Source organism: Nostoc sp. LEGE 06077 (genome assembly GCF_015207705.1).
In the GTDB taxonomy this organism is placed as follows: Bacteria; Cyanobacteriota; Cyanobacteriia; order Cyanobacteriales; family Nostocaceae; genus Nostoc_B.
Genome location: NZ_JADEWI010000035.1, coordinates 1 through 57,671 on the forward strand (window position 1 = coordinate 1; position 57,671 = coordinate 57,671).

At 39.4% G+C, this 57,671-nt stretch carries 50 protein-coding genes and 1 pseudogene (1 of these 51 running past the window's edge); 29 read left to right on the forward strand and 22 right to left on the reverse strand.

Translation table 11 applies throughout. The annotated features are described in order from the left end of the window. Positions 1-142: 142 nt before the first annotated feature. Positions 143-2,134 (forward strand): response regulator, encoded by a 1,992-nt coding sequence (locus IQ244_RS20275; RefSeq protein WP_193897408.1) that lies wholly within the window; start codon positions 143-145, stop codon positions 2,132-2,134. Positions 2,135-2,196: 62 nt separating this feature from the next. Here IQ244_RS20275 and IQ244_RS20280 read toward each other — a convergent pair whose 3' ends face one another. Further along, positions 2,197-3,669, reverse strand: coding sequence for a pentapeptide repeat-containing protein (locus tag IQ244_RS20280; protein ID WP_193897410.1), 1,473 nt, complete (start codon positions 3,667-3,669; stop codon positions 2,197-2,199). Between the two features lie 282 nt (positions 3,670-3,951). Continuing rightward, positions 3,952-4,668: a pentapeptide repeat-containing protein gene (locus tag IQ244_RS20285; protein WP_193897412.1), complete on the reverse strand. Its 717-nt coding sequence runs from the start codon at positions 4,666-4,668 to the stop codon at positions 3,952-3,954. A gap of 647 nt (positions 4,669-5,315) precedes the next feature. Here IQ244_RS20285 and IQ244_RS20290 point away from each other — a divergent pair. The 10 genes from IQ244_RS20290 to IQ244_RS20335 all read left to right on the forward strand — a co-directional run bounded on the left by IQ244_RS20290 (position 5,316) and on the right by IQ244_RS20335 (position 16,225). Beyond that, positions 5,316-5,870 carry a hypothetical protein gene (locus IQ244_RS20290; RefSeq protein ID WP_193897414.1) on the forward strand — a complete coding sequence of 185 codons (555 nt, stop codon included), beginning with the start codon at positions 5,316-5,318 and terminating at the stop codon, positions 5,868-5,870. Between the two features lie 205 nt (positions 5,871-6,075). Beyond that, a complete protein-coding gene (locus tag IQ244_RS20295) occupies positions 6,076-6,219 on the forward strand; it encodes a microviridin/marinostatin family tricyclic proteinase inhibitor (RefSeq protein WP_193897417.1) in 144 nt (47 codons plus the stop codon). An 89-nt stretch (positions 6,220-6,308) separates the two neighbouring features. Beyond that, positions 6,309-6,458, forward strand: a complete 150-nt coding sequence (locus IQ244_RS20300) for a microviridin/marinostatin family tricyclic proteinase inhibitor (protein ID WP_193897419.1) — start codon at positions 6,309-6,311, stop codon at positions 6,456-6,458. Positions 6,459-6,669: 211 nt separating this feature from the next. Continuing rightward, positions 6,670-7,659 (forward strand): MvdC family ATP-grasp ribosomal peptide maturase, encoded by a 990-nt coding sequence (locus IQ244_RS20305; protein WP_193897421.1) that lies wholly within the window; start codon positions 6,670-6,672, stop codon positions 7,657-7,659. A 38-nt stretch (positions 7,660-7,697) separates the two neighbouring features. Beyond that, the gene (locus IQ244_RS20310) at positions 7,698-8,672 is read left to right on the forward strand and encodes an MvdD family ATP-grasp ribosomal peptide maturase (protein WP_193897423.1); all 975 of its coding nucleotides are present in this window, start codon (positions 7,698-7,700) and stop codon (positions 8,670-8,672) included. A gap of 369 nt (positions 8,673-9,041) precedes the next feature. Then, positions 9,042-11,036 carry a patatin-like phospholipase family protein gene (locus IQ244_RS20315; RefSeq protein WP_193897425.1) on the forward strand — a complete coding sequence of 665 codons (1,995 nt, stop codon included), beginning with the start codon at positions 9,042-9,044 and terminating at the stop codon, positions 11,034-11,036. Positions 11,037-11,126: 90 nt separating this feature from the next. Further along, complete coding sequence (locus tag IQ244_RS20320) at positions 11,127-11,531, forward strand: hypothetical protein (protein WP_193897427.1); 405 nt, start codon at positions 11,127-11,129, stop codon at positions 11,529-11,531. Positions 11,532-11,652: 121 nt separating this feature from the next. Beyond that, complete coding sequence (locus IQ244_RS20325) at positions 11,653-13,665, forward strand: ABC transporter ATP-binding protein/permease (RefSeq protein WP_193897429.1); 2,013 nt, start codon at positions 11,653-11,655, stop codon at positions 13,663-13,665. Positions 13,666-13,917: 252 nt separating this feature from the next. Then, complete coding sequence (locus IQ244_RS20330; RefSeq protein ID WP_193897431.1) at positions 13,918-14,457, forward strand: GNAT family N-acetyltransferase; 540 nt, start codon at positions 13,918-13,920, stop codon at positions 14,455-14,457. 85 nt (positions 14,458-14,542) lie between these two features. Beyond that, complete coding sequence (locus tag IQ244_RS20335) at positions 14,543-16,225, forward strand: GUN4 domain-containing protein (RefSeq protein ID WP_193897433.1); 1,683 nt, start codon at positions 14,543-14,545, stop codon at positions 16,223-16,225. Between the two features lie 118 nt (positions 16,226-16,343). Here the strand turns inward: IQ244_RS20335 and IQ244_RS20340 are convergent, their stop codons facing one another. Both IQ244_RS20340 and IQ244_RS20345 read right to left on the reverse strand, forming a co-directional pair. Continuing rightward, complete coding sequence (locus IQ244_RS20340) at positions 16,344-17,360, reverse strand: tRNA-dihydrouridine synthase family protein (RefSeq protein WP_193897435.1); 1,017 nt, start codon at positions 17,358-17,360, stop codon at positions 16,344-16,346. Positions 17,361-17,685: 325 nt separating this feature from the next. After that, positions 17,686-17,952 carry a hypothetical protein gene (locus IQ244_RS20345; RefSeq protein WP_193897437.1) on the reverse strand — a complete coding sequence of 89 codons (267 nt, stop codon included), beginning with the start codon at positions 17,950-17,952 and terminating at the stop codon, positions 17,686-17,688. 336 nt (positions 17,953-18,288) lie between these two features. Here IQ244_RS20345 and IQ244_RS20350 point away from each other — a divergent pair, with 336 nt between their 5' ends. After that, the gene (locus IQ244_RS20350) at positions 18,289-18,945 is read left to right on the forward strand and encodes a carbonic anhydrase (RefSeq protein WP_193897439.1); all 657 of its coding nucleotides are present in this window, start codon (positions 18,289-18,291) and stop codon (positions 18,943-18,945) included. A gap of 174 nt (positions 18,946-19,119) precedes the next feature. Continuing rightward, entirely contained in the window at positions 19,120-19,428 is a 309-nt protein-coding gene (locus IQ244_RS20355; protein ID WP_193897441.1) for a hypothetical protein, read from the forward strand. A gap of 358 nt (positions 19,429-19,786) precedes the next feature. Here IQ244_RS20355 and IQ244_RS20360 read toward each other — a convergent pair whose 3' ends face one another. The 4 genes from IQ244_RS20360 to IQ244_RS20375 form a co-directional block, all read right to left on the reverse strand. After that, a complete protein-coding gene (locus tag IQ244_RS20360; RefSeq protein WP_193897443.1) occupies positions 19,787-20,629 on the reverse strand; it encodes a NifU family protein in 843 nt (280 codons plus the stop codon). 49 nt (positions 20,630-20,678) lie between these two features. Further along, positions 20,679-20,903: a hypothetical protein gene (locus tag IQ244_RS20365; RefSeq protein WP_193897445.1), complete on the reverse strand. Its 225-nt coding sequence runs from the start codon at positions 20,901-20,903 to the stop codon at positions 20,679-20,681. Positions 20,904-20,911: 8 nt separating this feature from the next. Next, positions 20,912-21,178: a hypothetical protein gene (locus tag IQ244_RS20370; RefSeq protein ID WP_193897447.1), complete on the reverse strand. Its 267-nt coding sequence runs from the start codon at positions 21,176-21,178 to the stop codon at positions 20,912-20,914. A 61-nt stretch (positions 21,179-21,239) separates the two neighbouring features. Continuing rightward, entirely contained in the window at positions 21,240-22,214 is a 975-nt protein-coding gene (locus IQ244_RS20375; protein ID WP_193897449.1) for a hypothetical protein, read from the reverse strand. A gap of 585 nt (positions 22,215-22,799) precedes the next feature. Here IQ244_RS20375 and IQ244_RS20380 point away from each other — a divergent pair. From IQ244_RS20380 to IQ244_RS20390, 3 genes are all read left to right on the forward strand, one after another. Beyond that, on the forward strand, positions 22,800-23,762 hold the full coding sequence (locus tag IQ244_RS20380) for a hydrogenase small subunit (protein WP_193897451.1): 963 nt from the start codon (positions 22,800-22,802) through the stop codon (positions 23,760-23,762). A gap of 145 nt (positions 23,763-23,907) precedes the next feature. Next, on the forward strand, positions 23,908-24,483 hold the full coding sequence (locus IQ244_RS20385) for a hypothetical protein (RefSeq protein ID WP_193897453.1): 576 nt from the start codon (positions 23,908-23,910) through the stop codon (positions 24,481-24,483). Positions 24,484-24,576: 93 nt separating this feature from the next. Continuing rightward, positions 24,577-26,172, forward strand: coding sequence for a nickel-dependent hydrogenase large subunit (locus IQ244_RS20390; protein ID WP_193897455.1), 1,596 nt, complete (start codon positions 24,577-24,579; stop codon positions 26,170-26,172). Positions 26,173-26,373: 201 nt separating this feature from the next. On the opposite strand, the gene IQ244_RS20395 is transcribed toward IQ244_RS20390, so the two are convergent. After that, the gene (locus IQ244_RS20395) at positions 26,374-28,041 is read right to left on the reverse strand and encodes a DUF262 domain-containing protein (protein ID WP_193897457.1); all 1,668 of its coding nucleotides are present in this window, start codon (positions 28,039-28,041) and stop codon (positions 26,374-26,376) included. 218 nt (positions 28,042-28,259) lie between these two features. Between IQ244_RS20395 and IQ244_RS20400 the strand changes: the two genes are divergently transcribed. Then, a complete protein-coding gene (locus IQ244_RS20400) occupies positions 28,260-28,472 on the forward strand; it encodes a hypothetical protein (protein ID WP_193897459.1) in 213 nt (70 codons plus the stop codon). Between the two features lie 29 nt (positions 28,473-28,501). On the opposite strand, the gene IQ244_RS20405 is transcribed toward IQ244_RS20400, so the two are convergent. Together IQ244_RS20405 and IQ244_RS20410 are read right to left on the reverse strand one after the other, a co-directional pair. Then, entirely contained in the window at positions 28,502-28,798 is a 297-nt protein-coding gene (locus IQ244_RS20405) for a type II toxin-antitoxin system RelE/ParE family toxin (protein WP_193897461.1), read from the reverse strand. Beyond that, positions 28,798-29,019 (reverse strand): addiction module protein, encoded by a 222-nt coding sequence (locus IQ244_RS20410; RefSeq protein ID WP_193897463.1) that lies wholly within the window; start codon positions 29,017-29,019, stop codon positions 28,798-28,800. Before IQ244_RS20410 ends, IQ244_RS20405 begins: the two co-directional genes overlap by 1 nt. Before the next feature lie 239 nt (positions 29,020-29,258). Here IQ244_RS20410 and IQ244_RS20415 point away from each other — a divergent pair, with 239 nt between their 5' ends. Next, entirely contained in the window at positions 29,259-29,663 is a 405-nt protein-coding gene (locus IQ244_RS20415; protein WP_228059033.1) for a hypothetical protein, read from the forward strand. Positions 29,664-29,696: 33 nt separating this feature from the next. Here IQ244_RS20415 and IQ244_RS20420 read toward each other — a convergent pair whose 3' ends face one another. Further along, positions 29,697-30,380: a DUF1294 domain-containing protein gene (locus tag IQ244_RS20420; protein ID WP_193897465.1), complete on the reverse strand. Its 684-nt coding sequence runs from the start codon at positions 30,378-30,380 to the stop codon at positions 29,697-29,699. Positions 30,381-30,594: 214 nt separating this feature from the next. Here IQ244_RS20420 and IQ244_RS20425 point away from each other — a divergent pair. From IQ244_RS20425 to IQ244_RS20460, 8 genes and pseudogenes are all read left to right on the forward strand, one after another. Then, a pseudogene (locus IQ244_RS20425) lies at positions 30,595-31,416 on the forward strand (IS66 family transposase); the annotation flags it as partial. A gap of 892 nt (positions 31,417-32,308) precedes the next feature. After that, positions 32,309-34,750: a UDP-galactopyranose mutase gene (glf, locus tag IQ244_RS20430; protein WP_193897466.1), complete on the forward strand. Its 2,442-nt coding sequence runs from the start codon at positions 32,309-32,311 to the stop codon at positions 34,748-34,750. A gap of 125 nt (positions 34,751-34,875) precedes the next feature. Further along, positions 34,876-37,065, forward strand: coding sequence for a family 1 glycosylhydrolase (locus IQ244_RS20435; protein ID WP_193897468.1), 2,190 nt, complete (start codon positions 34,876-34,878; stop codon positions 37,063-37,065). 181 nt (positions 37,066-37,246) lie between these two features. After that, positions 37,247-38,233, forward strand: coding sequence for a UDP-glucose 4-epimerase GalE (gene galE / locus IQ244_RS20440; protein ID WP_193897470.1), 987 nt, complete (start codon positions 37,247-37,249; stop codon positions 38,231-38,233). Between the two features lie 72 nt (positions 38,234-38,305). Then, positions 38,306-39,154 carry an MBL fold metallo-hydrolase gene (locus IQ244_RS20445; RefSeq protein WP_193897472.1) on the forward strand — a complete coding sequence of 283 codons (849 nt, stop codon included), beginning with the start codon at positions 38,306-38,308 and terminating at the stop codon, positions 39,152-39,154. 160 nt (positions 39,155-39,314) lie between these two features. Next, positions 39,315-41,000, forward strand: a complete 1,686-nt coding sequence (gene hflX, locus IQ244_RS20450; protein ID WP_193897474.1) for a GTPase HflX — start codon at positions 39,315-39,317, stop codon at positions 40,998-41,000. A gap of 14 nt (positions 41,001-41,014) precedes the next feature. Then, positions 41,015-41,887: an isoaspartyl peptidase/L-asparaginase family protein gene (locus IQ244_RS20455; protein ID WP_193897476.1), complete on the forward strand. Its 873-nt coding sequence runs from the start codon at positions 41,015-41,017 to the stop codon at positions 41,885-41,887. Positions 41,888-41,932: 45 nt separating this feature from the next. Then, entirely contained in the window at positions 41,933-43,207 is a 1,275-nt protein-coding gene (locus IQ244_RS20460) for an ATP-grasp domain-containing protein (RefSeq protein ID WP_193897478.1), read from the forward strand. A gap of 108 nt (positions 43,208-43,315) precedes the next feature. Here IQ244_RS20460 and IQ244_RS20465 read toward each other — a convergent pair whose 3' ends face one another. The 4 genes from IQ244_RS20465 to galK all read right to left on the reverse strand — a co-directional run bounded on the left by IQ244_RS20465 (position 43,316) and on the right by galK (position 46,820). Then, on the reverse strand, positions 43,316-44,290 hold the full coding sequence (locus IQ244_RS20465; RefSeq protein WP_193897480.1) for a glycoside hydrolase family 43 protein: 975 nt from the start codon (positions 44,288-44,290) through the stop codon (positions 43,316-43,318). 33 nt (positions 44,291-44,323) lie between these two features. Next, positions 44,324-45,133, reverse strand: a complete 810-nt coding sequence (locus IQ244_RS20470) for a phytanoyl-CoA dioxygenase family protein (protein ID WP_193897482.1) — start codon at positions 45,131-45,133, stop codon at positions 44,324-44,326. 216 nt (positions 45,134-45,349) lie between these two features. Beyond that, positions 45,350-45,748, reverse strand: coding sequence for a signal peptidase I (locus IQ244_RS20475; RefSeq protein ID WP_193897484.1), 399 nt, complete (start codon positions 45,746-45,748; stop codon positions 45,350-45,352). After that, positions 45,738-46,820, reverse strand: coding sequence for a galactokinase (galK, locus tag IQ244_RS20480; RefSeq protein WP_193897486.1), 1,083 nt, complete (start codon positions 46,818-46,820; stop codon positions 45,738-45,740). Before galK ends, IQ244_RS20475 begins: the two co-directional genes overlap by 11 nt. Before the next feature lie 599 nt (positions 46,821-47,419). On the opposite strand from galK, the gene IQ244_RS20485 reads away from it, so the two are divergent. Beyond that, complete coding sequence (locus IQ244_RS20485) at positions 47,420-48,496, forward strand: L-histidine N(alpha)-methyltransferase (RefSeq protein ID WP_193897488.1); 1,077 nt, start codon at positions 47,420-47,422, stop codon at positions 48,494-48,496. Here IQ244_RS20485 and murD read toward each other — a convergent pair. Then, positions 48,476-49,846 (reverse strand): UDP-N-acetylmuramoyl-L-alanine--D-glutamate ligase, encoded by a 1,371-nt coding sequence (gene murD, locus IQ244_RS20490; protein WP_193897490.1) that lies wholly within the window; start codon positions 49,844-49,846, stop codon positions 48,476-48,478. The genes IQ244_RS20485 and murD overlap by 21 nt on opposite strands. 83 nt (positions 49,847-49,929) lie before the next feature. After that, positions 49,930-52,080: a glycine--tRNA ligase subunit beta gene (glyS, locus tag IQ244_RS20495; protein WP_193897492.1), complete on the reverse strand. Its 2,151-nt coding sequence runs from the start codon at positions 52,078-52,080 to the stop codon at positions 49,930-49,932. A gap of 99 nt (positions 52,081-52,179) precedes the next feature. Between glyS and IQ244_RS20500 the strand changes: the two genes are divergently transcribed. Both IQ244_RS20500 and IQ244_RS20505 read left to right on the forward strand, forming a co-directional pair. Beyond that, positions 52,180-52,431 carry a DUF6364 family protein gene (locus tag IQ244_RS20500; RefSeq protein ID WP_193897494.1) on the forward strand — a complete coding sequence of 84 codons (252 nt, stop codon included), beginning with the start codon at positions 52,180-52,182 and terminating at the stop codon, positions 52,429-52,431. Then, positions 52,421-52,810 carry a type II toxin-antitoxin system VapC family toxin gene (locus IQ244_RS20505; RefSeq protein WP_193897496.1) on the forward strand — a complete coding sequence of 130 codons (390 nt, stop codon included), beginning with the start codon at positions 52,421-52,423 and terminating at the stop codon, positions 52,808-52,810. The genes IQ244_RS20500 and IQ244_RS20505 overlap by 11 nt, the downstream gene beginning before the upstream one ends. Before the next feature lie 162 nt (positions 52,811-52,972). Here IQ244_RS20505 and IQ244_RS20510 read toward each other — a convergent pair whose 3' ends face one another. From IQ244_RS20510 to lexA, 4 genes are all read right to left on the reverse strand, one after another. Further along, a complete protein-coding gene (locus tag IQ244_RS20510) occupies positions 52,973-55,045 on the reverse strand; it encodes an AAA family ATPase (protein WP_193897497.1) in 2,073 nt (690 codons plus the stop codon). Then, entirely contained in the window at positions 55,042-55,215 is a 174-nt protein-coding gene (locus IQ244_RS20515; protein ID WP_193897498.1) for a hypothetical protein, read from the reverse strand. The genes IQ244_RS20510 and IQ244_RS20515 overlap by 4 nt, the downstream gene beginning before the upstream one ends. Before the next feature lie 323 nt (positions 55,216-55,538). Then, entirely contained in the window at positions 55,539-57,014 is a 1,476-nt protein-coding gene (locus tag IQ244_RS20520; RefSeq protein ID WP_193897499.1) for a DNA phosphorothioation system restriction enzyme, read from the reverse strand. A 91-nt stretch (positions 57,015-57,105) separates the two neighbouring features. Further along, positions 57,106-57,671, reverse strand: the 3' portion of a protein-coding gene (gene lexA, locus IQ244_RS20525) for a transcriptional repressor LexA (RefSeq protein ID WP_193897500.1). It continues 40 nt past the right edge of the window; only the last 566 of its 606 coding nucleotides appear in the window; its start codon lies off the right edge, out of view; it ends in the stop codon at positions 57,106-57,108.

Genomic DNA, 57,671 nt, shown 5'->3' on the forward strand with positions numbered 1-57,671 from the left:
GACGATCATTTAATGTTGACTGCTGCTGGATTATGGAACTTCTACTTGATGGCAGCATAAAAATTACATCAAAAACCACAGGGATCAGAATTTCAACGCAACTCTCAGTTATTTCCCAACAACTCTAGTATTTTGAGGCTTTATGAAAAATAATTTTAGTAAATCGGGTGTCATTTTAATTGTTGATGACACTCCCATCAATTTAGAAATGCTGTTTGATTTTTTAGGTAAAGCCGGATTTACGGTATTAATTGCGGAAGATGGCGAAAGTGCGATCGCCATTGCAGAATATGGTAAACCAGACTTAATTTTGTTAGATATCCTCATGCCGGGAATTGATGGTTTTGAAACTTGTCGTCGTCTTAAAGACAGTGAATCAACTCAAGATATTCCAGTTATCTTTATGACAGCACTTTCAGAAACTGTCGATAAAGTCAAAGGCTTTGAACTGGGTGCAGTCGATTACCTCACCAAACCACTGCAACACCAAGAAGTATTAGCCAGAATTCAACTGCATCTTAAGTTGCGAACTCTCACCAAAACCCTGCAAGAGCAAAATTTACGTCTAGAAACCGAAATTGCTGAACGTTTACAAGTCGAAGAAAAAATCCGCGAACAAGCAGCTTTGTTAGATGTTACTAGCGATGCAATTATCGTTAAAGATTTTGATAATCAAATTTGTTTTTGGAACCAAGGCGCTGAACATTTATATGGCTGGAAAGCCGTAGAAGTAATGGGTGAGAATGTCAATCAGATTTTATATACACCAGAAACCTTATCTCAAATCCAAAATATTTACGCAAGTATAACTGAGTCTGGCTTTTGGCAAGGAGAATTAAAACAAGTTAACAAACAAGGACAAGATGTGATTGTGGCTAGTCGTTGGACTTTGATGTGCGATCGCCATAATCAACCAAAATCAATTTTGACTGTTAATACTGATATTACCGAAAAAAAACATTTAGAAAGTCAAATTCTCCGCGCTCAACGTCTAGAAAGCATCGGTACACTAGCTAGTGGTATCGCTCACGACCTGAACAATATTCTGACTCCAATTTTGACCGCTGCCCAACTACTACAACTCAAAATGCCCGACACTAACGAGCGCAATCAGCAGATGTTGAAAACCATCGAAACTAATTCTAAACGTGGAGCAGCTTTAGTCAAGCAAGTTTTGCAATTTGCGCGGGGAGTAGATGGTCAGCGTACCATTGTGCAAGTTAATCATCTGTTCTCCGAAATTCAGCAAATTGTCCAAGAGACTTTTCCTAAATCAATTGAATTAACCACAAATATTCAACCAGGACTTTGGGCTGTGATTGGCGATGCAACACACCTGCATCAACTGCTGATGAACTTAGTAGTTAACGCCCGTGATGCCATGCCCAGAGGTGGTAATATCAAAATCTCTGCCGAAAATCTTTTAATAGATGAACAGTATGCCCGAATGAATTTAGATGCGCGTGTCGGCGCTTACATTGTGGTGACGATTGCAGACACAGGCGTGGGGATGCGGTCAGAAATTATTGATAGAATCTTTGAGCCGTTTTTCACCACCAAAGAAATTGGGAAAGGTACAGGATTGGGTTTATCTACGGTTAGAGGCATTATCCAAAGTCATGGCGGTTTTGTAAATGTATTCAGTCAAGTCGGTAGAGGTACAGAATTTAAAATCTTCTTACCAGCGGTGGAAGTAGCAAATACCCTTCTAGGGGAAGACTTAGAATTGCTCAAAGGTAACGGAGAATTAATTTTAGTAGTTGATGACGAAAATGGAATTTTAGAAACTACCAAAATTTCTCTAGAGACTTATAACTATAGAGTATTAACTGCTAGTAATGGCATTGAAGCGATCGCTCTTTATGCTCAACACGAAGACGAAATTAACCTAGTGTTGATGGACATGATGATGCCCTCAATGGATGGTGCTACTGCTATTAGTACGATGCAAAAAATGAATTCTCAAGTCAAAGTTATTGCTGTTAGTGGTTTGACAGCCAGTAGTAAACTAACAAAAATGCCTGGAGTGAAACAATTTATTCCTAAGCCGTATACGACTAAGGATTTATTGCATACTTTACACAGCATTCTCGTGCAGGAATCTCGAAACCCAGAGAGTGTGGCTAAATCTTAAATAAGATAGCAGGGAACAGGTTAAAACGTATCCCGCCTAAAACTAAAGTTCCAGGTAGCTTCTTAACTCGATTGTCGCCAGTGTGTAGGGGCTTCCAGATCATCAGGTAGACGGGTTGTGCGATCGCCTACTGCCATGCCAATCTGTTGTGAGTCTAAATTTTTCACCCCTGTGAGAATTGCGCCTTCTAGTTTGACATCACACAGGTTTGTGCCAAATAAATTCGCGCCAATGAGGTTAGCCTGAGACAAATTGGCTTCATACAAAACTGCCCGATTCAAATTGGCTCCCATTAAGTTAGCTTGATATAAATCGGCTTCAGTCAAACTCGCTTCGGTGAGGTTGGCAAAGAAAACTTCTGTTTGTTGGAGTTTGGCAGCATTTAAATTTGCTCCAGACAGGTTAGCGCCATTTAAGTTGGCTCCTTGTAGGTTAGCGCCAATTAGTCCAGCTAGATGCAAATTAGCTTTACCTAACTTTGCTCCTTGTAAGTTAGCCAAAAACAGTTTTGCACCGGAGAGGTTCGCAACTTTTAATATTGCTTGTTGTAAGTTGGCTTTATAAAGGTTTGCTCCTTGTAAGTTAGCTGTACGCAGACTTGCACTTTGCAGATTAGCTGCACGCAAGTTAGCTCCTTGCAAATTGGCTCGATTCAGGTTTGCCCCTTGTAAGTTAGCTTCCCGTAAATTTGCTTTTTGTAAATTGGTTTCGTAGAGAATTGAGCGCGTGAGTTTTGCACTGTGGAGGTTGACTCCAGAGAGGTTAGAACCGCGCAAGTCTGCTCCTGAAAGGTCTGCACCGCGTAAATCTGCCCTTTCTAAATTGGCTCCGAGTAAGTCTGCTCGCCGAATATCTATGTTACGTAAATCTAATTTTTGGCTTTCTAACTCTAATAGTGAATTACGTCTACCAATAATTGTCAGTGCAGCTTGCACATCCCGGCGGATTTTGGGTGCTTCTTCATTGTTCTGCCGTTCTCCCTGCTTTGTTGTCAGCACCCGGCTTTTTGGTTTACCCCAATATATTGGCTGTGTATCTTCTGCTTTGAAGAGTTCGGCTTCTGTGGGAATACCTGTATTTTCCCGGACAAAAGCTGCGAGGATTTCCATAATTGTCCAGTGTTCTTTGGGAAAATCCTGGGCGATGCGTTCTAAAACATAAATTGCCCCAATCCGCGTTTCGATTCTTTCATGACCTAGCTGCGTAATAGCAGCCATAAATCTATCTGCAATCAATCTATCTTGGGAGATTTGAGCATTTTGCATACTCAGTTCAACGTTCTTTTCCGAGGCGATCGCATTTTTCTGCATTGCCTCTGTCCGCTTGCCGGCATAATAAGCATTAATCATGACCGCTAATCCCAAGAACATGATGGCAGTCGTTGTTAATGCTTGGGTTCTATATTGTATTTGCTGCGGAATTGATAATTCCTTTTTATTGGATGCCACAAAAACAATTATATTCAGTGCGATCGCGAATATAACTGTCGTACCTATCAACCAACGCAACATTTTGTCTGTCTTATTTGCAGACATAGGAATAATATTCCTCACAATACAGAATTATTACTTAGATATTGGGATTGAGTATAACATTTCGCTAAAATTTTGAATATATAGTTGCGGATTTTTATTAATGTTACTTTCCTTCTTCAAGTTGTCTTTGTAATGATATTTTGACAACCAGTAGGCAATATTTAATATTTTCTTAAATTTTAGTAGTTTTTCACCCTGATCAGTAGCTGCACCAAGACTTGCATTCCGCTAAATTAACAGTAATATCCAGAAAACATTTCTCTATTCAGTATTTATCCTCTCTTATCCGGAAAATTTTGCTTCTCGGAGATTAGCTCCATCAAGGATGGCATCTTGAAGATTAGTTTGAGATAAATTAGCTAGATAAAAGTTCGCCTTGAACAAATTTGCTTTTGCAAGGTTTGCTTGAGACAAATTAGCCGCACTGATAATTGCTTCAGCAAGGTTCGCACCAACAAGGTTAGCCTCAGATAAGTTAGCTGCACTCAAAATTGCACCACGGAGGTTGGCACCAGCGAGATTGACACCTGATAAATTAACTTGGTAGAGGTTAGCACCAGCGAGGTTTGCACCACTGAGATTTGCGCCTCTTAAGTCTGTATAGCTTAAATCAATTTGTGCCGATTCTAAAGGTTTTTGAATGTCTCTTCTCGTAATCACGTTCAAAGATGCCTGAATATCTGGATGAATCTCTTTGTTTTCCTTGTGAGGAGAGTTTTGTCGCACAAAAGCAGTGAGAATTTCTATTATTTCCCAGTTATGTTGGCAATGAGCAAGCGCTAATCTTTCTAATTCTAGAATTCCCTGTAATCTGGTATCTATAGTTTGATGATGTAGACTTTCTACTGCTATTTTTAAACGTTTTTTTATATTTGATTGAGAGATCAGATGCTGTTTATCTTGACCGCAAACTATCCCTAGGATGATATCAATAAATAAATTTTTATTAATTGAATAGTTTTTTTCCGGCTGACCAATATTGCTTATGTGTATAATCATTTTAAATATTTCCAGAAGATATTGTTGTTTTTTATTGTCTGAAAATTATAAAGATTTCGTCATTCGTAAATATAATGATTATTTCAAGCTAATAGTGAGAAAATATCACTATGTCTAGAGACAGAAATTAAAGTCCCGACTTGAAAGTTTTTAAAATTTATCAGGAAATATACTTTGTATCGTGTTTTCTGGCTTAGTAGGGGACAAATTTATCTGTGTCGAGGTGTATTCATTTACATAGACTGCTGACAAGGTTTTACGCGTCTACATTGGTGGTTAATTATTTTTTCATACCTCACGACACAAGAAACGATGCGCCTACATACCCTACAGTTTATTGTGTAATATATAACTAATTACCTACTAGGATTGCATCTTGTACTAGTGGCTTTACTCGAATGAAAGTCAGGTGGAAAATCTTGAAAGTTAGCTTCATATATGCTTTTAGGTTGTGGACATTGGCCATCTTCCGATTGTTGAGAATGATGGAAAATATCAGTAAGAGGAAAAGTATCCTTTATGAAGTTTGTCATGAATTGCGATCGCTGATGTCTGCACTATTTATCATCAGCCCTAGGGTTGAATGAACAAGTCTGCGTTATCGGATTGCTCTAAGATGTATTTAATTTAGATGGAATAGTTGGTTTATGCTAAAGCGCAGTTTTCTTTTAGGGATACTGATATCTCTTTTGACATTTGTCAGCATCAGTCATATACCAACTGCTGCACTATCAAGTAATTCTTTTCCACAAACTTGGCAAGGTACATGGAATGGTATCATGTGCGATCGCTCTGTACAAGGAAAGTCTCAAACTGTCCCAATGGCACTCCAAATTCAACCAATCTCGCAAAATCCCATACGCTACACTTGGCAAATAACTTACGGTACAGGCGCAAAAAAGCTGGTACGTAATTATGAGTTAGTTGCTAAAAATCAGGGTGCTGGCCATTTTGTGATTGATGAGAAAGATGGAACTTTAATTGATGCTTGGTGGTTGGGAGAAAAGCTCTACAGTCAATTTAGAGTTAACAATCGGCTAATCAGTACACAATATCAACTACAAGATAATCGGCTCAACTATGAACTTGTGGTATATCAGTCTCTCACACCCCAAGCGCCTAATTCTCCGCAACCAGATGTTTTTGCAAGCTACCAACTTCAATCTACTCAGTCTGCTAGACTATCGCCTGTTAAAAAATAATTGACTATTGACAGCCTAAACGAAAAAAATATGACACTTATGTAATGCTAAATATTACTAATCATTAACTATTTTTACTTAAATGTCTTAACTGTCTTAAGTACCTAAAGATATTTAATTCTTAAATGTCTTAACTGTCCTTGCCTACATATTCAATTGCTGGTATATCTTGAATGGAAAAATAATTTTCTTCAGGAAAAACACCATGTCTACAAACACCGTTAAAACAGTGGATGTTGGAGTGGTACCATTCTTTGCACGTTTCTTGGAAGAACAAGCAGCAGAAGGAACTGAAACTCCTTCTTTTCCTTGGACTTTCAAGTTTCCTTCAGATGCAGAAGACACTTAATTTTAATCTTCTAATTCTGAAGTAAAAGAATTAGCCGTAATTAAATAACTGCTAATCCTGAATAACAACCAACATCAAGGAATAATACCATGTCTACAAACACAACCAAAACTAAAAAAGTAGAAGCAGTACCTTTCTTTGCTCGTTTTTTAGAAGAGCAAGTAACTGAACAGTCTAATACTGCTCCTTTCCCAACTACCTTAAAGTATCCTTCCGATTGGGAAGATGGCGGCTACTAATTAGCTTCATCTGAAATTAAGAGAGTAGCAGTTATCAAATAACTAAAAGCTACTATCGAAAAGGCGATCGCTTCCATATTATCTTATCCATAACATGGAAGCGATCGCCTTTATCTCATCACTAACTTTTTCAATAAGTGGGGAATGGAAAAAGCAATTTTACTAGTATTGCTTAATATCTACCTTCTAAAATTTTAAAGGAAAATATTTTATGCACTTGTCTCGTGATGTTGTTTTATTAATTACCCACAGTGGTGATTTCTTCACCATAGATAAAGTAGCAGAAGCCTTGTCAAAAAAAGGAGCGCAACCATTCCGTCTAGATACTGATGAGTTTCCTTTAGAAGTACAATTAACAGCACATTTTGGTAAATCTCAAAGCTACCACACCATAGAATATAACAACCATTTTATTAGCACAGAGCAGGTACAATCTGTGTGGATGCGCCGTATTTGGGAACCACAATTCACTCAAGAATTAGCACCTAAGTTCCGAGAAGCTTGCATTAAAGAATCAAAAGCCACTTTAGATGGTTTTTGGGACAGTCTTAAAGAAGCTACTTGGGTAGATAATTTAGAACGGATAGATTATGCAAGTAACAAGCTGCGTCAATTGCGGATTGCCTCGGAAGTAGGTTTTGTGATTCCCCAAACTCTTGTCACTAACAAAGCCGAAGCAGCACGAGAGTTTTTTGAGCAAGTCAACGGCAAAATGGTGAGCAAGCTTTTGACTACTCTTTCCTACAGTATGCAGGCTAACTCATCATTCTTTCTCTACACCAGTACCGTTAAAGCAGAAGACTTGCAAGATGCTGAGTCACTGCGCTATTGCCCTATGGTTTTTCAAGAGCAAATCCCCAAGCAGCAAGAATTACGGGTGGTATATGTGAATGGCAATGTCTTTGTCGGGGCGCTGAATGCAGATGTGTATGCAGCCGCCAAAGCTGATTGGCGTAAACCTGGTGTGGAAGTTGGCGCATGGCAACACCACCAACTTTCTGAAGAATTAGTGCGTCGTTTGCAAACCTTTATGGGGCGATTTGGTTTGTTGTTTGGAGCATTTGATTTTATTCTCACACCATCTGGCGAATACGTCTTTTTGGAAGTTAACCCCATAGGAGAGTGGGGAATGTTGGAGAAAGATTTAGACTTGCCCATTGCCAATGCGATCGCCGATTCACTGTTACAAACCGACAAATAATATAGAAAGATTTTATCCTTATATACTTCAGACTTTTTATGACAGTATTAATAATTACATTTAGTCAAGATAATGAAAGCATCCCTTTAGTTATCAAAGAAATTGAAGCTAGAGGTGAAAAAGCATTTCGGTTTGATACAGATAGATTTCCCACCGAAGTCAAGTTAGATATTTACTCTGGCGACACTGAGCAAATAATTATTACAGATGGCGAACAAAAGCTCGACTTAAATGAAGTATCTTCAGTTTGGTATCGGCGGATGCGCTATGGGCAGAAAATCCCCAATTCAATGGACAAGCAATACAGAGATGCCTCAATTCAGGAATGTCGCGTTACTGTGAGGGGGATGATTGCCAGTCTTGGGGGATTTCACCTTGATAAAATGTCAAATGTAGATCGGGCTAATAATAAACAACTACAATTACAAGTCGCACAGCAAATAGGGCTATTAACTCCCCGTACCCTGACAACAAATAATCCCGCAGCCGTCAAGCAATTTGCTCAAGAGTGTGAACAAGGTATCGTCACCAAAATGCTTTCTTCCTTTGCTATTTATGATGATCAAGGGCGAGAAAACGTTGTGTTTACTACTCCAGTGACAGCAGATGATCTAGAGAATATGGCAGGCCTTTGTTATTGTCCGATGACGTTTCAAGAAAACGTCCCGAAGGCACTGGAATTACGCACAACTATTGTGGGACATCAAGTATTTACTGCCGCAGTTAATTCTCAAAGTTTAGCTGGATCTACTTTCGATTGGCGAAAAGAAGGCAAAGCCTTAGTTAATAATTGGCAACCCTACAAACTGCCCGAAGATATTGAGAAAAAGCTACTCAACCTTCTGGCTCATTTTGGTTTAAACTATGGTGCAATTGATATTATAGTTACCCCCGATGGTCGGCACATATTCCTCGAAGTTAACCCAGTTGGGGAATTTTTCTGGATGGAAATATATTCACCACATTATCCTATCTCTCAGGCGATCGCTGAAATTTTACTTACACAAAAATAGAGGTAAGAGATAACTAATTTTGGATTTAGGGTTTTCAGTAGAAATTTTAGCTTAAATCCCAAATCCAAAATTTCCTATTTAATAGATAAGCAAATTTTGCCAAGGCGAACATCAGCAACATTAATATTTCTGTCTTCTGATATATATTTCAATATTTATTGATAGTTCTCTATCTCCGTCATTTTTCCTGAAAATAATAGAGATATCTGTCAAGATATTACTAATTAATATATTATTATTTTGATTGACATTTTCTCCTAAAAACGACTTACATTATAACTCATAAAATACACCATACTAATATATAAAAATAGTTGCAAGCAGATTTTATTATAATTATGAATTAATTTATTTGGAGATGAAAATTTTGTGAATAAGATAGTACATACACAAGCAGTTTTGACATTTGATGGGCTAGATGATTATGTTGATTTTGGCAGAAATGATCTTGGTGGAGTTTTTGCTCAAGGAAGTTCAGTCTTTACAGTTTCAGGATGGATAAATCCCCATCAACTCACCAACAAAGCTACTAGCTACGGAACTCGTAATGTCTTTTTTGCTCGGTCTTCAGACCGATACAGCGATAATTTTGAATTTGGTATTAGTGAAGCAGGTAATTTAGATATTTACATTGATGAAACTGTTAGCAAGGGTATCAAAACCTTTGGTAAAGGAGAATTAACTATCGGAGAATGGCACTTCTTTGCAATTGTTTTTAATAGTGGTCAACTCACTGTATATCTTGATGAAAATGAATACACTGATTCTCTGAGAGGATCAGCCTTAAATAAATCCACAAGTCCTCTAACCCTAGGGGCAACCTTACACAAACGTGTATATTTCACAGGACAATTAGCTAACATTAGTGTTTGGAATTATCCCTGTAATTCCGAACAAATCCAGACTCACCGTTATGGGTTAATAGTGGGAGGTGAACCAGGATTAATGGCTTACTGGAAAATAGACGAAGGCGAAGGAACAACTATTAACAATCAAACGGGAACAGCCCCCCAAGGAAATTTGCGTGGGAATCCTATATGGGATTTAGCACAAATTCCCTTTGCATCTGAATCATCTCATCAAGATGAAATAGTAATTACTTCTCCAGAAGATATCCCCACACTTACAACGAATTTATTAGCAGCAACGGTATCTTTAGTTAGTCATGATGCAGACCAAACAAATAGCGAAGAATCTGATATTATCCCCACCCTAATAACTCTCCCGCTACAAGTTGAAGAAAATGTTCCCGCCGCAGAGGTATCAACATTCACTCCCAAACAATCACAAGTAACTATGGAAACAACAGCCAAAACTAAATATAAAATACTTTCGATTGATGGAGGCGGTATTCGGGGGATTATCCCAGCACTTGTGTTAGCCGAAATTGAAAGGCGAACACAAAAACCTATACACAGTTTATTCAATTTAATTTCCGGTACTTCTAGCGGGGGAATTTTAGCATTAGGGCTAACTCAACCCCGATTAAATACAGAACTATCTGAAAACTTATCAGTCTCTGAATACACCGCTGAGGATCTCCTGCAACTATTTATTGAATATGGTGTAGAAATATTTTATGAGCCATTGTTTGAACGCCTCCTTGGCCCATTAGAAGATATATTTCTCCAACCAAAATATTCTTCCGCAAGCAGGGAAGAAATCTTAAGAAAATATTTTGGTAACATTCCTCTAGAAAATAATCTCAAAGAAGTTTTTGTAACTAGCTACGACATCGAGCAGCGAATTCCTATATTTTTTACTAACAAACTGGAAAAACAACAAATAGAATCTAAAAGTTTTCGCAAGTTATGTGGAAATTTTTCGCTCACAGATGTAGCATTAGCAACTAGTGCTACTCCAACTTATTTTGCACCTCATCGCATTCCTACTTCCCATAATACTAGCGGCTTTTATAACTTAATAGATGGAGGAGTATTTGCTAATAATCCAGCCCATTTAGCTATTTTAGAAGCCCAAATTAGTCATAAAAAAACAGCAAGCAAAGTTCTCAATCCTGAAGATATCTTAGTAGTTTCTTTAGGTACAGGTTCACTAACCAGTGTCTACCCCTATAATGAAGTTAAAAATTGGGGACTCTTGCAATGGGGAAGACCACTTTTAAATATTGTGTTTGATGGTGGTAGTGAAGTGGTATCTGGACAATTAGAACAGTTGTTTGAAGCTAATGATCAAGAAGCTAAAAGTTCTTATTATCGGTTTCAACCATTTCTAGATAAAGAACTAGAACAAATAGATAACATCAAACTACAAAACACTCGTCAACTACAAGCTATAGCCCATCAAATGATTGCTCAAAACAGTCGACAAATCGATGAATTGTGTAGTTTGTTGTTGGGCTAAATTCTCATTAATAATTTCTTTAAAAAGAAATTATTAATGACTTTCTTACTCATGTTTTCACCTAAAATACAAGGAATGTAGGTAAATAAAATGGATGAAATTACCAAAAAAATTGCTGGTTTAGGTCTTTCGGGTATCCTCTTTGTACTAGCGACTGCTGCTTCAGGTGGTAGTATGACCGCAGTTTTAACTTTACTCTCATCTTTGGGAGGCCCTTTAGGCTTATTAGGTGGTTTAGGTTTGCTTGGTCTAGTCGGTTCTGTAGGGGAAGTAATTGCTGGATATGGAATTGAAAGCGTTCTCAAGTTGATTTATACAGAACGTAGCAAAACCGAATCTGTCAGATTTTTGCTCAAAGAAATTAACGATTTACCAATTTCAGATGAGCTAAAAATCAAACTCAAAGAGCATCTTAGCTCAATAGTTGTGACTGATACTTCAGAGGGTCAGGCTCCCAAAACCATCGAAATTGTTGAAGAGGAACCATCAACGTAGTACATTGTACATTTGATGGGAATCTAGAAATATTCAATTTCTAAAATCAAAAATGGCCTCTGAGTTTGGTTTATCCCTCAAAGGCCATTTCCAAATGACTGGTATATTTCACTTTGAGAATATGCAAACTTCATCTGTACGTGAGCAACCCAATATTAATCCTTTTTCTAACTTTATTCAATTTTGGCAAGATATTAGAATAGTCGCTCAACCCTATTGGTATCCTACAGAAACAGAAGGAAGAGTATTTTCAGAAGTGATTCGTTCCTGGGGAATGCTCGTTCTTCTGATATCATTAATAGTCGGGATTGTGGGGATAAATGCTGCCAACACTTACTGGAATCGCTATGTAATTGATATCGTTATTGAAGAGAGAAGTCTTGATAAATATAATGGGACTTTGTGGGTATCTAGTTTAATTCTTGTAGGGATGGTTTTATGCGTAACTTTATTAAAGTATGTTACTAAAAAAGTAGCACTTAATTGGTATAAATGGCTCAATAATCATATTTTAGAAAAATATTTTAGAAATCAAGCTTATTATAAAATAAATTTTCAATCTACTATAGATAATCCAGATCAACGTTTATCTCAAGAAATAGAACCGATTACTACTACGGCCTTGAGATTGTCAACGACTTTCCTGGAAAAATTTTTAGAGATGGGCAGTTCGCTGATAATTCTATCGAGTATTTCTTTACCAATTGCGATTTATTTAGTTATTTATACAATTGCCGGTAACTTAATAGCGATTTTTTTAAATCAACAACTGACAAAAATTAATCAAGAAGAGATTCAGTTTAAAGCAGATTTTGCTTATTGCCTAACTCATGTTCGTAATCATGCGGAATCGATTGCTTTTTTCCAGGGAGAAGCAGAAGAATTAAATATCATTCAGCGCCGATTTAATCATGTGCTACAAACTGCTGAACGTCGGCTGAATTGGGAAAGAGGACAAGATGCCTTTGGGAGAGGATATCAGTCAGCGATTGGGGTATTTTCGATGTTCATCCTCACACCTTTATTTTTGCAAGATCAAATTGATTATGGAGAAATTAACCAAGTTAGTGTAGCTTGTTTCATGTTTTCTAATTCTCTGGGAGCATTAATAACTGAATTTGGTGTATCTGGGAGGTTTTCTAGTTATGTAAAACGTTTAGCTGAGTTTTCTGATGCGTTAGAAGCTGTGATCAAACAACCAGAGAACGTCAGTATTATTAAAACAATCGAAGAAAATCGGTTGGCTTTTGAAGATGTGACGTTACAAATACCGAATTGTAAACAGTTAATCGTTAAAGATTTATCACTTGAAGTTCAACCAGGAGAAGGGTTATTGATTGTTGGCCCTAGTGGTAGAGGAAAGAGTTCTTTGTTGAGGGCGATCGCTGGTTTATGGAATACAGGAAATGGTCGTCTAGTACGTCCTCCACTAAAAGAGGTTTTATTCTTACCCCAACATCCTTACATCATATTGGGGACTTTGCGCCAACAGTTACTATATCCGCATACAGACCGGAAAATAAGCGATCGCGAACTTGAAGCAGTTTTACAACAAGTGCATCTCCAACACTTGCTAACACGCGTCAATGGCTTTGATACAGAAGTTCCGTGGGAAAATATATTGTCTTTAGGGGAACAACAACGCCTAGCTTTTGCACGACTATTAATTACACATCCAAGTTTCACCATCTTAGATGAAGCGACAAGTGCTTTAGATTTGAACAACGAAGGTAATCTATATCAGCAATTACAACAAACGAAAACAACTTTTATCAGTGTTGGACATAGAGAAAGTTTGTTTAATTATCATCAATGGGTATTGGAACTTTCACAAGAATCTAGTTGGCGACTAATTTCGATAGATGATTATCGTCAGGAAAAACAACTGGCGCTCAAACCCCGTTTAAAAGAGCAAATCATAATCGATATCGCTCCTAAACATGAACTTCAAATCAAACCAGCAGCAACAGCAACAATTGTCGGACTGTCTCATCCGGAACTGAAAACATTAACCGACTATTCTTTGGCTACTATCAGAAGCAAAGCCAGCAAAGGAAAGCCAATTAAGGCAAATGATGGGGCGATGTATCACTATAACAAAGACCCGAAGGTGTTGAAATGGATTAGAGATTAAAACAGATGATACTTTTTAAGTTGTAATTCTTGAAAAAATGAATTTTATGCCGTACAAAAATGAATCATAAATGGCAATACGGTTCAGATAAGAAAACTAAATCACAACAAAACTAACAAATAATTACTCAACAAAAAACGCAAGAATTATTTTGGAGGGGGTTTGGGGGATTCTTCCCCAAATCTTGCTCATTGTCTGATAGGTAAGCACAAATTGAGAAATCATCATTGTCATAAATCGGGAGAAAATAGAATGAAAAAGCTTGTTACCCAAAGATTAAATTTAATACCTTTTAACCGGGAATTAGTCAACGTAGCCATCAAAGGAAATGCTGAATTAGCATCATTTCTCAACGTCAAAGTCTTACCCAACTGGTATTGGCATGATGACGAGTTTATTAATAATTTTCCGATGATTGCAGATATTTTATCCAAATATCCATTCCAAAATGAATGGGGCTGGGGAAGTGTCATTATTCATCAAGCAGAAAACGCCCTCATTGGCCACGTTATGGTGAAAGTGATTCCCGATAGCACAGGTTCACCTAGCGGTTCCCTAGAAATTGGCTATTACGTAGCTTCATCTTATCGCCAACAGGGGTATGCTTCTGAAGCGACAAAAGCTGTGATAGATTGGGCTTTATCTCAACCTAGTGTGCAAAGTGTGACGGCGGGTTGCGATCGCGATAATATAGCTTCCCAGCGGGTGCTAGAAAAAGTTGGTATGCAGCTGATCGAATCCCGCAAAAATACGCTGGTATGGAAATTATGCAAAACAGCTACCGTACATTAATTCTGTTGGGACTTTATACAACGATAAAAATCTCCTGGTGTCGAAATGCGTAAAAGTTTAGCAGCTACTTATTTTAGAATCTGTGATGCTAGATAGAAAGCAAAAACAACTAATTACTTATGAATCTATTAAGATTTATGAAAAAAACTATAAATTTCCGATTCTAAAAAATCCTAAGTTAAAGAAGGTTCAAAAAAAAATTCAACAATGTCAAACCTTAATCAAAGAAGGGACTAAATCTCATGCTTACTTGTGGGGATTAATTAAACGCAAACAAGAAATTAGTCAAACAGAGATTTTAGCAGAAGTTAAATTATTAATTAGAGACTATACTCAACTTCTTGATTTTTTGGAAAATTATCGAGATAGTTATCAAGATTTTTTACTAAAATTTATCGATGACTGGAAAAATCTGTTTAACCAAAAATATAGCGAAATCAGAAAAATTAATGAAGAAAGAAATAAACTAGAAGTTAAAAATTATCATAATCCTCAAATCCGGGAAAAGTTACACTGGGAAAAGGAAGAAAATTTAAAATCAACTTTACTATTAAGTAATACCAATTTTTTAATTTTAGAAAAAGTCAAATTGCTCAGTCAAGGCATTAAAACTTTAGCAGAAGATACTAAAAATCAACAACAAGCTATTCAGCAAATAGCTAAAGATATAGAAATATATCAAGAAATTTATGAATATCAAATCAGAGCGACAAAAATTCGCCAAGAAATTGCCAAAATAGCAGAAACAGCTATTAACCTAGAAAGCTCTCTGCAAGATTATTTTAGTCCATTGCAGTCTTTAATCGATGAAGTAGTAAAAGTAGATGCAGGTTTTTACGCAACTGTAGGAGAAATTCAAAATTTAGCAAGTAGTACTTTAAATTCTGAAGTCAGTTTATTAACAATACAAGATAGTAATCCACTTTCTCTTAATATTCTCAATTTATTAGTTGCAAGTTATGAAAAACAAAATAGGCTGCAAGATGCTTTTTTTCAAGCACAATTATTAGATAATCAAGTTGATAATTTTGATATCAGTAAAGATGAAATAAGTGTAAATCAAGCTATTTGCTTAATCTCTAATTATATGTCTACTCAACTGGTGGCACAGAAAAAAGTGCTGGGGATAGTAGAGACAGATATAGTTAATACTAAAGCTCAAATTTCTCTGGAAAAAATAGAATTAGTAGAAGTAGCTAATAATAATATTGAGTTTACTCAAGAACTTAAAAGTACGACAATTATTGATTACAGTACACTGCAAAATCTTCTTGCACAGGCCAAATGGCAAGCAGCTGATCTAGAAACTGCTAAATTAATGCTGCAAGTTATGGGTAAGAGTGATTGGAATGAAGTTTATCGGGAAGATATTCTCAATTTTTCTTGTCAAGCTTTTCATACAATTGATCAACTTTGGCAACAATATAGTCATGGTTATTTTGGCTTGAGTATTCAGCAAAGTATTTGGGATGAAATAGGTGGACAAGTAGATTATGAAACAGAAAAAAAACTAGGCGATCGCCTGGGATGGCGAAAGTCAGGCAAATGGTTAGAATATGAACAACTAACTTTTAAATTATCTCCAAATACACCAATGGGACATCTACCAGTTAAATGGTTACACTACGACCAAGATACTGTTAGCATATCTGCAAATTTATCAGTAGAACCTATGTCTATGGGCGCTTGGCGGGTTGATTCTTGGCTAGTCTGGCAGATGCACTTATTTTTTACTCGTGTGAAAATTTGCCATACAACTTTGCAATAAGTTAATCACAAATTATTGAATCAAGAAATAATATGAATCTTTCGGATACTGAATATAGGATTTGCATACACAAAAACCGACAATCCCAAAATAGCAAAAGCGATCGCCTTTTGATAGATTACACGCCAAAAGGCGCTAGAGCTAAAGTCTGCGTAGTATCAGCCAGGAGAACGCGATCGCATAAAGTAAACAGTTCTACCTCAGTTTGTGTTTTTCGCATCAGCCGCAAAAAATGACCTTCAGCATCAACACTCAAGGCAATATAGTTGAGGAACATTTTGAGGTAGCCTACACGCGCTCTTTCTGGGATATTCGGTGCTTCTGGGGTTTGCCATAAACGCTGAATATAGTTGCGTACCTCGACTAAAGAAACGGGTGTAATCGGCTCACATCGCAAGGCTTGGCGAATTTGCTCAAAAATCCAAGGATTGCCAATAGCCCAACGTCCCACCATCACCCCAGCCGCGCCTGTTTGAGAAAGTACCGATAATGCTTGTGCAGCAGAGTAGATATTGCCATTAGCCAGCACTGGACAATTGACTTGTTTCACAGCTTCGGCAATCAAATCATATTTTACTGGCCCGTGATACTGATCTAGAACTGTGCGACCATGCAAACTCAGTAAATCAATCTTGTGGCGATTGATGAGATCGAGAATTTGGTAAAAGGTATCTGTATTTTTAAAGCCTAAGCGCATCTTGACTGTAAAAGGTCGATCATTAACAGCAGAACGCAGTTCTCCCAAAATCCGATCAACTTTTTCTGGAGAGAGGAGCAATCCACCCCCAACATTTTTGCGATAGATTCTTGGTGCGGGACAGCCCATATTCAAGTCAATTCCTGCGATATTATAACCGCAGAGTTCTTGTGCTGTTCTGACTAAATCGGGAATACTTTCACCAATCATTTGAGCAAAAACGGGGCGACCAGTGTCGTTTTCGGTAATTGCTGTCAGAATACTCTTATTCAACCGGGATGTCTCATTAACGCGGAAATATTCGGTGAAGAAGTAATCAGGACTACCGTAGTGAGCAATAACCTTCATGAACCAAAGATTTGTCACATCCTGCATAGGCGCAAGAGCCGTGAGGGGTAAATCCTTGTTGAGTGATTGTGGGAGCGATACCTGAGACATAGAGTGGAGAGTGTTCGACAACTATACATGGTAACTGTTGTTGAAGTCCCTTAATTAATCCAGTAGGAGCAGTGCGATCGCCAAGCACATTAACTGAAGGCTCACTATCGTGGCTTTAACCCTCATAAATGGGTAACAGTATTGAATTATAGTAGACAAATTTAGTTAACTTTTTGAAGCACCAATCTAAGCAAATAAATGGAAATCAATCGAACTATGTTCAGAAAGTTAAATAAGCTCGAAACTCTTACCAATAACAAATGACAGCCTTCTCCGATAGGAGAAGCTACGCGAACATTAGTTATCTTTAATTGCACCGACCTACTTATCTGGAATTAGAAAAAGACTTTAATATAATCCATTTCCGCTTTCTGGTTTTGCTTAGATATTGTTCAGCGTAACGAAAAGCTGCCGCCTTATCGTAAGTAGCTATATCGAGAGCTTGCAACAAAACTTCTAATGGAATTGCTACTTGCGTGAGTTTTTCTGCTAAAAACACTGACTCTTCTTCTGTTGCAGCCACAGCGATCTCTAAATCTTCAAACTCTATTTTCTGGGTTACTGGTATATTTAGCGTTGCAGAATCAGCCATAAATGCACCTTTAGAACTTGTATAGTGAATTTTTACTGAAACCCCCAATTTAATCAAACAGTGTTTATGCGGTACTTGTTAATCGCATACCTTATTAGCTCCGCACAATTACAGTTGCATATTTTTAAGTGTGATTTTTATCGTATTTTTATTTTTCTCACATCAGTAGGTTTAGCATTAGCATCTTTTACTTATTTACAATTCACACGTAAATACGCTTTTAGTTGTAGATAAAAATTGTCATTTTCATGAAAAATATAGAGTCTATAAATTAATATTTTCCCAGATTCAACTATAAAATAGCTAAAATAATTATGAGATACTCAAGCAAATTCAATGAAGTACAACAGCATTGATGATCTTCTGAGAAATAATCAGATATGGGTTGCCCAAAAACTGGCTCTAGAACCAAATTATTTTGAAGAATTATCCAGAGGACAAACACCACATTTTCTCTACATTGGGTGTTCTGATAGTCGTCTGCCTTTAACAAATTTTACCAGTACTGAACCCGGAGAGTTATTTGTCCACCGGAATATTGCTAATCAAGTTTCTTTAACGGATCTGAACTTTTTAGCCGTTTTAGAATATGCAATTTTACACCTTAAAGTAAAACATATTATCGTTTGTGGTCACTATGATTGCGGAGGTATAAAAGCAGCGTTAGAATGGCGAACCATTGGAATTATTGATAACTGGGTGAATCCAATTAGAGAACTGTATTTACAGAATAAATCCGAAATTGATACCCTACCAACGAGAGTTGAACGTCTGAATCGTTTAGCAGAAATTAATGTGATCGCGCAAGTCAAAAATCTTTATCAAACCTCCATTATGCGCCAAGCACTTTATGAAAGAACAGCACCTATCGTTCATGGCTGGCTGCTGGATATACGCACTGGGTTAATCAAGGATCTCAATGTTTCAACTGTGCAATGGCAATTGTACCCCTGTCCCTTACTTCTAGAGTTGAAACTCTACGCTATCTTATAAAGACTCTCAAAGTGAGGCGAGAATCATAGTTTCATCAACCCCTACACCCCAAACCAATGTTTTTGGGGCAAAACTTAAAAAACCTACATATATCAGGGAAGTTGGAAGAAGTCAATCAGTTACTTGTATAATTTATTTTGTAAAATAAGTTAATGTAAAATCTTGCCATCTAATATGATTTTAAATTTTCCTAAACACCAGATATTTTTTTCAGTAAAAGTCATCTCTGTAGTTCTGATTAGTAGCGCAATTAGCCTAGAATTATGGAATATTTATACTCCTATCAATAAGGGACAAACATTAACTGGGTTAAATATCATCATGTTGCTAGGGAGATTAGCTCTGATAGCCCACTTTTTAGAAGCAATCATAGCCAGTATTTATGCACATTCAAAAAATAGAATGCCATTAAGATATGGCATTTATACTTTTTTTGTTGGTACCATTGCTTTGCTAGAACTATTTCGTCAGGAAGATAAATAGCTAGGAGTTACTCCAGAGAAGATATTCCGGCAAAAACCTCTATCATAATCTTGTACAGCATCAATTCTTTAGGTTTCGATGGCGCGTACTTGCACTATAACTTTTACTGTAAAACTCACGACAAAAAACTAAAGCAATCAGGTATTGAAAACCTTGATTACTTTAGTTGAAGAATTCAGAAGTCAGAATTCAGTAGTCAGAATACAATCAGTGGGGGTCTTCAACCCATTTATTTATCCACCCGCGATGCACTGAGCCGGTCGTTGTGTCGCACAGAATTCATACTGAATTCTGGCTCCTGACTACTGAATTCTGTTTGATGATTACAGTCACTTTCTCAAAGTAGCTTCGATTTTTATCATCGAGAAAACTGCACAAATACCTTATCACCTTTAATCTGAACTGGATATGACTGTAAAGAGATATCAGTAGTCAGACATTGCCCACTATCTAGTTGATATTGAAACCCATGTGTAGGACAGGTGATAATACCATTTTCTACCTTACTGGTGTCCAGTGGTGATGCGAGATGAGAACAAGCATTGCGGTAACAGGTAATGCGATCGCCTTGTCGATATAAAATTAACGAATGTCCAGCAACTTTTGTCGCATATATGCCTAAATCTGGTATTTGTTCTACAGTTGCTATTCTCACCCAAGCAGTCGTGATGCTGGGAGCAAAGGGACTAATTATACCAGTATGACTATTATCTACCGTAGGGCGATCGCCAACTGCAACTACGTTAGTAATTTCTGGACAATAATTTTTGATTGTCTGTTCCACTCCCTGAGATAAAGTCAAATGAGAAGCTGGACAACTACTGCAAGTTCCTATTAATTTAACTTCTACAGTATCAGGTGGTTTAAAGGCGACTAACTCTATATCTCCATTGTGACTTTTTAGCCCTGGACGTACTTCTTCTAGGGCAGCTTGAATGCGTTGTAATATTGGTGGAAGTGGTGGTTTAACTAAGTCATGATACAGCAAAACTGCATACACAACCTCATCATCCGCAGCCTGACGCAAAGCTGAAATTGATTCTTGTTTGAGGCTTTTAATCAACCGTGTCAATGCTTCTTTATGCAAAGCTTCAATCGCTCGTTTCAGACCGACAGCTACACACCTTTGACTTTCATCCCACTCAGATATAATTGCCTCAAAGCGGTTAATTTCTTCAACAAATTCTTCGAGGTTTGTCATTAGTTATTAGTCAAGGGTCAATAGTCAATAGTGATTTACAAAGGATGATTTACTTCATTTTGAAATCCTTCAGCAGAAATGGCATCAGGATACCCGTAATTAAGCTCGATAGAGTTATGGGGATACACAAAGGAATTTCAGCTTGGGCAAGTGCTATTAGTGATAGTAAACCAACACTAACGCCAATTGCAGTTTGCTGCACAAAATACATAGGGTCGCGTAATAGCTTACCTTGGAAAAATAACTTAGCCGAAAACCAACCTAACTCAAACATATTTCCTCCTAATAATTGTTTAATAGGGTTAATAAAGCAAAACCTAAAAGCATCGCAGGAATCGCCCCAGCCGGAGCAAATAACGCCCCCAACATCGCTGAGAAAGAATAACCAATATCTTTACCTGCTAATATCATGCCGCCAATTGCACCACCAATCATCGAAATAATTGTTGCGATGACTAACCATACTGTTCCAGTAACTATATTCAGTTCACTAGATACCATACTCGTGAGAAAATTACTCAGATTAAAATTGCTCAATAACTCACTCATGTTTTCTTCCTTAGCGACCTTCGCGTCCTTTGTGGTTCGTTAATAAATCTAGCCTGTAAGCCTAGCTAATAGCCCTAATTTCTCCTTCTACATCTTTTAATGCCTGCAACACTAATTCGGCTTGTTCTAACTGTTGATGCTCGGTGAAAATTGACCAAGCTTCCTGATAGTAACTACGGGCTTGTAAAAGATTTTGGGGATTACCTAATTCTGGTTGTTCGGGATAATCCGGTAAGTTGAATAAAGCATTAGCTTTGTTGGAAATTGTGTTAGCATATTCTAAAGGTGTATCTCTGGAATTACGCACCTTTAACGCCTCGTTATATGCGGCGATCGCCTTTAAATTATTCTCTACCGGATGAGAACTAACTAAATACTGCAAAGCGTTACCCAAGTTGTTTTGCAGCATCGCATATTCTCTCGGATGATCAATCAAATTAATATGCTTCAGAGCAACTTCAAATGATTGAACTGCTAACCCCTGACGCAAATATTCCCGTTCTGAAGCCATCGGCATCGAAAGGTAGGCGATCGCAATATTGTTGTATAAAATTGCGTAATCTTGCGGGTAATCTTCCCAGGTAAACACCCGCAAAGCTTCATGATAAGCCTGGATACTATCACTAATTCGGGCTAAGTTATAAGGCGCTAGAGATTGCAACACCAAGCCATAATTCATCTGCGCCTCTGCCACCTCTTCCGGCGTGGCTAACTCTTGTAAAATTGGTAATGCCTCTTCATAACCAGCCTTGGCTTGCAGCAGCAATTCTGTATCCGCTTGGGGAATTATCTGTAAAGTCCCAGCCATCCCCACCTGCGCTTTGGCTTTCAGCAGAGGATATTCCTCACCAGACAGTTCATACGCCCGATAATATAGCCCAACAGCATTCCGCAAATCCTGGGCAGTTTTTGGCTTCTTTTGAAAACCTTGTGCCATTTCGATGAGCATCTGGATTTTTTCTGCCGTTGTTGCTGACTCCGAAGCGATCGCCGCCATAGCTGCTTTCACCGCCGAATCTGTAATGCTAGGTGTCATAATTATCCTACTCTAGCTATTAAAAGAACTACTCTATCAATGCCCTCAAAATACACAAAAATTACCTCACTACCAAAGGCTTTTAAAGTATGAAGTATGAAATAAATACACCCATATATTTAGCTGGAAAGCAATTGCTCATGGGTAACTTATTGATGCTGTGGTTTGCAGTGACACATCAAAGCATAACTTTTATACTTCAGACTTTATTCCCCAATTTCCTTACTATAAAACACTCTAGTTACAAAATTCTAGAGGGTAATTAACAATATTATTATCAAACTACAACACAAAATTCATCATAATTATATTTTGTATCCCTAGCAAACAAAACATATATTGAAAAAGCAAAAATACTTATCTAAATAAACTCTTCTATGTCTGTGCTTATCTGCATGATATTTTGCAAATAGCCACAAATAATTATTTTTTCTTTAAAAAAATAAAATTTATCTAAAAATACATTATTGTGAAGAATAAACATCAAAAACAGGTGAGACTCTACAAGCGCCGTAGACGCAAAGCGGCTTGTCGCCAGACATCGCCTGCATCATACCTAATCAAAAATAAACAAACACATAGCCAATGACTAACGTACTCTGGCTGCAAGGTGGTGCCTGTTCGGGCAACACCATGTCGTTTCTGAATGCCGAAGAACCGACCGTCTGTGACCTCATTGCTGACTTTGGCATTAAAGTGCTTTGGCATCCTTCTTTGGGGGTAGAACTAGGCAACAACTTACAAACACTGCTGTGGGACTGCATTTTAGGCAAAATACCCCTGGATATTTTGGTATTTGAAGGCAGTGTAGTTAACGCCCCCAACGGCACAGGTGAATGGAATCGTTTTGCCGATCGCCCGATGAAAGATTGGTTAATAGACCTAGCCCAAGCTGCCAGCTTTATAGTTGCTGTCGGAGATTGTGCCACTTGGGGCGGAATTCCCGCAATGTCTCCCAACCCTAGCGAATCCCAAGGCTTACAATTTCTCAAACGGCAAGAAGGCGGCTTTTTAGGTAAAGACTTCCGCGCCAAATCTGGCTTACCTGTGATCAATATTCCGGGATGTCCCGCACACCCTGACTGGATAACGCAGATATTAGTGGCGATCGCTACCGGACGCATCGGCGATATTGCTTTGGATGAACTCAATCGCCCCCAAACCTTCTTCAACACCTTTACCCAAACAGGTTGCACTCGCAACGTCCACTTTGCCTACAAAGCCTCAACCGCCGAATTTGGTCAACGCAAAGGCTGTCTCTTCTACGACTTAGGCTGTCGCGGCCCCATGACTCATTCATCCTGCAACCGCATCTTGTGGAACCGCGTCTCCTCCAAAACCCGCGCTGGAATGCCATGTTTAGGTTGTACAGAACCAGAATTTCCCTTCTTTGACCTCAAACCCGGAACTGTATTTAAAACCCAAACCGTCATGGGAGTTCCCAAAGAACTACCACCAGGAGTCAACAAAAAAGACTATGCCCTCCTGACAATGGTTGCTAAAGATGCAGCACCACCTTGGGCAGAGGAGGATTTTTTCACAGTTTAGTAATTAATTACAGTGCTTTGGTTGATGAGTTGAGGCGGTATTTTGAAATTGTTGATTTCAGTGCAAGATTCAATTACGTTGTGATATTTTGTGAGCAAACTACGTATTAGTTGCAACTGTAGTGAAGTCACAAAGGAGTAAATATATGGGTGTAGAAAATCTTGATGATGACGAAGATTTATACTGTCATGCGGATCTTGACTGGATGACAATCAAAAGTTCAGATATTAATGCTGTTGTGAATGCTTTAGAGTTAGAGAATATTCAACAAGAAAGCTTTAGTAATTTCGGGGATACAGCTAATACTTTCGTGTTTCCTACTCAAAATGATTGGATAATCATTTTTCATGAGTGGAAACCAAGGGGAAGTTCCGCAGAATATCTGAATGCAATGCAGCAAATAGTCACTGAATTAAGCCAGAAATTTGGTGAGGCGCAGTCTTTTGCAGCTTACGAAGATGTCATCTACTACGCCCATTGGATACTCGCACAAAATGGCATTTTGATCAGATCATTTGCAAAAGCCGGTGAAACCGATCTATTTCGTAATTTTGGAGAAGTGACAGAAGCAGAAAGTTTCATCGACTGGACAGATGCAGAACTATTCCCCGGAATGCCAGAAGTTATCCGACTATCTCAAAAATGGAGTACAGAACCAATCTTCTCTAACCCTCCAGAGGATGTAGTGGGTGTACTTGGATACAAGCATTTGCAACTTTAAGCATCAACGACATCTGAATTAATATCTACCGCAACTGCCTCAACTGTCATTACCGCATCACTGACTACATATCAAAGAAAACAGGAGAGGAGAATGGGAAAACAAACATTAGATATATCACCCGTCGGGAGAGTCGAGGGTGATTTAGATGTCCGCGTGGAAATCGCTGATGGCTATGTAGTCAACGCCTGGACTCACGCCGAACTATTTCGCGGCTTTGAAATTATCCTCCGAGGCAAAGACCCCCAAGCCGGATTAATTGTCACACCCCGGATTTGCGGTATCTGTGGCGGTTCTCACCTCACATCTGCATCTTGGGCGCTAGATACAGCCTGGGGTACAGAAGTGCCACGCAACGCCATCTTAGCCAGAAACCTCGGTCAAATTGTCGAAACTATCCAAAGTATTCCCCGCTACTTTTATGGATTGTTCGCCATTGACTTAACAAACAAAAACTACCGTAGTAGTCGCTTCTATGATGAAGCAGTCCGCCGCTTTTCTGCCTTCACCGGGAAATCTTACGAACTCGGTGTGACCATTTCCGCCAAACCCGTAGAAATTTACGCCCTCTTAGGTGGACAGTGGCCTCACTCTAGTTACATGGTTCCTGGTGGTGTGATGTGCGCCCCCACCCTCACAGACATTACCCGCGCCTGGGCAATTTTAGAATATTTCCGTACCAACTGGTTAGAACCAGTATGGTTAGGCTGTTCTTTAGAACGCTATGAAGAAATTCAAACCTATGATGACTTCATGAACTGGTTAGATGAAGATATCAAACATCGTGAGTCAGATTTAGGCTTCTATTGGCGGATGGGTCTAGATATTGGTCTAGATAGATATGGCGCTGGTGTTGGTAAATACGTCACTTGGGGATATTTAGCCCATGAGGATAAATACCAAAAGCCGACGATTGAAGGGCGCAATGCGGCGATGATTATGAAGGGTGGTGTGTATGACAGCTTTACAGATACGCACACATTAATGGATCAGTCCTTCGCCCGCGAGAATCTCACCCATTCTTGGTACGATGAAGGGACAGCAGATATTCATCCCAGCGATCGCACTACAAAACCCACTGCCAATAATACAAAAGACTTCGAGAATGCCTATTCTTGGGCGAGTGCAGTTTTACACAAAGACTTCGGACGTTTAGAAGCAGGCCCCTTAGCACGTCAATTAGTAGCTGGCGGTAATCATGGCGAATCTTGGCAACATCATGATGGGTTTATTCTTGATGTGTTTAAAAAGACGGGCGGTGCAAATATTCACGTCCGTCAATTAGCCAGACTTCACGAACTAGTGAAATTGTATCGTCAAGCCGAACATTGCTTGCGTGAATTTGTCTTAAATGACCCTTGGTATATTAAACCGACAGAAAAAGATGGCAAAGGTTGGGGTGCAACTGAAGCGGCGCGGGGTGCTTTGTGTCACTGGGTAGAAATAGAGGGTGGTAAGATTAAGAATTACCAAGTCATTGCCCCTGGTACTTGGAATATCGGCCCCCGTGACGGTGAAGGTAAACGCGGCCCCATTGAGGAAGCTTTGATCGGGACACCTATTGAAGATCCTACCGATCCTGTGGAAGTTGGACACGTCGCGCGATCGTTTGATTCGTGTCTGGTGTGTACAGTCCATGCCCATGATGCGAAGACAGGCGAGGAGTTGGCGCGTTTTCGGACGGCTTAATTGAGAGTAAAAATTAAACGCAGAGTGGCGCGAAGTCAGCGCGGAGGTACGCGGAGAGTTTTATACGAGTATGGCTAATGGCTAGTTATTTAGTTAGTCATTAGCTTATTGAGTATAATTTCAGGCTTGAGAATTGCGACGAAAACGTTTAAATGCAAAGGTAAGCAGAGAGTTTCCTATCGTACTTAATTTCTAGTAAATTTACCCAATAGTTGTTAATTCTTCTTCAAAATCATCAACTAAATTCGATTGCCCTTTCTTATCTATTTCCTGCTTAATGATTCTTTTGGAAATTTCTTGACTAACAACTTTTGCTCTTTCAGATAAAAACTTTTCATAATCATCATTCCAGATACCAAAAGTATCTAAATCCTCAATTAGATGAGTTTTCATAGTAGTCTCTAATTCATGATTTATTGCTTGAAATTTAGCCATATACTTAGAAGGTGCTTGGGCTTTAATTTCCCTTTTATTCAAAAAGTCGTCTACTATGGTGATGTTGAGAATATGGTTAATGTACCAATCTAAATAATCCTGTTTTTTTAAATGTGCTTTTGGAAAAAAGTGATGATAATTTTTGCTATTTGCTTGTTTTAACCAATAGTTGCTGACATTGACGATGGAGTTATCATTAAATGACTTTGGTTGATGATACACATATATACACAATATTGCTTTAATATAACTTCTAGACGTGCTAAACCAACCATTATCCTTAATAAATTCTGCTGAAGTATCAATTGACCAATCATAACTAGGTAAATCTCCAGCAAGAATTTCATCTATTCTTTTTATATCTTGTGCTAATTTACTTTCTACAGAAGAAGAATAGCGTCCAGATAAAGAACATCTCCAGAAAAAATCCTCTAGATATTTTCGTTTATCATCAGTTGGTTTATCTTCGTGGTGAAAGAAGAAATATGAAAAGGGAATAATTAAGGCATTATATGGAAGTAACTGAGAAACTGGTATACGATAAAAATTCCTGAAATACTCTACGCTACGTTCAATAGAATCTATTGCCTTATCCCAAATGTCAATAAAACTATTTTTATCAAGTTTTAATATGACTTGTCTTTTACACTCCTTGGAGAGAATAATTGAGACAACTTGCAGTACAGTAGCATCAGAAATAGTCTCATAATTGAGGGGTTTGAGATTTTCTATCAACTCTTGAAATTTTTCTGTTAAATCAAAATTTTTCTCATAGTCAAACGTTTTAGCAGCCATAATCTCAAATAAAGACAAAGCTTGACCACTAACGTTAATTCTTGTAAAAATCTCTGTAGCTATTTCTATCGGTGCATCTTTTACCTGAATTATTGAATATTGATAGCTTTCAATCCTATTTTTATAAGTGTGAAGTTTGTCATGATATTTCTGAGGATATGCTGCTAAAAGCGAAAAACTACCTTTAAGTAAATTGATAATACTAATTAAACTTTTTTCATCTTTACTCTCAATATCAGTAATAACTATTTGATCAGAATCTTCGGCTTCTAAATCAATAAATATTTGTGAGAAATTATCTGATCTTCCGTCTTCTCTTTTTAGTATAACGCCTTGCAGACTAGCAAACAGACTACTTAATCGCTGCTGTCCATCTAAAACATAATCAACAAACTCACCTGGTTTTGGTTCTGGTAAATCTAGCTGACCAATGTTTTTTACTGACCGAAGACGTTCATTAGTTCGCCAAAAAATAAATGTACCAATCGGATAGCCTTTAATAATGCTGTCAATAAGAGCAGCAGACTTCTGCACTGTCCAAACAAATTCTCTTTGAAATTGTGGAATTTTAATTTGACCATTCTCAATTTCTCCTACCAAAGTTGAAAATGTTTTTGTTTGAGGTTCTGGTAGTTTCATATTGCACTCCTAGGCAAATTTCTCACTTTGATCGCTTCATGATAGCCTTAGTAATCAAATATGTCAGTAAGATGCAGCAAAAAACTAGTATCTAATTGTGTGTATAAACAAAGTGTTGATCAAGAGCGATCGCACAGAATCGCCTGTGGCATTTCCTAGGCAAACATTGAGTTACACTAACTATAGAAGTGATTGTAATTTTAATAGACATACTTTGTATGCCTGAAATTATCGAGATACCAGTTGAACTAACTCATTTTAAACTTCCCGAAGCTGTCCAAGAACGTCTTCAAGTTCTACTTGATCGCCAAGATACGGGTGAAACGCTTACCCAAGCAGAACAAAGGGAGGCAGAAGGGTTAGTTGAGTTGACAGAATTTTTCTCTCTGCTACATTTGCGATCGCACCGAATAAACACAAGCAATAAATAGTAATTTTTCCATTCAATAAAAGTAAATTGCTAATTTCGCTTTTGCCAGATTGTGGGATTTCTCCGCCCGTGAAAAATTGCTATTACAATAATTCGGCTAGAGACAACTCGATAGTAAACAGCATAAGGAAAACGCTGTAAAATTGCTCTTCTTACATCGTTATAGACAACAGTATAAGATTCTGGCATTTGGCAAATTCTATTTAGAATATCGTCCACACATTCCAAAAACTCATCGCCAAGTCCAGCTTGCTGATTTTCATACCAACTATACGCCTCATCAAGTTCATCACGAACTTCTGGACGAAATACTAAAACGTAGTCCATTACCGTCTTTTTATCGAAGCTTTAATTTCATCCCATGTCATAACATTATCTGGATTGGCTTCGTAATCATTATTCCGACGCTCAAGTTCTTGTTTTTGTGCTTCTGTAATATCGGGGTAAGCCTGTTCTGCTGCGATACTGTCCCAAATGGCTTGCACAAGACGAATGCGTTCTTCAATAGTCAGGGTTTTAATCTCATTTAAAGTGGCTGTAAAATCCATACTCACCAAACCAAATGGAAATTTTCACAGTATAAGTCAAATTATAACTGTTCAATTTACCGCATAGCTGGTTGTAGAAAGCTGAATTGTGCTTACACTGTAACCATAATCTAACATGGCAGTGGCTCAACCTTGCATCATGACTCTATATTTGGATGAGAGCGATCGCACGATACATTGCGTGAACTATCTTACTTACGTTATACAAGAATCAGTTACTCAGTAAACAACGAAAATAAATGGCTATTTCAAAGCTTTACGTACTTCCGCTTGCAAGTATGATAGTCCTGACTAGTAGTTTACTTGTAAAAATTCCTACAGCCCTGTCTTCTGATTTTGATACAGCAAATTCTGTAATCAATAGCCCAAAAGCTGCTGATGAAATTGTTGACAGAGATGTTCTGGAAGAAGGCCAGGTATTTGTAGTTCAGACAAGAAGCAAAGGTGTTGAAATTATAGAAGCGGGTAGAGTTATGACTACGACAAGAAATTTTCTTGTCACAATAGAAGATGAGAACGGGAAAATTCTTCGAGTCTTTCAACGGTTAGGTAGAGGGTCAGACCTCATTGCCACTGCTAGGATGCAAAAAGCTGAAGCGCTTCAATTATTAAAATCAGGCGGGGTGATTGTAGAAGAACTTTAAAGACAGATGCGATCGCACCATATATTGCGTGGACTATCTTACTGACTTCATAAAAGCAAAAAACAGATTGATCAACTCTTTCCTAAAAAATAGCCAAAGTAACCAAAATACAATATGAATAATTACTATCATCCAAAATGCAAATTGATAAGAACGTTTGCTACTTTTGTGATGTAATTTCCCTTGAGCAACAAATCCACCTAACCAACCACCCATAAACTCGTATAAATGTAAAGTACTTTCTGAGACTCTCCATCGCTTTTGTTTTGCACGAGATTTATCATCGACGTACAGTAGAAAGGTAATGACACTCATAACCGGATACAAGATTAAAGGAATTGGGTAGCCAGTAGTTAGTGCAAAATGAATTGAACCCAACCCAGGTATCACAGATAGAAGCAATGTATTGAATACTAATGATGAAGTTGCTACCCCTGGCTTAGATGTAAATTTCCTCGGTTTGTTATTAGGTGAGGAATCAGGTAGAGGTTTTAATGTCATCCCTTCCAGAGAAGCATTACACGCGCGTACCTTGTTATCTTTATCTGCTGTAAGTTGATAACAAATAACATCACCAACTTGGGGACGACGATTAAGATGTTTAAATGCTTTGATGTGAATAAAGACTTCTTTGCTGTTACCATTTGGTTGTATAAAACCAAAACCTCTATCATCATTCCACTTGGTTAGTTGCCCCTTGTACAAAACAGGTTTCATGAATTAAGTTGTCTGTATACTTACTTTATAGTTTGCCCCTATTTAGATAATATTGATACATAGACAAATAATAAGTTAGCGATCGCACAAAATCACCACAGGCGATCATATCTATAACAAAGTAATACCTTGGCTGCACATCAACCTTGTATCATGACTCTATATTTTGATGAGAGCGATCGCACATCAGACCAAGTTTAGCTTTCCAGACCAGGAGCGTTTAAAAGTAAGTAGAGATTTAGACAGTTCTAATTCGTCGAAACCACCATCTGGAGACATCAACAAAAAGAGCGAAAACAAAAAAGCACCACCTCAAGACCAATCAAATCAACCTCGGAAGAAACCAGGTGGGCAGCCACATCAAGGTAAGACTCGTAAGGGTAGATCGCTATGAAATTTTACGTCCTACGGATTGTGTTTACTGTGGTCAAAAAGCATTTGCGAGCGTAGCAATAAAAGTAGAAAAGCACTGTGTAGCGCAACTAGTGGAACGTCTCATAGAGATAGTTGAGTATCAACGGCAAACCTGCGTATGTGAGTGTTGTGGCAATGTACAAGCTTGCCAGTGACCAGAAGATATCATCCCAGGACAAGATTTAGGGGTGAAATTACAGGCGTTTTTAGGATGGGCAAATAATTGACTCTTGACTGCGCCAGTTACAACGATTGGGTCAATCAATTCAAATCTAAGTTGCAACAAACTCTTGATCAATGGATTAACTTGGCCTCTGCTACAGCAGGTCAACTTTTACGTTCTTTGCGTGATAAAGCAAACCAATGGTGGTATTTTCTAGACTTCCCTGAAGTTCGTCCTGATAATAATCAGGCCGAACGTTTGCTGCGTTTGGCTGTGACAAAACGTAAGGTTAGTGGTGGCTCCCGTTCAATGGAGCGGTTTCAACACACCGCTAATTTGTTGACAGTGGTGCAAACCTGTCGTCGTCAAGGTCAGTCTGTTATTGATTTTTTTGCACAAGCACTACTGGCTGATTCTATTAATTATCAGTCTCGCCCGTCGCTACTTCCTAACTATTAGACCTGAATCCTTACATTTTCACAAAGCCAAATCTCTCGATATCCCAGATAAAACATTATCCCGACTTTTCAACCTCATCACTCTCCTGATATCAACTCAATTGAGTGGTTTTGGGAATTTCTCAAATCTAAACTCCAATGGGAAAATTGTCAAACTCTCTCACAATTCAAGCTCAAGTTTACTGATGTCTTCACAGAAATTACACCTTCCATGATTACCTCTCTCACTTCTTAAGACTTTATTCTTGAAGCCTTATTTAGCTCGGCTTCATAAAGAATTGGGATGACGGATATATTCTTCTTCAATCAGAATATTATTCCAGCCTTTTGCATCATCCCACCAAGGATGTTCAGCCAATTGTGATTGAGATTTGGGTTGGAGACGATTGCTGGGAGCATCTCACTTTTGCAAATACAAATATAGGTGTAAGTGAGAGAAGAGAGTTACATTACTAGCGGGGAATTGATAAGGAGGAACGTGTTAATTGGTCTAATTAGTGTAATATTCCCCAGTTTAGGATGAAGTAACATCCCTCAAATGAAAGGTTCAAATTAATAATTCATTGTTATCTAAAATACAAATAATAGTCTGATTTTTTCAGTTTTTTTTGATTTATTAGCGTAATGACAACGATTTCAGACATTATGCTGATCGAAAGTCAAAATAATTCATTGGACATACATTAACCTCTGTATCCAGTGGTGGAGGTATTTGTAAGAAATCTTGTCTATTCTTCAATTATTATATCTCACCTGTAGCATGACCACAAATTATCTTGTCAGTTATTGAACCAAAGTTTTAGGCTAAAAATATGCCTAATAATTAAATATTTTTCTTTTGATTTGATGGTTTTGTACTTCAAATTCACAACATATATCTAGTTAGTTAAAATATGACAGCAAAAAAATCTGACATCAATGGCAACAGATCAAACCAGGTCACTTCAACTCAAGTAAATGAAACAAATTTATTGGATCTAGCGGCAATCCAAACTTCAGGTTTATCATCGCCAAACTTTTCTACGTCAAAAAAAAGGCTGCAAAATGCCAAATCATTGACAGATACACCAGATATAATTTGTTTATGTCATTTACGGTGGAATTTCGTTTATCAAAGACCGCAACATCTCTTGAGTCGTTTTGCTCAAGGAAGACGAGTATATGTGATCGAAGAGCCGATTTTTAGCAAAGATCCTTTGGGGTGGTTAGATATCAGCCAAGATGATAGCGGGGTAGTGGTTGTGGTTCCGCATCTACCAGAAGGCTTAAGTGAAGAAGGAATTAACGCAGATTTACAAGTGCTGGTTAATGGATTGTTGGCTGAACAAAACATTAGCAACTATATCTGTTGGTATTACACACCAATGGCGATCGCCTTCACCGATCACTTGCAACCCCAGGCGATCGTTTACGATTGCATGGATGAATTATCTGCTTTCAAAGGAGCATCACCCAAGTTAAAGGACTACGAAGCAGAATTATTTCGCCGTGCAGACTTAGTATTTACAGGCGGACAAAGCCTTTACGAACATAAGGCCAATCAGCACCCCAATGTGTATGCCTTTCCCAGCAGTGTAGATGTAGCGCACTTTGCTCAAGCCAGAAATATTGCAGAACCAGCAGATCAAGCGAATATTCCCCATCCGCGTTTGGGTTTCTATGGCGTAATTGATGAACGGATGGATATTGAACTGTTGCGCGGGATTGCTGAGGCGCGTCCCGACTGGCATTTAGTAATCATTGGCCCAGTTGTAAAAATTGACCCCGCAACTTTGCCACAATATGAAAATATTCATTATTTGGGTAGTAAAGACTATAAAGAACTGCCTGCATACTTAGCAGGATGGGACTTAGCGATGTTACCTTTTGCACGTAATGAATCAACTCGCTTTATCAGTCCTACAAAAACCCCAGAGTATTTAGCCGCAGCTAAACCCGTAGTTTCTACTTCGATTCGAGATGTAGTTCGTCCCTACGGAGAGTCAAAGTTAGTGCGGATTGCAGATACAGTAGATGAGTTTGTTGCTGCTGCTCAACAGGCAATGCAGGAAGATAATGCAGCATCAGGGTGGTTGAGTCAAGTTGATACCTTTTTAGAAAAGATATCTTGGGATCGGACTTTGGCATCAATGGTTAAGCTGATAGATTCGGCCATTGCCACCCACAACAAAGAAGATAAAATCAATTCTAATGGTGCAGTTGCAGGTAAGCAAGCGCCCAATATTATTACTAGAGATTTTGTCTTTGATTATCTGATTGTCGGTGCAGGCTTTTCTGGTAGCGTTATTGCCGAACGTTTAGCAACTCAGTCTGGTAAAAAAGTATTGGTTGTCGATAAACGCAACCATATTGGCGGCAATGCCTACGATCATTACAATGAACATGGTGTTTTGATCCATAAATATGGGCCACATATCTTTCATACCAACTCCCGCGAAGTTTTTGAGTACCTTGGGCGCTTCACCCAATGGCGTGCTTATGAACATCGCGTGTTAGCTAGTGTAGATGGGCAACTTGTTCCCCTACCGATTAATTTAGACACCATTAATAAACTCTATGGTATGAACCTCAATTCTTTTGAGGCGGAAGAATTCTTTAAATCACTAGCTGAACCAAAAGAATACATACACACCTCAGAGGATGTAGTAGTCAGCAAAGTTGGGCGAGTTTTATACGAAAAGTTTTTCCGGGGTTACACTCGTAAGCAATGGGGACTCGATCCATCGGAACTTGATAAATCAGTGATAGCGAGAATCCCTACCCGCACTAATCGAGACGATCGCTATTTTACCGATACTTACCAAGCAATGCCACTCCACGGCTTCACCCGGATGTTTGAGAAGATGTTGAATCATCCCAACATCAAGGTGATGCTGAATACAGATTATCGAGAAATTGAAAAAGCGATACCTTGCCGAGAGATGGTTTATACCGGGCCAGTTGATGAGTTTTTTGATTACCGTTATGGTAAGTTGCCTTATCGCTCTCTAGATTTTAAGCACGAAACACACCATACTCCAGTATTTCAACCTGCGCCAGTCATCAACTACCCGAATGAACATCTTTATACTCGTGTGACTGAGTTTAAATATTTGACTGGACAGGATCATTCTAAAACTAGTGTTGTTTATGAGTTTCCTAAAGCTGAGGGCGACCCCTATTATCCTGTACCGCGTCCTGAGAATCAGGAGATTTACAAGCAATATAAGGCTTTAGCCGATGGCACGCCGGGGATATTTTTTGTAGGACGGTTGGCGACTTATAAGTATTACAACATGGATCAGTGTGTGGCTCAGGCTTTGGCTACTTACAAGCAAATTGCTGTGAAGGTTTGAGGTATATTTTGTATCGCTTTGTGTTAGGGCGTAGTTTTTAAACGCAGAGGTACGCTGAGTCAGCGCAAAGTTATGCGGAGTGTTTCTTAAGTTAATTTGCTAGGAATTAAGAGTTGGTATGAGTTATGGCTTCAAAATATCCGGTGGAGATTTGGGCTGGGCTAGAGTGTACGGTTAATCGTGTGGGTGAGGAGTATTTTGACCAGTTGGAACGCAATGGTCATGCAAGGCGTTTGGATGACTTAGAGTTGTTTGCTCAATTGGGGATAAAGAAAATTCGTTACCCTGTGCTGTGGGAGAGAATTGCGCCCAATGGGTTAGAGAATGCTGATTGGTCTTGGGCTGATGAGCGTTTGGGACGGTTACGGGAACTTGGTATTACTCCAATTGTGGGGTTAGTGCATCATGGTAGCGGCCCCCGTGATACTAGTTTAGTAGACCCAGAATTTCCGCGAAAATTAGCCCAGTTTGCCCGTGCGGTGGCAGAGCGCTATCCTTGGGTAACACATTACACGCCAATCAATGAACCACTGACAACAGCACGATTTAGTGGGATGTATGGTCATTGGTATCCTCACGGACGGGACAATTTGACTTTTGCTCGTGCTTTATTCGGTCAGTGTCAAGCGATCGCTCTTTCCATGAGAGCAATTCGAGAAATTAACCCCAATGCCTTACTTGTACAGACGGAGGATTTGGGTAAAACTTACAGTACACCAAAGTTAACCTATCAAGCAGGTCTGGAAAACGAACGCCGTTGGTTGAGTTTAGATTTATTGTGTGGTTACATAACCCCGATTCATCCCATGTGGGGTTATTTACTCTACTGTGGTCTGAGCGCGGAGGAATTGAAAGTAGCTTGTCAAAGTGTTTATTGTCCACCGGATATTATCGGCATTAACCATTATGTGACAAGTGAGAGGTTTTTAGATGAGCATCTAGAAAACTATCCAGCTTGGACGCATGGTGGTAATGGCTGGGACAAGTATGCAGATGTTGATGCGGTGAGAGTTTGTGCTGAGAGTGTGGCAGGGGCGTACACATTGCTCAAAGAAGCATGGGAACGCTACAATCTACCCTTAGCTGTAACTGAAGTTCACCTCAATTGCACCCGTGAGGAGCAGTTACGTTGGCTTTATGAGGTGTGGAATGCTGCCCAAGAATTACAAAATGAAGGTGCAGATATTCGCGCCATTACTGCTTGGTCACTCCTTGGTAGCTACGATTGGAATAGTTTAGTAACTCGCTCAGTTGGCTACTACGAATCAGGCGTGTTTGATTTACGTTCCCCAAATCCTAGACCAACTGCGATCGCCAAATTAGTCCGTGATTTAGCTACTGGTAATCAACCCAATCACCCTTTACTTGCTACACCCGGATGGTGGCATCGACCACAGCGTTTACTATACCCAGCAGTTAGTTGTGACAATAGCACAAGAGAACTTAATTCTAAACTCTCCCCTACACCCCTACACCCTACCCCTCCCCTAGTCATAGTCGGCGCTAAAGGCACACTAGGACAAGCTTTTGCTCGGTTGTGTGAACTACGAGGTATTACATATCGCTTACTCACGCGTCAAGAAATGGATATCACTAATCCTGAGTCTGTAAATGCCGTGCTTGACGAGTTAAAACCTTGGGCAGTTGTTAATGCTGCGGGATATGTGCGAGTAGATGACGCGGAGCGTGAACCTCACATTTGCTTAAAAATCAATACTGAAGGCGCAGCCATCTTAGCTACTGCTTGCGCTCAACATCATGCCGCACTGTTAACATTTTCCTCAGATTTAGTATTCAACGGTGCTGTAACTAACCCTTATATAGAAAGTGATAACGCTGCGCCACTCAATGTATATGGTTGCAGTAAGGCTTTGGCAGAAAAGCTAGTATTACAGGCTTACCCATCATCACTAGTAATTCGCACCAGCGCATTTTTCGGCCCGTGGGATGAGTATAACTTTGTAACTATTGCTTTACGTGAGCTTAGTGCTGGCAATACTTTTGTCGCGGCTGAAGATGCGGTTGTTTCACCTACTTATGTGCCGGATTTGGTTCATGTTAGCCTCGATTTATTAATTGATGGTGAAAGCGGCTTGTGGCATTTGGCTAACAAAAGTGCGATTGCTTGGGCTGATTTGGCACGATTAGCCGCAAAACAAGCAGGTGTAAGCATTAGTAGTTTAGTGGCTTTACCTACCGAAGAACTTGGTTTAATTGCTCCTCGTCCAACTTATAGCGTACTTGGTAGCGATCGCGGTCAATTAATGCCTTGTCTTGATACTGCTATGTCTCGCTACTTTGATGATAGAGGCTAACTCATTGGTAATTCACTAGCCTGCATTAACAATGTATTAACATACATTAGCAATGTGTTTTCCTACATTAATAATGTATCGCCATACATTAACAATGTAACCTTCTGCATTAATAATGTATCGCCATACATTAACAATGTAACCCTCTACATTCTTTATTCTCAATCTCCAGTTCCTAGTTATGTCAACAATTTTAGTTACAGGTGGAGCAGGGTATATTGGCTCTCATGCTGTGTTAGCTCTGAAAAATGCAGGTTATGAGGTGATTGTTTTAGATAATCTCTCCAATGGGCATCGAGAAATTGTCGAGGAAGTTTTGCAGGTAAAGTTGATTGTAGGTGATATGAGCGATCGCTCCCTTCTCGACGAGATTTTTTCCACACATAATATAACCGCAGTTATGCACTTTGCCGCTTTTATTGCTGTGGGTGAATCAGTCACAGATCCAGCAAAATACTACCGCAATAATGTTGTCGGAACTTTGACGCTGTTAGAAGCAATGTTAGCTGCATCGATTAATAAATTTATTTTTTCTTCTACTTGCGCTCTTTATGGTGTACCTGAGTTTATTCCTTTAACAGAAGACCATCCTCAAAACCCCATTAGCCCTTATGCTACTAGCAAGTGGATGGTAGAAAGAATTCTGGACGATTTTGATAATGCTTACAATCTTAAATCTGTCAGCTTTCGCTATTTTAACGCTGCTGGGGCTGACCCAAACGGATTGCTGGGTGAAGACCACATTCCCGAAACTCACCTCATCCCGTTAGTTTTATTAACGGCTTTAGGTAAGAGCGAATCTATATTTATTTTCGGTACAGATTATCCTACCCCAGATGGTACTTGCATTCGTGATTATATTCATGTCAATGATTTAGCACAAGCTCATATTTTAGGCTTAAAATATTTATTAGATGAGGGAGAAAGTGAAGTATTTAATCTAGGAAATGGTAGTGGTTTTTCAGTCAGAGAAGTTATAGAAACTGCTAAAGAAGTCACAGGTAAAGACATTCCTATTGTAGAGCGCGATCGCCGCCCAGGCGACCCACCAATTTTAGTAGGTAGTAGTGATAAAGTACGTGCAAAGTTGGGTTGGAATCCTCAATACCCAAATCTGAAGGAAATTATTAATCACGCTTGGCAATGGCATCAGAAGCGACATAAGTAGATATCAGCACAATTTTTGAGTGCGATCGCCCAAGCCAATCAATAAAATTGAATCACACCACAAAGGTAAATTATGGAGGAATCAAAAAGAATTATCCTACCCGCAGATAGCACACCAGCGAACTTTGACAATGGTTCGATTTTTTTCATTGGGACTGCAACTGTGCTACTACGTTACGCAGGGTTTACAATTCTCACAGATCCTAACTTTCTCCACCGAGGCGATCATGTGCATTTGGGTTATGGTATTAATTCAACTCGCCTCACCGAGCCAGCCTTAACTATTGAGCAGTTACCGCCCTTAGATTTAGTTGTACTGTCTCATATGCACGAAGATCATTTTGATCACATAGCAGCCGAAAAAGTTGATAAAAATTTACCTATCATCACCACACATCACGCAGCAACCAAACTTAAACAAAAAGGTTTTAACTCACCCCAACCTCTCAAAACCTGGGAAACATTAACTGTTACTAAAGGTGATGCCAACCTCTGCATTACTGCTATGCCTGGAATACACGGGCCTGGTATTTTAAAAGCATTGCTACCACCTGTAATGGGTAGTATGTTAGAGTTTCAAACACCCAATGCAGAAACAAAGTTCCGCCTCTACATTACGGGTGATACTCTTATTCACCAACAGCTTTACGAGATTCCCCGACGATATCCAAATATTGACCTCGCTTTGCTACATCTAGGTGGTACAATGGCCTTTGGGATTTTGCTGACAATGGATGCAAAGCAAGGTGTACAAGCAATTCAAATTATTGCTCCGCGTACAGCCATACCAATTCATTTCAATGATTATACGGTTTTCAAGTCAGCCCTTGAAGACTTTAAGAAAGCAATAGTACAAGCAGGCTTAGAAAATAAAATCAAATATCTTAACCACGGCGACACTTATACATTCACAGTTGCATAGTTAATAGTTAAGTTCGTTTGTTAAAAGAAATTATCTATAGGCTTTTTTGGAAATATAAAGTAAGTATATTAACTTGTTTCGCTTGATAGATTAACTTGCCATAAAAAAAGATATAAATAGAAAGTAAATCATTTTTAAACCAGTTTCAAATATTAAATTTATGCAGAAAGTTTATGGTAACATCCAAGGCATAAAAGCCAGCCATATTAAACAATTACAGCAGCTTTATGAAGAACAGCAACCAGCCGATAGATTTATTACGCCGGAGTTTGCTCAAACCTTAGCTGCAATTAGTACAACTATCCATCACCCCATTTGTTGTTATATTAATCGGCGTGGACAGGTGATTCGGATTGCTGTCGGAACGCCAAATCAAACCCAAATCCCAGAAGCAGAATTACCCCGCCATAGTGCAGAGCGGTTGAGCCGAATTCGTTGCATTGCTACTCAATTTAAATCAGAACCTCCAGATACAGCAGCATTAGTGGCAATGGTAAGCCAACATTTAGATGCTCTAGTAAGTTTAAGTGTGGCTAATAACCAAGTCCAAGAGGCTTTTTTAGTTTACCTAGCCCCTGATTTAGAAACACCTTGGATAGTTTCACCTCCTTTAAGTTTGGCTGATTTAACCGAACAGGATTTTAGCGATTTAATTACTGAATGGGAAAAAGATATTGCCGACGCAGGAGGAATAATTTCACCCCAAGATAATTTTTCTGATCAAGATAGAGTCTTGCTAGTAGGAGTTCAGACAGATAATATTTCTGCCCAAAGATTTGAAGACGGACTGATAGAACTGGTGCGTTTAGTAGACAGTGCTGGGGGAATTGTTCTAGATACAATGAGGCAAAAACGCTCTCATCCTCATCCGCAAACAGTTGTTGGTAAGGGAAAGATTGAAGAAATAAAACTTGCAGCACAAAAAGTAGGTGCAAATTTAATTGTATTTGACAGAGATATTTCCCCGTCTCAAGCCCGGAACTTGGAAAAAGAAATTGGGCTGCGAGTAGGCGATCGCACAGAGGTAATTTTAGATATTTTTGCTCAACGTGCGCGCACACAAGAAGGTAAATTACAAGTAGAACTGGCACAACTTGAATATATGCTACCTCGGTTACGCGGTCGCGGACAGGAAATGTCTCGATTAGGTGCGGGGATAGGAACGCGGGGGCCTGGTGAAACTAAACTAGAGACGGAACGGCGGACGATTCAACGGCGAATTGCTCAACTCCAGCAAGAAGTAAACCAATTACAAGCACACCGCGCCCGCATTAGACAACAGCGACAACAGCAAGAAGTTTCAGTTGTGGCGTTAGTGGGATATACCAATGCTGGTAAATCAACGTTGCTAAATATATTAACTAACGCAGAAGTTTACACCGCCGATCAACTATTTGCTACCCTTGACCCCACAACACGCAAAGTAGTAATTACACAGCCAGAAACTCAAGAACGGAGAACCATTTTACTCACGGATACCGTAGGGTTTATTCACGAATTGCCCCCATCTCTTGTAGACGCATTTCGCGCCACATTAGAAGAAGTGATTGAAGCCGATGTTTTGCTTCATCTGATAGATTTATCTCACCCAGCTTGGGAAAGCCACATTGCTAGTGTGCAGGACATCTTACAAGAAATGTCTGCAATTCCCGAAAAAGATTTAATTGCATTTAACAAGATTGACCGAGTAGATAGTGAGACTTTGGCTCAAGCTCAAGAAAAGTATCCGCAAGCTGTATTTATCTCAGCTACTGAGCGATTAGGTTTAGAAACTTTAAAACAGCATTTGCTGCAACTAATTGACGAACCCGTTGAAGCAGTTGCAGTCACGCAAAATTCATACTAAGCAAGAAAAATTCTATGATACCCACTATTATTGTTCACGGTGGTGCAAAAACCATCACAGATGACAAAGTTGCAGCCAACCATGCAGGCTGTACAGCAGCAGCAGAGGCTGGTTGGGCAGTGTTGCTCGGCGGCGGTACTGCTTCAGAAGCGGTGGAAGCTGCTATCCGTATACTGGAAGCTGATCAGACATTTAACGCTGGTCTTGGCGCGACTCTCAACAGCGACGGAGAAGTCGAGTTAGACGCGGCGATCATGGAAGGTTCTTTATGTTGGGGAGCGATCGCCGCCGTTCAAGGTGTGCGTCATCCCATCTCGGTAGCCAGAAAAATTATGGATGATAAACCCAGGCTATTAGTAGCGCGAGGTGGGGAACGTTTCGCCGTAGATTGCGGTGCGGAAATGTGTAAAAAAGAAAACTTAATAGCTGAAGAACAGTGGGAGCAGTGGAAAGAAGATCAGGAAGTAATTGATCGCCCCAACACAGTTGGTTGTGTAGTTTTGGATGGTAGTGGTGTCTTAGCTGCCGGCACTTCAACTGGCGGGACTACGAAGCAGCAAAGTGGTCGCGTTGGTGACACTGCGCTTGTAGGCTGTGGCTTATACGCTGATAATAAAATCGGTGGTTGCTCAACAACAGGTGATGGCGAGTCAATTATTCCCGTGGTTTTGGCAAAAACAGCGATCGATTTTCTGGCGGGAGACAGACACCCAGACGAAGCAGCACAGATGGCAATTGACGCTTTGGTATCTAAAGTCAAAGGGGAAGCTGGCTGCATTCTCATAGACGATCAGGGACGAGTCGGCTGGGCTTATAATTCCCAACACATGGCAGTGGCTTATATGAATGCAGAAATGGATAAAATAGCTGCTTTTACAAAGAAATAATTTGTAATTGTGAGTTTCGTCCCTATTCCCTACTTTCAGTTAGCCATGAACTCAAAACACAACTTTAATTACTTCCAAGGGGGTTCGTTTTCTGATCTCTTTGCTGAAGATATCACAGATGGGGGTTATGCCTTCATTTTGAATTACCCTGCTACTGCTAGTTGGGCTGCTTACCCCAACACCAAAAAATATTTTATTCAAGATGGCAGTAGTGAGGCAACCAAAACCACCTTTGACAAGATTTGCCAAAAAGAACCTTGGAAGAATTTAGCGGTGTTAGGCGATCGCCTTCCCGGAATTACCATTACTCCGCCGCCAAAGTTGCTAATAGACTACTGGCAAGAGCATTTAGGCTTTAGCTACTCTAATATGGAGTTGATGGATTGCTCGACTTATTTAGACGACCTCAGTCAAGGCGATCGCTTTAACAACCTAATCACACTCTTTCCCTTCGATCACCTCAAACCAGACAAACACGCTGTTGACCCAGACACCCATTACTACTTGCTCAATAAAGCAACATTATCCGACCTGGGAATACCACATCCAAAATACGAAACTTACAATCTTCACCAAATCAATCTGGAAGATATTCCCTTACCAGAACAATTTCCCTATTTAATTAAAACCTCTCACGGACTATCAGGAGAAGGCACTTATATTATTAACAATACCGAAGATTTGCAATACTGCTTAGAAGAAATCAGGAAATATCTTGATATTAAATTACTGGAGACAATTGTTGTTTCCGAGTTTATTAATAACGTTGTCAATAACTACTGTGTCCAGTTTTATGTAAACAATGCGGGTGATATAAAACTTATTGGTACTACAAATCAAATCGTTACGCCAGAAGGTAACTATTTAGGCGGCATGATTAATTACTGTGAAACAGACATGAATCGATTCGCCCAGATGATTGCGGCTATTGGTAAATATGCCCACCAGCAAAAGTATTTCGGCGTTATTGGATTTGATGTTTTAGAAAACAAAGACGGACAAATGTATGTGATTGATGTTAACTTCCGAGTCAACGGCTCAACTCCACTTTGTTTACAACGTCATACTTTATTAGAGTTAGGAAAAGAGGTAGCCCAATATTCGAGTAATTACCGTATGGTAGGCTCATTAGAATCAAGTCTCATAACTTTAAAGTCAGAACTAGATAAAAAAGACCTGATAATTCTATCCGCTATAGAGAAGAGGAACCAAGACCAAGTTTATACCGAAATATCCGGTATTCTTTCAGGAAAAACAATCAAAGAACTACAACATATTGAGCATAAATTAAGCGGCTTACTAAATACAAGTTTATTGTAGATTTAAGGGTTGGAAAACCCCATTTGTATAAGTAGTTTTAAGTAGTGGTGTGGCAACGTTAAAGTCTAGCGCATCTGGTTGTATGTCGATGCGTTAGGTAGTGCTTCATCAAGAACTAGTAATAGTTTGTGGTGTCCAAGTAGGGCCTTGGCATCGTGGCCCCTCTGATGTCCAAATGAGTTTATCTAAACACATTTGCCGTTTATCCATGTTATTCGTCCAAGCATGGTAGACGAGATATTCAGTTTTACCGTCTGGAGCAACAACAATAGAATTATGTCCCGGCCCTCTGACAAAATTAAGCACAGACTTTAGTACCCGTGGCCCAGTTTCATTACCCGCATCGGAGTAAAGCCCCATCACGTTGTCAGCAACGCCATAATCTACACCATAGTCCTCAGTTTCCCAGCGTCCGCCACTATAAAAGCAGTAGTATTTACCTTCATGCTTACGAACACAAGGGCCTTCTAAAGTATGCCAATCATAGACTTTACCGTACATTAAGCGATCGCCTAAAAATCTTTGCCAAGGCGATCGCGCTCTTAAAACTACCTTCTCCTCACCAGCCAACTTGGTCATAGTTTGCAGTCGGTCTACAACCAACGCCGTACCCGCACGTACACCACCTTCCGTATCTAAAAAGTCGATAGCGTAAAACAGATACCACTGTCCATCATCATCACAGAATGGATGCGGATCAATGGCGAAGGGACAGGAATTAGGGTCTACAAGTGTTTCGCCCACATCTTGATAAGGCCCTAATGGATTATCACTTGTAGCCACACGCAACTGATGATTTTTATCCTCATGTCCTACAGAGTAGTAGAGGTAAAATAGTCCGTCCGAGTAAGCAACTTCGGGGGCCCAAAAATTATTACCAAGGGCTGGATCTGGTCGCAATAGTGCGTGATCGACAAAATGCCAATTGACAAAATCGAAGGAACGTAACAGAGGAAATACGCGTGATTCTTTCGTCCCTTCCGCCTCGGCTGCACCAGTACCGATCGCATAATATACCCCTTGATGTTGCCACACAAAGGGATCAGCAAAATAGCCTTCGTAAACGGGATTAGTATATTTCATAGTTAATAGTCAACAGTCAACAGTTAACAATGACTAATACTTAAAATTGATATAAGTTTCCACTTTTTCTTTCGGCAATTCTTCTACTACCTGACACCGTAGCATCTGCCTTAGCTCTTCTGGGAGACTATCATAATAGTCTCGTGGCAGAGTTAAATCTACCTTGGGTGTATGTAACCAGTGCATACTGTAGCCCATGACTACCATCGGTCTTGGCTGGTTTGTGCGATTGGGTGAACCTCGGTGCAGTGCTAAAGGCGATCGCATCATCACATCTCCAGGCTGCATATAAAAAGATTCCATCGGAATTTCACCCCTAGCAATCTTTTGTAAACCCTCTTCACGCGGTAAAACATGAGTTCCTTTCGCCATTTGAAACGGGCCGTTATCTGCTGTTACTTCCACCAAGGGAAAGTTAACTGCTAAGGCGTAAAGTGGTGTAACTATGGCATCACTAAACAATGGGCGAAAGTCTCGATGGGTTTCCTGATAATCTGAACCCTGAAACGGAACATCAACACCCAACTGCACCATCACGTATTCTTGGTAAAACACGCGTTTAAGAATAGCCATAATTACAGGATTGGCAAAAACCCACTCATTAGCAAATGGCGAAACCCAAGGTAAAGTTAGATAGTAGCGGGACACTTCACGGGGAGCTAACCCACCTGGTTGATTTTGGCGATCGTGAAATAACTTTTCAAAAGCTTCTAGCCACTCATCAATCAATTTTTGCTCAAAAAGATTCCGAATTACACAAATTCCGTCTGTATTCAATTCTTGAGCTAATCTATCTAGGTCGGTAGCTGAATATTTAGCTATACCGCCTATACTCTGCACCATTTGTCTTAACCTCTTTCATCAATAGCTGTAGAGGCTTATTTAAATTTGACTCTCACAGCCTTTTTTTATAATTGCTAGTCGATAATAGCGCAATATCTTAACTTTTATCCTACTGATGTTCACAACAATTAGTATTAGTAACTCTACGCTAAATAAGCGGACTCATCTATTAAATATTACAGCAAAAATCTCCAGAAAAATTTGCTAGTGTAAGAACTACAAAGAACTACCATCTAGTGAGCGCGATCGCACTCCTAAACTATCATTTGGTAGTGAAGGCCATCTCACTGTCACAATAGTACAGTCAGACTGAGCAACCCAACAATGCGGCACACCAGCACACCAGAGTACATAGTCACCTTCATGAGATAAAGTAATATCTCTATCCTCAAATTGGAGGCAAAATTGACCATTAATCAAGATAGAAAGAGTAGCGGCTTGATTATTAACCGCCCACTCGGTTCTACTGTCTCCTGCTTGATGGACACCCCATTTTATTTCTAATGCTGTGGTTGAACGCAGATCATCATCTGGGGTGATAAAGTGTCCCATAAACCAACCCCAGCGATTCACGCCTTCGCTCGCAGCATTCCCAAAAATAACTTTAGGCTGCATCACTCACCTCAACATCGGGAACTAAAATTTGCCCCTTATAACCTGCATTATTGTATTGTTGGAGGACTTGGGTTGCGATCGCTTTTTCTTCACCTAACGCCACCAACGCCACACAAGAACCCCCAAAACCTGCACCTGTCAACCTTGCACCAAATACACCTGGGGTTTTCTGTAAAATTTCTACCAATGTATCTAATGCTGGTACGGAAACTTCATAATCATCCCGCAAACTCGCATGAGATGCGTTCATCAACTCCCCAAAATGCTCAGGTGTTACTCCCTGCAACACTTCTAAAACACGGTTATCTTCTGTCACCACATGACGAGCGCGACGGTTGAAGGGTTCTGGTAATGTTTCTGTTACCTTAGCATCAATGATATCTCTGAGTGCCTTGACTCCTAATAAATTAGCCGCGTGTTCACATTCAGCACGACGCTGGTTATACCCACTAGTTGCTAAGGTGTGGGGTACACCGCTATCTATAACTACAATTGTGGTTTTGTTGGGGAAAGGTAGTACACGACGTTCTAGAGTCCGGGTATCTAAAAACAAAATATGTTGAGTGTCAGCAAGACTGGAAGCCATTTGATCCATGATGCCGCATTGTACACCTGCATAGTGAATCTCTGCCTGTTGGGCAAATTGGGCAATTTCCACGTCATCAATTGGTAAATCCAAAAGTTGACGAATTGCTCGTAGTGTTGCTACTTCCAAAGCTGCACTACTAGATAAGCCAGAACCCATAGGAACTGAGGATTGGACGTACACATTTAAGGAAGGAATCGTATATCCTGCTTTGTTCAACACCTCAATACAGCCAAAAATATAACTGGCGAATCCAGAAGGGGTATGATGACTTTCTAAAATACTTACACGCTCTTGCAGATTTTCTGAATAAAAGTGATGTTCTCCATCATCACTAAAACTTAGTTGTACTGTTGTGTGTTGAGGGATAGCAGTTGGTAGAACAAAACCATCGTTGTAGTCGGTATGTTCGCCCAGTAAGTTGACTCTTCCTGGTGCGATCGCTTGTGTTTCCGATAGTTTACCGAATATTTGTTGAAAACTCATAATTATTTTTTGCTAACTTCTCAAATTATGCACATCTATCTATAGGCTTAAACATCTATAAAAATGTAGATAAGTGATATTTGTAAATGCTTTTCTGCTCATATCATAATCCTTCTTTCTAAGAATAAATTGGTAATAGCTAATAAACTTAAATATAGGTTTTCATTGTTTTATTTAAATTGTTAAAAACTTGGCCAATAGAATTTTTCAGTTTTTATGTAAGGTATTGTTAATTACAATCAGGACTTACGCACAAAGATTGTCTGTGAAAACAGGGTGTAGGGGTGAAAGAGTATAGGGCGTAAGGGTTTTGAATAAGTACACACGCCACTTGGCTCAAGTCGGGAAACCATGCGGCGGCAGGGCAGTTAGTTCCTCCCAGAAGAAACCCCCTACAGCCCTTGCTCTGAATATAGCAAGGCAACCAGCTAGTAATCGGATAGAAGAGTCTTAGAGGCGATCGCCCTCTTAAACTCATCACTGATTTAGAGTGGCAAAATTCCTTGTCTGAGAGCAATGTATGGGAAAATACAAGACTGGCCACAGTAGCGACCAATGATTCACTAACTCTACTAAAAAACATTTCAGAACAAGGAATAATGGCTAAAAATTTCCCTAGCAATTCACAACTTTCCTCAGATAATTCAAATTCTTCTATTCGCATAGCAAAGCCAAGTTCTGAGTTCTATTCGGTTTTTTCCGAAGCAGAAGTTTTAGAAATAATTCACGCATTAGAAACTAGGTTGGAAATTCCTCTCAAATATTCTTATAAAGGTCAAGGAGCGAAAATTTGGCATAATTTTTATCAAAAATTTGTTAGTCCTAAATGGTATCGCAAATCAAGTGTAGAAATTGACCTTTTAAGGGACAATTTTGCCTATATTTATGAAAATATCTCCAAATTTAGCCAAGTTAACGTTATCGATGTAGGTGCAGGGAATTCATACCCAGCCAAAGAATTTGTTGCTAGACTCAATCAATTGAATAAAATTAATCAATATTTTGCCTTAGATATTAGTGAAGGCTTGCTGACTGTATCAAAGAAAAATTTCACCGCTTGGTTTCCCAAACTAGAGTATATAAACCAACAGATTGATATCGAAAATAGCTGCTTACCTGAAAATCTATCAGGAAACCCCAAAATAATCTTGCATTTGGGTGTGACAATGGGCAATCATCACAATAGAAATCAGGTGCTGAATAACTTTAAAAATAGTATGGATGAAAATGATTTACTCATCTTTACTAATGAAATTGGTTCTAACTCTCAATGGGATGGCATAGCTAGAGGTGGTTGTAAATATCACGCCGAAGAAATATATCGCTCAATCAAAAATAAATTTGGATTGCAATCTCAAGACTGTCAACTTGTTAGAAAATACGATTTAGCAACAGATAGTGTTGTAGCTAATATTAAATTTCGGCATAATTACACTATCAATTTCAATGTTCAGGGAATCAATCAGCAAATTGCAATCCCTGAAGGTAAAGAAATTACCATTTGGAGACATCATAAGCATGAAATGTCTGAACTTATCCAAGAGTTAAAAAGTGCTGGATTACAACTTGTTCACTACACTACTAACAAGTATTCATCACATATTATGGCAATTTGTCAGCTAGGGGACAGGAACTTCCAGACACCATGTAATTTATCAACGCCCAGCCCAAGCTAAACACAACTGACGGAAGTCGTCACCGCGCACTTCAAAGTTAGGATATTGGTCGAAACTTGCACAAGCGGGAGACAACAATACTACAGGTGCTTGATGCTGTTTGGCTAATTCTGCTGACCGAGGTACAGCTTTTGCCATTGTTTCGACGATTTCGTAATTAGTGTACCCTACTTCTTGTAAGCGTTGGGCAAAGGCTGGTGCGGCTGCGCCAATGAGTAATACAGATGCGGCTTTGGCTTGGATTTTGGCTAACCAACCTGTATCATCGCCGGGTTTGGCTTCTCCCCCTGCGATCAAAATTGTCGGACTTTTTACCGATGCTAACCCGACTTCGGCTGCGTCGTAGTTGGTGGCTTTGCTGTCGTTGATAAAGTCCACGCCTTCCCAAGTGCAGATATGTTCTAAGCGGTGGGGAACGCCAGGAAATTCTTGAATTGCTTTGGTAATTGCGTCGGGTTGAATGTCTGCTAATCTGGCTGCGGCTACGGCCATGAGGAGATTTTGCAGGTTGTGTTCTCCGACCATGCGTAATGCAGAGGCTTCAATAATTCTCGTTGGTGTTGAAGTGGCGGTTAATTTTTCGACTACCCAGCCATCTTCGATATAAAAACCTTTGTCGCCAATTAAAAAATCTTTACCTTTAACACTTGTCCAATAAGCATCAGGCCAATGACTTAAACCGACCTTATTTAAATAAGCGTCATCGCCGTTAAATATTTGTAACTGAGACTGCTTTAACAGCTTGGCTTTGATGTCGTAGTAAGTTTCTAAAGTTTGGTGACGGGCGAGGTGGTCGGGTGTAAATGTCGTCCAAACGCCGATGCGCGGTGCTAAAGATGAAGATGATTCAATTTGATAGCTGCTAATTTCGCCAATTACCCAATCGGGAAGTTTAGAAGATAGAGCGACTTCACACGCTGCATAGCCAATGTTACCGCAGGCAGGAGCATCAAATCCGGCTGCTTGGAAAATGGCGGCGATTAAGGCTGTGGTGGTCGTTTTGCCATTTGTCCCGGTGATGGCTACCCAAGGCTGGGACTTTAAATTTCGCCAAGCCAATTCCATCTCGCCAATAGTTTCAATCCCTAGTTCTCGTGCTTTGACTAACAAGGGAACATCCCAAGGTACGCCGGGACTAACAACAATTAATTGGGGTAAATCAGAACTGTTTAAATCTAGGGAATATCCTAGTTTAACGGTGATTTGTTCGGCAGCAAGTTCTTGTTGTTGTTGCAGGAAGGTGTCAGAGGTGTTGCGATCGCCTAGATCCACCTCCCATCCTTCCCGTTTCAACAATCTCGCCGCAGCAACACCGGACTTACCTAATCCAATTACATGAGCTTTGGACATAGACTGTAGCAGAGACCCCTGGTTAAGCACTCATTATACTAGCGCTAATTGGTAACATTTACACCATATTTTGTTGATCTACGCTACAGATTTTTCACAATAGATCCAAAGTCAGCTAACACCCGCGCGTGATTCCGCAATAATCCCAGTAAATTCAAGCGATTACGCTTAATATCTGGGTTGGTATCCATAACTAACACGCTTTCTGGGCCATCAAAGAAATTGCTGACAGTAGGGGCGATTTTTTCTAACGCTGCAATTAACAGTTGATAGTTCCGTGATTGCTGGGCGGTTTGGGTTTGGGGTACTAATTCCAAAATCGCATCGTAAAATGCTTTTTCGGATGACTTTTGGAATAGTTCGGGATTAATTAAATTTGCTGGTTCTAGCTGTTGGGTATCTAAATCACCTTGGGCGGCGAGGCGAGTAGAACGGTTGACGGTTTCGTAGATTTTATCTAGAGTACCATCATTGCGGATTTGTTGCAGATATAAGGCGCGATCGCGGACATCTAATAAATCTTGCAATGCTCTTTCGGTATATTCTGGGTCATTTTCTCCCAAAACAGCATTCACTAAATCGTAATCAATTTGTTTTTCTTCTTGTAATAAAGTCCGAATCCGTTGTAAGAAAAATTCTTGCAAGGTTGTGACTAATTGTCCTGATTCTTTGTTATATTCTTGAGCAAAATTAGCGGCTGTTTGCTGCAATAAATTATCTAAATTAATTCCTAAATTCGCAGCCCAAGTAATATTGACAATGGCATTGGCAGCGCGACGCAAAGCAAAGGGGTCAGAAGAACCTGTGGGAATTAACCCTAAGCCAAAAATGCTGACCAAAGTATCTAATCTATCAGCCAAACCGACAACTTGACCTGTTAAGGTTTCCGGTAAAATATCATCGGCTCCCCGTGGTAAATAATGTTCAAAAATTGCCGTTGCCACTGCTTCATTTTCACCACTAGCTAAAGCATATTTCTGCCCCATAATGCCTTGCAATTCAGGGAATTCATACACCATTTGACTGACTAAATCAGCTTTACACAACAATGCAGCCCGTTGAATATTTTGGCTATCTGTTGCTGATAATCCCAGTTGTTTGGCAATTTGCTCGGCAATATTGATGATTCGATTTACCTTGACACGTAACGAACCTAAATCTTCTTGAAAAGTTACCTTTTCTAACTGCGGTAAAAAGCTTTCTAAAGGTTTAGATATATCAGCGTTATAAAAAAACTGTCCATCAGCTAATCGGGCGCGGATGACTCGTTCATTACCTTTGGCAATGATATCTGATTTTGTTGGATCGCCATTAGAAACTGTGATAAAATTAGGTAGTAATTCCTTGTGATTTTCTCCTTTAAAAACAGGAAAATATCTTTGGTGGCTAACCATGACAGTTGTAATAACTTCCGTGGGTAGATTCAAAAATGCTGAGTCAAATTTTCCCACAACTGGCGAAGGCCATTCTACCAAGTTGGTTACTTCTTTTAACAAATAGGGATAGATTTCTGTAGAACCATTGACCGAATTAACTGCGGCGTTAACTTCTTTTTCAATTGTAGTTGCACGTTCATTATTATCAACTACTACATAAGCAGAACGCAGAGTTTCAACGTAATCAGTTGCTTGGTGAATAGTCACAGTTGCGGGATGTAAAACCCGATGACCGTGAGAAATGCGATCGCTGGTAATTCTATCAGAACCGTTAACCAATTCTATCGGCAAAATCGCATCATCCAACAAAGCCACCAACCACCGCACAGGGCGAGAAAACCTCACATCGCCATCACCCCAGCGCATCAACCGCTTACCTTCTAAAGTGAAAATCCATTGGGGAATTAGTTCGGTAAAAATGTCAGCTACCGGACGACCAGGAGTTTTTTTGTTAATAAACACAAAATCGCCTTTATCAGTCGGGCGAATTTGTAGCGCGTCGATTTCCACACCTTGCTTTTTCGCAAAGCCGACCGCTGCTTGTGTAGGTTGACCATCTTTAAAAGCAGCTTGGGCGGGAGGCCCTTTAATTTCTTCTTCCCGGTCTGGTTGTTGCTGTGGTAGACCTTTGATCAGTACCGCCAAGCGTCGGGGAGTACCGTAAACTTCTACAGCGTCACTGTTGAGACTATTGGCTGTCAAAGTTTGGGGAATGCGCGATCGCCATTGTACTATGGCATCACTGAGAAAATTTGCAGGTAGTTCTTCTGTACCAACTTCCAATAAAAAATCCGGCATAAGACAAGGTTCACATCAGTCAATTCCACCAGTTTACCTTGCCATCATGTTGAAGAGGTGTACAGGCTAAAATCAGAAAGTCTCAGACCAAATACAGTCATGACCAGCAAAATTACATTAGATATTGATGAAGCTTTACTCCAAAAAGCAGAACGTTGGGCGCAGCAACAAAAACTATCCCTTGCTGATGTGATCACTAATTTTCTACGTCAGTTACCAGACAATGATTTGACACCGCAACAAGAACATCCTTTAGCCCAATTTGCTGGAATTTTGAGCGATGCAGAAGCTAAAGAATTACAACAAGTAATTGCAGACGAGTTTGAGCAGATAGACACAAATGAATGGTAATGTAGCCTTAGATACTTCTGTTGCTGTGCGGTTTTTAAATGGTGATCAAGCAGTTGTAGCTCAAGTACTAGCATTGACAACTGTAATTTTACCAACTGTTGTTGTGGGTGAATTATTATTTGGAGCAGAAAACTCCAGTCGTCCTTTGCAAAATCTGCCCCGTTATTTAGAGTTTATTGAAACCTGCGAAGTAGTAACATTAGGTCGAGAAACTGCTGTGGTATATGCTCAAACTCGGTTAGCATTGAAGCAGAAAGGAAGACCAATTCCCATGAATGATATTTGGATTGTAGCACAGTGTTTAGAACATACTTGGCGGTTGGTAACAGATGATTCTGACTTTAGCTATGTGGATGGATTAATATTAGAAAACTGGTAGTATCTACCTTAAAAATATTTACAACAGCTTACTTACTTTCATCTCTCAAATTCTCACTCTCTGCGCCTCTGCGTAAAACAAATTCATATTGTCACTCAGCAACGCCAAATCAATAAATTACCATCATCCTAAAAGATAACTAGTATAATTTCTGCCTAGCTATTACCAATTACGCTCAACTACCATCACCTCAGTATATTCAAACTCATTCGGACTTTGCTTAACTAACGGATATCTTTCCTCACCCAACTCAATATAATCTTGCTCACAGTCAGGCTTAGAGGAATAATAAGTCAACACATATTCTCGCCCAATTCTATTAGCCATTTCCTGTTCTACTTCACCCCGCCATTGCGTTTTCGTAACCAAAATAATTAACTGATTGGCTAATTCAGGTAGTGTTTGAGCAATACGGCGGCGATAAGTTTCATCTAAACTACCAAAGGGAGAATCCATCACTATTGGGAACGTGCTACTATTCGGCACAGTTAAAACTTTGCGCTTTTCGCTCCATTCCCGCACCTTATCAATAATACTGGCAATAAAAGACAAACTGAGAATTTGATTTTCTCCTGTAGATGCAGCAACGAGTGATTCTATTTTCGCTGTATTTTCTACTAAGGTGAGTTCATACTTATCACTAATTTTGGGTAGATAGGGCGCAAAAGATATTGAGGTGAATATTTCCTGTAATCGCTGTTCTAATTGCACCCGAAACTGTTTTTCTTGCCGATTTCTGACTTCAGTTAATCTTTCAATCGCATCTTGGGTTGCGTTGATGCGTCTTTGTGCGAGTAATTGCTTTTCTTCATTGAGTTTCTGCTTGGCTATTTGTTTTACCAAAGCATCAATCTCAGTTTTTAAGTGCAAAATCCGCTGTTGATTTGCACCTTGTTCTCGATTTAATTCATCAATTTTACTTTCAATTTGATCTAAGCGTTTTTGTAAACTACTAATTTCTTCATTCGCATCTTTACGCAACCGTTCTTGAATCGTATCTAATTCAAGTTCAATTTGGGAGATATTTTGGCGAAACTGATTAATTCTTGTTTGTTCTCTATCGACTTCTTCCCAAAATACTATGGCTTGCTTATCAATTTCATCAACTTGGGCGCTCATGCGAATTGCTGTTTCTTCCATAACAGAAGAACCAGCCTTCTCTAACCAATCACTCACATTTGTATGGTTATGATTACCTGCATTTAATTCTGCACCACAAATACAGCGGTTATTTTTGAGTAATTCGCTAATAAATTCCCGCGAAATTCCTGATGTTAATTCACCGCGGGCTTTTAATTCATTGAGAATTGTCCGAAATTGAGTTGTCGTATCTGATAGCAAAATTGTATAACCGCGTGCCGAAATAATTTTTTTCAGCGCGTCTCTAGTTTGCCGCAGATTTTCTTGAAAAGATGTTTTTTGATTTTCTAATTCTTGTCGTCTGTCTTGCAGTTCTTTTGCGGCGCTGAGTTCGAGTAGCCGATTACCTGTCTCTTTTTTGAAGCTTTGTTGATATTCTAATTCTTGTTTAATTTCAGTTTGTCTAGTGTTGATTTTAGCAATTTCTTGTTCTAGTTTTTCTTGTTCTTTTAAAAGTTGTTTAATTGCTGAATCGCCAATCGCTTTTAATTCATTTTCTAAACTTTTTTTAGCTTCACCGAGATGTTTGATAGAACGGTTAATTACCTCTACACCCAAAAAAATCTTGATAGCTTCGGCAATTTCCGCTTTTTTATCAGAACGGACTATTTCTTCAATGCGTTCCCCATCAAAGAAAAAGTATTGATGTAAGCTGGCGGGTAAAATTTGCCCAATGATTTCTTCTGGTTTTTGCAGTGGAAAATACCATCTACCATCATCGCCAGCCACTTGCATTAATAATTCTGTTTTGAGTAAGTCGAAGTCGGTTTTATCTTTATATATGCGACATTGGCGTTTGGCGTTGTAGCGTTTACCTTCATGTTCCCAGTTAACTTCTACCCAACATTCTACTGATTGTCCAGTTTTAGCTTCGGCGATCGCTCTTTTATTCACCAACTGTTCTGTTGAAGCAAAGGCAGCACTAAACTTTTCGTATAATACCCAGGTAAAAGCATTCAGTAAACTGGTTTTTCCCGATCCATTATTACCATGAATAATTGTGGTATTGAGAATATCTCCTCCTGACAAAACTATCTCTGGTGTTCTGCCGTAAAAAGAGCGAAAGTTACACAGTTTAATTGAAGTGAGTTTCATTGCACGGCTTCCTTGACAATTGCCAAAATATCATCGTTGATAGGGCTGTTACTTTTCTTATCCAGCCTGCTTTTTTCTAGATACCATACTCGCTCTATTATTTGCCGCACTTCCGGCGAGGCGCTAGTAATTGGCTCTTGCACATCATCGATATTCTGCTCTGGCAACATCTCGGTTTTTTATGCGTTATGCTTTATTTTAGCCGGAGATGATTGATAATTTTACATCCGCCATCTGACTCTTACTCGTATCTTTAATTTAGGGTAATTATGGGGAGGAAAATTTTAAAATTTTTTGACAAAATCGGGGTTTATTATGGTGAATTTACTGATATACTGAAATTTAGGTTAAATATTAATCATAATGGAGTGTTTGTAGCTTTAAAGATTTTGCTTATATCCCATTATAATCAATATTTATTATTTCATGAATGATCGAGATCTTTACAGGTAGCAAACAAAATTTTACAAAATTAACCCCAGATAAACGCAGATTAAACATCTAATAATCCATAGCGTTTTTGTAAATCTAACAATTTCATTCTCGCTTCCCCAGCATTATCAGCTAAATCAGCAAATTCTACAAAGCGCCGCAGTTCTTTTCTTAGTAGGTTTCGCTCAACTTCTATGGTTTCCCTGTCTAAATCTGGTGGCAGCACAATCATATCGTAAATAGTCGCACGTTCTTTACTAGGATGGGGGCGTAAAACTCTGCCTCGGCGCTGAATAAATTGGCGAGGATTACCGGAACTCGATAAAATCACCGCAGTTTTAATTGCGGGAATATCAACGCCCTCATCTAAACAGCGAATGGCGACTAAACCTTGTAATTCTCCACTTTCAAATTGACGGCGTAAAACTTCTCTTTCCGCTAAAGGCGTTTGGGCGGTATAGGTACTGACTTTATAACCTAAATCTCCTCCCAGAATTTTCACAACTGCTTTGAGTTGTTGCAAAGATGAACGTCCCGTTTCCAATGAACCATCACTACAATAAAAAAGTGTATGAGTAGTGTTGCGGCGCGTTGTCATTAATTGCCGCAAAGCAGTTAATTTATTGGCGGCTGTGCCAATTAATCTCGCTCGTTGCATTAATAAAGGTTTTAAATCTTCATTGTCTTCAAAATTGGGTGAATTTTCAGTTTTGCGTTCTCGATATAGTAACGAACGCCCAATTTTTTTAGTTAATTTTAAATAGGCAATGCTTTCGGTTTCCGTTAACTCTACCAGAATTGGATAATACAAATAATGTACCAAAGCTCCTTGGGCGATCGCATCCCTTAAAGTAAACTCCGGTTGCAGCACTGGGCCGAAATAATCAAATAAAGATTGGGTACCGCTATCATCAAAATATCTTTCCGGTGTGGCAGATAAAGCCAATCGCAACCCAACCCGTCGGGGTAAACTTTCCTCTAATTTTGGTGCGCCCAAATTATGGGCTTCATCACCAATAATTAGAGTTTTTGGCGGTAAGTACTTGAGTTGCGATTGCAAACCTTCACCAATTAATGTCGAATTGGTAGTAATTACAGTGATAAAGCCTTGAGAACCAGAACGCAAATTGTAAAGTTGAGTAGAAAGTTGACTTTGCCAACTGCGGACATTCTCAAAGGCTAATATCGGTTGTAAATTAAACTTTTCGCATTCTCGCGCCCATTGGGTAACAAGATGACGATAGGGACACACCACCAACAGCACTTGTAAGTTAATTTGCTGGTACAATTCACAAGCGATCGCCAGTGCAGTGATAGTCTTACCACTACCAGTCGCCATTTTTAACGTACCTCTACCGTTGTTAGCAAACCAATTAGTAACAGCTTGGCGCTGATACTGGCGCAATTGCAGAGATAACGGTATCCTCGGACATCCTGGTAGTGCTTGGTGATGGTACTTACCCTTACCTTCCCTAGCAAATGGTATTCTCAGCCGGAAAGAGGGTATTTGCTGCACCGAATTTTGCGTTAGGTACATAAAAAATCAAAAACAAAGTTGGTGATGAACCCTAATACAAAGTAAAAAGTTAAAAGTCAAAATTGTTTATTTTGCCTTTTGCCTTTTAACTTCAGTTATATCCACGCCAAACGCCGACAAGAGAACCTTGCACCTGTACCTGCATAGCTGAGACTTCAATCGGGCTATACTTTTGGTTAGCAGGTTGGAGAGTAACGCGATCGCCATTGCGGTAAAAGCGCTTTAAAGTACTACCATACCCATCAACCCGCGCCGCAACAATCGTGCCATTTTTTAATTGATTTGGTTCTGCTACTGGTAACAAAAATACCAAATCACCATCAGCAATTAAATCTTCAATCATGCTGTCGCCTGTCACCCGCAACGCATAGGTTTGTGGCGGTAAAGACAAATTAGAAAAATCGAGATAATCTACAGCTTCAGTAAAAGGTTCAATTAAACCACCAGCGGCAATATTACCTAAAATTGGTACACCTTGCTTAACTGGATGCAAAACCCGAATTGTGCGGGCTTTACCTTCTGTCCATTCAATGTAGCCTTTATTTCGTAAATGTTCTAACCTACTTTGAATCGGTGCTGGCGACTTCAAATTCATCCCTTGCATCATTTGGCGAATTGAGGGAGAATGTTGGTGCATTCGGATATATTCTGCCAACC

Excerpts from the sequence above, each read along its gene's own strand:
- IQ244_RS20275 (WP_193897408.1), top strand. The coding sequence starts at position 143 with ATGAAAAATAATTTTAGTAAATCGGGTGTCATTTTAATTGTTGATGAC.
- IQ244_RS20280 (WP_193897410.1), bottom strand. The coding sequence starts at position 3,669 with ATGTCTGCAAATAAGACAGACAAAATGTTGCGTTGGTTGATAGGTACG.
- IQ244_RS20285 (WP_193897412.1), bottom strand. The coding sequence starts at position 4,668 with ATGATTATACACATAAGCAATATTGGTCAGCCGGAAAAAAACTATTCA.
- IQ244_RS20290 (WP_193897414.1), top strand. The coding sequence starts at position 5,316 with ATGCTAAAGCGCAGTTTTCTTTTAGGGATACTGATATCTCTTTTGACA.
- IQ244_RS20295 (WP_193897417.1), top strand. The coding sequence starts at position 6,076 with ATGTCTACAAACACCGTTAAAACAGTGGATGTTGGAGTGGTACCATTC.
- IQ244_RS20300 (WP_193897419.1), top strand. The coding sequence starts at position 6,309 with ATGTCTACAAACACAACCAAAACTAAAAAAGTAGAAGCAGTACCTTTC.
- IQ244_RS20305 (WP_193897421.1), top strand. The coding sequence starts at position 6,670 with ATGCACTTGTCTCGTGATGTTGTTTTATTAATTACCCACAGTGGTGAT.
- IQ244_RS20310 (WP_193897423.1), top strand. The coding sequence starts at position 7,698 with ATGACAGTATTAATAATTACATTTAGTCAAGATAATGAAAGCATCCCT.
- IQ244_RS20320 (WP_193897427.1), top strand. The coding sequence starts at position 11,127 with ATGGATGAAATTACCAAAAAAATTGCTGGTTTAGGTCTTTCGGGTATC.
- IQ244_RS20325 (WP_193897429.1), top strand. The coding sequence starts at position 11,653 with ATGCAAACTTCATCTGTACGTGAGCAACCCAATATTAATCCTTTTTCT.
- IQ244_RS20330 (WP_193897431.1), top strand. The coding sequence starts at position 13,918 with ATGAAAAAGCTTGTTACCCAAAGATTAAATTTAATACCTTTTAACCGG.
- IQ244_RS20335 (WP_193897433.1), top strand. The coding sequence starts at position 14,543 with ATGCTAGATAGAAAGCAAAAACAACTAATTACTTATGAATCTATTAAG.
- IQ244_RS20340 (WP_193897435.1), bottom strand. The coding sequence starts at position 17,360 with ATGTCTCAGGTATCGCTCCCACAATCACTCAACAAGGATTTACCCCTC.
- IQ244_RS20345 (WP_193897437.1), bottom strand. The coding sequence starts at position 17,952 with ATGGCTGATTCTGCAACGCTAAATATACCAGTAACCCAGAAAATAGAG.
- IQ244_RS20350 (WP_193897439.1), top strand. The coding sequence starts at position 18,289 with ATGAAGTACAACAGCATTGATGATCTTCTGAGAAATAATCAGATATGG.
- IQ244_RS20355 (WP_193897441.1), top strand. The coding sequence starts at position 19,120 with ATGATTTTAAATTTTCCTAAACACCAGATATTTTTTTCAGTAAAAGTC.
- IQ244_RS20360 (WP_193897443.1), bottom strand. The coding sequence starts at position 20,629 with ATGACAAACCTCGAAGAATTTGTTGAAGAAATTAACCGCTTTGAGGCA.
- IQ244_RS20365 (WP_193897445.1), bottom strand. The coding sequence starts at position 20,903 with ATGTTTGAGTTAGGTTGGTTTTCGGCTAAGTTATTTTTCCAAGGTAAG.
- IQ244_RS20370 (WP_193897447.1), bottom strand. The coding sequence starts at position 21,178 with ATGAGTGAGTTATTGAGCAATTTTAATCTGAGTAATTTTCTCACGAGT.
- IQ244_RS20375 (WP_193897449.1), bottom strand. The coding sequence starts at position 22,214 with ATGACACCTAGCATTACAGATTCGGCGGTGAAAGCAGCTATGGCGGCG.
- IQ244_RS20380 (WP_193897451.1), top strand. The coding sequence starts at position 22,800 with ATGACTAACGTACTCTGGCTGCAAGGTGGTGCCTGTTCGGGCAACACC.
- IQ244_RS20385 (WP_193897453.1), top strand. The coding sequence starts at position 23,908 with ATGGGTGTAGAAAATCTTGATGATGACGAAGATTTATACTGTCATGCG.
- IQ244_RS20390 (WP_193897455.1), top strand. The coding sequence starts at position 24,577 with ATGGGAAAACAAACATTAGATATATCACCCGTCGGGAGAGTCGAGGGT.
- IQ244_RS20395 (WP_193897457.1), bottom strand. The coding sequence starts at position 28,041 with ATGAAACTACCAGAACCTCAAACAAAAACATTTTCAACTTTGGTAGGA.
- IQ244_RS20400 (WP_193897459.1), top strand. The coding sequence starts at position 28,260 with ATGCCTGAAATTATCGAGATACCAGTTGAACTAACTCATTTTAAACTT.
- IQ244_RS20405 (WP_193897461.1), bottom strand. The coding sequence starts at position 28,798 with ATGGACTACGTTTTAGTATTTCGTCCAGAAGTTCGTGATGAACTTGAT.
- IQ244_RS20410 (WP_193897463.1), bottom strand. The coding sequence starts at position 29,019 with ATGGATTTTACAGCCACTTTAAATGAGATTAAAACCCTGACTATTGAA.
- IQ244_RS20415 (WP_228059033.1), top strand. The coding sequence starts at position 29,259 with ATGGCTATTTCAAAGCTTTACGTACTTCCGCTTGCAAGTATGATAGTC.
- IQ244_RS20420 (WP_193897465.1), bottom strand. The coding sequence starts at position 30,380 with ATGAAACCTGTTTTGTACAAGGGGCAACTAACCAAGTGGAATGATGAT.
- glf (WP_193897466.1), top strand. The coding sequence starts at position 32,309 with ATGACAGCAAAAAAATCTGACATCAATGGCAACAGATCAAACCAGGTC.
- IQ244_RS20435 (WP_193897468.1), top strand. The coding sequence starts at position 34,876 with ATGGCTTCAAAATATCCGGTGGAGATTTGGGCTGGGCTAGAGTGTACG.
- galE (WP_193897470.1), top strand. The coding sequence starts at position 37,247 with ATGTCAACAATTTTAGTTACAGGTGGAGCAGGGTATATTGGCTCTCAT.
- IQ244_RS20445 (WP_193897472.1), top strand. The coding sequence starts at position 38,306 with ATGGAGGAATCAAAAAGAATTATCCTACCCGCAGATAGCACACCAGCG.
- hflX (WP_193897474.1), top strand. The coding sequence starts at position 39,315 with ATGCAGAAAGTTTATGGTAACATCCAAGGCATAAAAGCCAGCCATATT.
- IQ244_RS20455 (WP_193897476.1), top strand. The coding sequence starts at position 41,015 with ATGATACCCACTATTATTGTTCACGGTGGTGCAAAAACCATCACAGAT.
- IQ244_RS20460 (WP_193897478.1), top strand. The coding sequence starts at position 41,933 with ATGAACTCAAAACACAACTTTAATTACTTCCAAGGGGGTTCGTTTTCT.
- IQ244_RS20465 (WP_193897480.1), bottom strand. The coding sequence starts at position 44,290 with ATGAAATATACTAATCCCGTTTACGAAGGCTATTTTGCTGATCCCTTT.
- IQ244_RS20470 (WP_193897482.1), bottom strand. The coding sequence starts at position 45,133 with ATGGTGCAGAGTATAGGCGGTATAGCTAAATATTCAGCTACCGACCTA.
- IQ244_RS20475 (WP_193897484.1), bottom strand. The coding sequence starts at position 45,748 with ATGCAGCCTAAAGTTATTTTTGGGAATGCTGCGAGCGAAGGCGTGAAT.
- galK (WP_193897486.1), bottom strand. The coding sequence starts at position 46,820 with ATGAGTTTTCAACAAATATTCGGTAAACTATCGGAAACACAAGCGATC.
- IQ244_RS20485 (WP_193897488.1), top strand. The coding sequence starts at position 47,420 with ATGGCTAAAAATTTCCCTAGCAATTCACAACTTTCCTCAGATAATTCA.
- murD (WP_193897490.1), bottom strand. The coding sequence starts at position 49,846 with ATGTCCAAAGCTCATGTAATTGGATTAGGTAAGTCCGGTGTTGCTGCG.
- glyS (WP_193897492.1), bottom strand. The coding sequence starts at position 52,080 with ATGCCGGATTTTTTATTGGAAGTTGGTACAGAAGAACTACCTGCAAAT.
- IQ244_RS20500 (WP_193897494.1), top strand. The coding sequence starts at position 52,180 with ATGACCAGCAAAATTACATTAGATATTGATGAAGCTTTACTCCAAAAA.
- IQ244_RS20505 (WP_193897496.1), top strand. The coding sequence starts at position 52,421 with ATGAATGGTAATGTAGCCTTAGATACTTCTGTTGCTGTGCGGTTTTTA.
- IQ244_RS20510 (WP_193897497.1), bottom strand. The coding sequence starts at position 55,045 with ATGAAACTCACTTCAATTAAACTGTGTAACTTTCGCTCTTTTTACGGC.
- IQ244_RS20515 (WP_193897498.1), bottom strand. The coding sequence starts at position 55,215 with ATGTTGCCAGAGCAGAATATCGATGATGTGCAAGAGCCAATTACTAGC.
- IQ244_RS20520 (WP_193897499.1), bottom strand. The coding sequence starts at position 57,014 with ATGTACCTAACGCAAAATTCGGTGCAGCAAATACCCTCTTTCCGGCTG.